At 46.0% G+C, this 40,991-nt stretch carries 35 protein-coding genes and 1 CRISPR repeat array; of the genes, 28 read left to right on the top strand and 7 right to left on the bottom strand.

Translation table 11 applies throughout. The annotated features are described in order from the left end of the window. From LRY47_RS10975 to LRY47_RS10945, 7 genes are all read left to right on the top strand, one after another. Positions 1–803, top strand: an 803-nt coding sequence (locus LRY47_RS10975) for an aldehyde dehydrogenase family protein (RefSeq protein ID WP_295225310.1), incomplete at its 5' end; no start/stop codon positions are given. Between the two features lie 339 nt (positions 804–1,142). After that, positions 1,143–2,489: a 4-aminobutyrate--2-oxoglutarate transaminase gene (gene gabT, locus LRY47_RS10970; RefSeq protein WP_295225307.1), complete on the top strand. Its 1,347-nt coding sequence runs from the start codon at positions 1,143–1,145 to the stop codon at positions 2,487–2,489. A 133-nt stretch (positions 2,490–2,622) separates the two neighbouring features. Beyond that, complete coding sequence (locus tag LRY47_RS10965; RefSeq protein WP_366043668.1) at positions 2,623–3,831, top strand: ABC transporter substrate-binding protein; 1,209 nt, start codon at positions 2,623–2,625, stop codon at positions 3,829–3,831. Positions 3,832–3,998: 167 nt separating this feature from the next. After that, positions 3,999–4,883 (top strand): branched-chain amino acid ABC transporter permease, encoded by an 885-nt coding sequence (locus LRY47_RS10960; protein ID WP_295225303.1) that lies wholly within the window; start codon positions 3,999–4,001, stop codon positions 4,881–4,883. 12 nt (positions 4,884–4,895) lie between these two features. Beyond that, on the top strand, positions 4,896–5,909 hold the full coding sequence (locus LRY47_RS10955) for a branched-chain amino acid ABC transporter permease (RefSeq protein ID WP_295225300.1): 1,014 nt from the start codon (positions 4,896–4,898) through the stop codon (positions 5,907–5,909). A gap of 2 nt (positions 5,910–5,911) precedes the next feature. Further along, positions 5,912–6,643 carry an ABC transporter ATP-binding protein gene (locus LRY47_RS10950; protein ID WP_295225298.1) on the top strand — a complete coding sequence of 244 codons (732 nt, stop codon included), beginning with the start codon at positions 5,912–5,914 and terminating at the stop codon, positions 6,641–6,643. Further along, complete coding sequence (locus LRY47_RS10945) at positions 6,624–7,337, top strand: ABC transporter ATP-binding protein (protein ID WP_295225296.1); 714 nt, start codon at positions 6,624–6,626, stop codon at positions 7,335–7,337. The genes LRY47_RS10950 and LRY47_RS10945 overlap by 20 nt, the downstream gene beginning before the upstream one ends. A gap of 48 nt (positions 7,338–7,385) precedes the next feature. Here the strand turns inward: LRY47_RS10945 and LRY47_RS10940 are convergent, their stop codons facing one another. Further along, positions 7,386–9,374, bottom strand: coding sequence for a sigma 54-interacting transcriptional regulator (locus LRY47_RS10940; protein ID WP_295225293.1), 1,989 nt, complete (start codon positions 9,372–9,374; stop codon positions 7,386–7,388). A gap of 247 nt (positions 9,375–9,621) precedes the next feature. Between LRY47_RS10940 and LRY47_RS10935 the strand changes: the two genes are divergently transcribed. The 9 genes from LRY47_RS10935 (at position 9,622) to LRY47_RS10895 (ending at position 17,740) form a co-directional block, all read left to right on the top strand. Then, complete coding sequence (locus LRY47_RS10935; protein WP_295225291.1) at positions 9,622–10,191, top strand: hypothetical protein; 570 nt, start codon at positions 9,622–9,624, stop codon at positions 10,189–10,191. Positions 10,192–10,239: 48 nt separating this feature from the next. Next, positions 10,240–10,992, top strand: coding sequence for a molybdopterin-dependent oxidoreductase (locus LRY47_RS10930; protein ID WP_295225288.1), 753 nt, complete (start codon positions 10,240–10,242; stop codon positions 10,990–10,992). Next, a complete protein-coding gene (locus LRY47_RS10925) occupies positions 10,875–12,920 on the top strand; it encodes a molybdopterin-dependent oxidoreductase (protein ID WP_295225313.1) in 2,046 nt (681 codons plus the stop codon). Before LRY47_RS10930 ends, LRY47_RS10925 begins: the two co-directional genes overlap by 118 nt. Before the next feature lie 2 nt (positions 12,921–12,922). After that, a complete protein-coding gene (locus LRY47_RS10920) occupies positions 12,923–13,525 on the top strand; it encodes a 4Fe-4S dicluster domain-containing protein (RefSeq protein WP_295225285.1) in 603 nt (200 codons plus the stop codon). 68 nt (positions 13,526–13,593) lie between these two features. Next, the gene (locus LRY47_RS10915; protein WP_295225283.1) at positions 13,594–14,268 is read left to right on the top strand and encodes a molecular chaperone TorD family protein; all 675 of its coding nucleotides are present in this window, start codon (positions 13,594–13,596) and stop codon (positions 14,266–14,268) included. 15 nt (positions 14,269–14,283) lie between these two features. Then, positions 14,284–15,093 (top strand): hypothetical protein, encoded by an 810-nt coding sequence (locus tag LRY47_RS10910; RefSeq protein ID WP_295225281.1) that lies wholly within the window; start codon positions 14,284–14,286, stop codon positions 15,091–15,093. 12 nt (positions 15,094–15,105) lie between these two features. Then, positions 15,106–15,717, top strand: coding sequence for a 4Fe-4S dicluster domain-containing protein (locus tag LRY47_RS10905; RefSeq protein ID WP_295225279.1), 612 nt, complete (start codon positions 15,106–15,108; stop codon positions 15,715–15,717). Beyond that, the gene (locus LRY47_RS10900; protein ID WP_295225277.1) at positions 15,714–16,466 is read left to right on the top strand and encodes a 4Fe-4S binding protein; all 753 of its coding nucleotides are present in this window, start codon (positions 15,714–15,716) and stop codon (positions 16,464–16,466) included. The genes LRY47_RS10905 and LRY47_RS10900 overlap by 4 nt, the downstream gene beginning before the upstream one ends. 44 nt (positions 16,467–16,510) lie before the next feature. Next, positions 16,511–17,740, top strand: coding sequence for an OprD family outer membrane porin (locus LRY47_RS10895; protein WP_295225275.1), 1,230 nt, complete (start codon positions 16,511–16,513; stop codon positions 17,738–17,740). Positions 17,741–17,786: 46 nt separating this feature from the next. Here LRY47_RS10895 and LRY47_RS10890 read toward each other — a convergent pair whose 3' ends face one another. Together LRY47_RS10890 and LRY47_RS10885 are read right to left on the bottom strand one after the other, a co-directional pair. Next, positions 17,787–19,574: a choice-of-anchor I family protein gene (locus LRY47_RS10890; protein ID WP_295225272.1), complete on the bottom strand. Its 1,788-nt coding sequence runs from the start codon at positions 19,572–19,574 to the stop codon at positions 17,787–17,789. A 160-nt stretch (positions 19,575–19,734) separates the two neighbouring features. Continuing rightward, positions 19,735–20,922 carry an MFS transporter gene (locus LRY47_RS10885; protein WP_295225269.1) on the bottom strand — a complete coding sequence of 396 codons (1,188 nt, stop codon included), beginning with the start codon at positions 20,920–20,922 and terminating at the stop codon, positions 19,735–19,737. A 379-nt stretch (positions 20,923–21,301) separates the two neighbouring features. Here LRY47_RS10885 and LRY47_RS10880 point away from each other — a divergent pair, with 379 nt between their 5' ends. The 7 genes from LRY47_RS10880 (at position 21,302) to LRY47_RS10850 (ending at position 29,337) form a co-directional block, all read left to right on the top strand. Continuing rightward, positions 21,302–22,759: a PAS domain S-box protein gene (locus tag LRY47_RS10880; protein WP_295225268.1), complete on the top strand. Its 1,458-nt coding sequence runs from the start codon at positions 21,302–21,304 to the stop codon at positions 22,757–22,759. Between the two features lie 10 nt (positions 22,760–22,769). Continuing rightward, positions 22,770–23,438 carry a response regulator transcription factor gene (locus LRY47_RS10875; protein ID WP_295225266.1) on the top strand — a complete coding sequence of 223 codons (669 nt, stop codon included), beginning with the start codon at positions 22,770–22,772 and terminating at the stop codon, positions 23,436–23,438. Between the two features lie 173 nt (positions 23,439–23,611). After that, positions 23,612–25,132 (top strand): FAD-dependent oxidoreductase, encoded by a 1,521-nt coding sequence (locus LRY47_RS10870; protein WP_295225264.1) that lies wholly within the window; start codon positions 23,612–23,614, stop codon positions 25,130–25,132. 11 nt (positions 25,133–25,143) lie between these two features. After that, complete coding sequence (locus LRY47_RS10865; protein WP_295225262.1) at positions 25,144–26,040, top strand: transporter; 897 nt, start codon at positions 25,144–25,146, stop codon at positions 26,038–26,040. Positions 26,041–26,114: 74 nt separating this feature from the next. Next, positions 26,115–26,777, top strand: a complete 663-nt coding sequence (locus LRY47_RS10860; protein WP_295225259.1) for a cytochrome c3 family protein — start codon at positions 26,115–26,117, stop codon at positions 26,775–26,777. Between the two features lie 251 nt (positions 26,778–27,028). Then, positions 27,029–28,279 (top strand): OprD family outer membrane porin, encoded by a 1,251-nt coding sequence (locus LRY47_RS10855; protein WP_295225256.1) that lies wholly within the window; start codon positions 27,029–27,031, stop codon positions 28,277–28,279. Positions 28,280–28,383: 104 nt separating this feature from the next. Next, positions 28,384–29,337, top strand: coding sequence for a tripartite tricarboxylate transporter substrate binding protein (locus tag LRY47_RS10850; RefSeq protein WP_295225254.1), 954 nt, complete (start codon positions 28,384–28,386; stop codon positions 29,335–29,337). Here LRY47_RS10850 and LRY47_RS10845 read toward each other — a convergent pair whose 3' ends face one another. Further along, complete coding sequence (locus tag LRY47_RS10845) at positions 29,338–30,480, bottom strand: hypothetical protein (RefSeq protein ID WP_295225252.1); 1,143 nt, start codon at positions 30,478–30,480, stop codon at positions 29,338–29,340. It abuts the gene before it with no gap. After that, positions 30,474–30,821 (bottom strand): tripartite tricarboxylate transporter TctB family protein, encoded by a 348-nt coding sequence (locus tag LRY47_RS10840; protein WP_295225250.1) that lies wholly within the window; start codon positions 30,819–30,821, stop codon positions 30,474–30,476. Before LRY47_RS10840 ends, LRY47_RS10845 begins: the two co-directional genes overlap by 7 nt. A gap of 172 nt (positions 30,822–30,993) precedes the next feature. Here LRY47_RS10840 and LRY47_RS10835 point away from each other — a divergent pair, with 172 nt between their 5' ends. Both LRY47_RS10835 and LRY47_RS10830 read left to right on the top strand, forming a co-directional pair. Continuing rightward, complete coding sequence (locus tag LRY47_RS10835) at positions 30,994–32,550, top strand: ATP-binding protein (RefSeq protein WP_295225248.1); 1,557 nt, start codon at positions 30,994–30,996, stop codon at positions 32,548–32,550. 1 nt (position 32,551) lies between these two features. After that, entirely contained in the window at positions 32,552–33,238 is a 687-nt protein-coding gene (locus tag LRY47_RS10830; protein ID WP_295225245.1) for a response regulator, read from the top strand. Here LRY47_RS10830 and LRY47_RS10825 read toward each other — a convergent pair. Then, positions 33,233–34,387, bottom strand: coding sequence for an MFS transporter (locus LRY47_RS10825; RefSeq protein ID WP_295225242.1), 1,155 nt, complete (start codon positions 34,385–34,387; stop codon positions 33,233–33,235). The genes LRY47_RS10830 and LRY47_RS10825 overlap by 6 nt on opposite strands. A gap of 156 nt (positions 34,388–34,543) precedes the next feature. Next, positions 34,544–36,289 carry a flavocytochrome c gene (locus LRY47_RS10820; RefSeq protein WP_295225241.1) on the bottom strand — a complete coding sequence of 582 codons (1,746 nt, stop codon included), beginning with the start codon at positions 36,287–36,289 and terminating at the stop codon, positions 34,544–34,546. A gap of 319 nt (positions 36,290–36,608) precedes the next feature. Here LRY47_RS10820 and LRY47_RS10815 point away from each other — a divergent pair, with 319 nt between their 5' ends. The 3 genes from LRY47_RS10815 (at position 36,609) to LRY47_RS10805 (ending at position 40,112) form a co-directional block, all read left to right on the top strand. Then, positions 36,609–37,346 (top strand): LytTR family DNA-binding domain-containing protein, encoded by a 738-nt coding sequence (locus tag LRY47_RS10815; RefSeq protein WP_295225238.1) that lies wholly within the window; start codon positions 36,609–36,611, stop codon positions 37,344–37,346. After that, on the top strand, positions 37,343–38,629 hold the full coding sequence (locus LRY47_RS10810; protein WP_295225236.1) for a GHKL domain-containing protein: 1,287 nt from the start codon (positions 37,343–37,345) through the stop codon (positions 38,627–38,629). Before LRY47_RS10815 ends, LRY47_RS10810 begins: the two co-directional genes overlap by 4 nt. A gap of 160 nt (positions 38,630–38,789) precedes the next feature. Next, positions 38,790–40,112: a metallophosphoesterase gene (locus LRY47_RS10805; RefSeq protein WP_295225233.1), complete on the top strand. Its 1,323-nt coding sequence runs from the start codon at positions 38,790–38,792 to the stop codon at positions 40,110–40,112. Positions 40,113–40,448: 336 nt separating this feature from the next. Continuing rightward, positions 40,449–40,945: direct repeats of the CRISPR family, unit length 32 nt; unit sequence GTTTCAACTCACGCACCCGCGAGGGGTGCGAC. Between the last annotated feature and the right edge of the window lie 46 nt (positions 40,946–40,991).

Raw genomic sequence — 40,991 nt, 5'->3', positions numbered from 1 at the left:
GCGGCACAGTTGGCGACACCATCGTGGCAAGCCCCAAATGCAAGAAGATAACCTTCACAGGTTCACCCGGCGTCGGCGATCAGATAATCAAAAAAGCGGGTATCAAAAAGGTCACTCTTGAGCTTGGAAACAACTCCGCAACACTCATCGAAGCCGATGCAGATATCGAAAAAGCAGCTGCAAGATGTGTTGTGAGTGCGTTCTCAAACTCCGGTCAGGTATGTATCTCGCTCCAGAGAATATATGTTAACAAAGCAATCGCCGAAGAATTTTCAAAGGTCTTCGTTGAAAAAACCAAGGCTCTTGTTGTGGGCGATCCCATGGACACAGCTTGCGACGTAGGTCCCATGATAGACGGCAAAGAGCTGAAACGTATTGAGGAATGGGTGAACGAAGCGGTTGCGCAGGGCGCTGTTCTTGCCGCAGGCGGAAAAGTGAATGGCAATATCTTTGAACCCACAGTCCTTACAAACGTAACAGAAGATATGAAAGTTATGTGCATGGAGACCTTTGCACCCGTAGTTTCCATCGTCGCATACGATAATTTCAGCGATGCAATCAAACGCGTGAACGATTCCGATTTCGGACTTCAGGCTGGTGTTTACACAAAAGATATCAATAAGATAATGGAAGCTGTTGAAGATCTTGAAGTGGGCGGCGTTATGATTAACGACACAGCGACATTTCGTGTTGACCACCTGCCTTACGGCGGTAACAAGCTTTCAGGTCTCGGACGCGAAGGCGTTCGCTTCGCTATGGAAGATATGACAAGCATCAAAATGGTCATGATCAACAGAAACTGACGGAAGAATAGATCGCGTCGGGTATAAAACCCTCGCGAAGACGGATATCTGTCTCTGCGAGGCATTTTATGTGCCGAAGCAGTCTCATCCATATAAAAGAAAACTTAACTGCACGAAGTCAACCCGTGCAACTCGCCCGTGTCTTCATGGTACGGGGTCTTTTTTGCGTCAATTTTTGTTTATCACCGGTATGCTGGGTCAACAATTATTGACCCCGATTTCAATAAAAATTGACGTTTTTGTGAATTGTTTGATGAATGTCTTGATTACCAATAGTTTATCATGTGGCACATTCGTTGCTTTAAGTTGTGAAACAACACTAATCCTTGGAGGATAAAAATGCTGAAAGGCGACGAATTGGCGCAGGTATCTGCACCGCAAGGCGAAAGAACAAAAGAACTTCTCAAAACAAAAGAAGCATATGTTGCGGCGGGCATCACCGCATCGGTACCGATCTTTATTAAACAGGCGAAAGGCGCTGTCATCGAGGATATCGACGGCAATCGCTACATAGATTTCTATGCGGGAATAGGCGTTACGACGGCGGGACACTGCCCCGAACCCGTTGTTGCGGCGGTTAAAGAACAGGCTGAGAACCTGCTTCATTCCTGTTTCATGGTGTCCATGTACGATTCATATATTGAGCTTTCCAAAAAACTGACAGAGATTGCTCCCGGCAGTTTTGAAAAGAAAGCCATGCTGGTTAACAGCGGTGCGGAAGCCGTTGAAAACGCTGTCAAGATAGCCAGAGCCTACACAGGCAGACAGGGTATCGTATGTTTCGAGTCCGCATTCCACGGACGCACACTTCTTACAATGTCGCTCACCAGCAAGGTGAAACCCTATAAACACGGTTTCGGACCCTATGCTCCCGAAATATACAAAGTTCCTTTCCCGAACCTTTACAGAGGTCAGCTCCACGTCGGCAAAGAGGACGCGGTTAAAGCATACCTCGACTATTTTGAAAGATTCTTCGCGGCAGAGGTAGACCCCTCGCACATCGCCGCAATCATCATTGAACCTGTGCAGGGCGAGGGCGGCTTCAACGTCACTCCTAAAGATTATATGAGAGGACTCAGAGAGATATGCGACAAACACGGCATACTGCTCATCGCCGATGAAGTTCAGACAGGTTTCTGCCGCACAGGTAAGATGTTCGCAATGGATCACTACGACGTGTCACCCGACCTTGTGACCATGGCAAAATCAATCGCATCCGGTATGCCACTTTCGGCGGTTGTCGGACGCAAAGACGTTATGGATTCAGTAGGCGCAGGACGCATCGGCGGTACATACGGCGGTAACCCCGTTGCATGTAAAGCGGCGCTGGCTACCATCAAATATATGGAAGACAACAAGCTCGCAGACAAATCAGCAGACCTTGGCGAAAGAATAGTTGCACGCGTTAAAAAGCTTCAGGCTGAATTCCCCGTGATAGGCGACGTGCGCAACCTCGGCAGCATGATAGGTATTGAGTTCATCAAGGACGTCAACTCCAAAGAACCCGACAAATACAGCGTCACATCAATAATCGCCGAGTGTCAGAAGGAAGGTCTTCTGCTCATCGGCGCGGGTATCTTCGGCAACGTTATCCGTATGCTTCCCCCTGTTGTGCTGACAGACGGTCAGTTTGAGCAGTCCATGAGCATATTTGAAAAAGCGGTACGCAAGGTACTGAGCAAGTAAAAGAAAAATGAGTGTAAATCCCCCTTAATCCCCCTTTTATAAAGGGGGAGATAAGAGGGTGTCTTCACTGCCTTGTGCAGTGAAAATAAAAGGAGGGTATACTATGAATCTGAAGAAATTCATCGTTCCTGCCATGGTACTGGCAATGGGAACAGCATCTTTTTCTGCTTACGCTGCGGAAAAAGTTGTAAAGATCGGTAACATTCTTCCCCTGTCCGGACCTTCGGCATCCGTTGGTATTCAGGGCAAACAGGCGAGAGAGATGGCTGTTGATGAAATCAACAAAGCCGGCGGTATCAAATCTCTCGGCGGAGCCAAGATCAAACTTCTCTTTGCAGACAGCAAAGGCGACCCCACCACAGGTGTAACAGAGACAGAGCGTTTCATCAGCACTGAAAAAGTGAGCATGGTCACAGGTGCATGGAACTCATCCGTAACCTATCCCTCAACACAGGTCGCTGAAAGATACGGCGTTCCCTTCGTTGTCCCCGTATCTGTCCGCGACACCATAACAGAGAGAGGATTCAAAAACGTTTTCCGCATCGCCGCCAAAGACTCATGGTGGACACGCGACCAGTTTCGTTTCCTTGCAGACATGCAGAAAGAATTCGGTGTGAAAGTTAAAACAGTTGCATTCGTTTACGAAAACGGCGACTGGGGAACAGGATTCGCTGAAAAATGGCGCGAACTTGCAAAAGCTGCCGGATATAAAGTTGTTCTCGACGAACCCTATCCCAGCACTGCAAGCGACCTTACACCCGTTGTTCTGAAGCTGAAACGCTCCAACCCCGACGTTGTCTTTATGACATCAAACGCGGCTGACGCGATCCTTCTTACAAAAACAATGAACGACCTTAAGGTCAACGTTAAAGCCATCGTCACATCCGGCGGCGGACACGCAGACCCCTCATACCTTGCGGCTGTTGGCAAAAGTGCTGAGTACCTTTTCGACATCGTTGAGTGGGAAACAGACCTCAACAGACCCGGTCTGAAAGAAACAAACGCGAAGTTCAAAAAACTCTACGGCTATAACCTCACAGGTGAAGCTGTTGACGCATACGCATCTATGTACCTTCTTAAAGACGTTCTTGAAAGAGCAAAATCAACAAATCCCAAAGCTCTTCAGGCGGCTCTTGCCTCCACAAAACTTTGCGGCGGCAAAACGGGTCTTCTGGCATACGACTGTATCCAGTTTGACCAGACAGGACAAAACAAGAACGCAAGCCTTGTTATCGTTCAGGTAAGAAGCGGCAAAGACGGCAAGATGGAAAGAATTACCGTATGGCCTAAAAATGTTAGAAGGGCAGGATACAAAGTAGTATTTCCCCAACCGGGTAAATAATTGAATTTACTCCCTACTTTATAAAAGGAGGGCAGGGGTGGATTTGATTTACTTAATTAAAATCCCCCTTAATCCCCCTTTTTCCAAGGGGGAGATAAAGCAGATATTTTGAAAGAAGCAGGTCGGAAGTTTCGGCTTCCGACCCTCTTTAAAATGGAGTTATTATTATGATCGGCTATATAGAATCCGTCATCAACGGCATACTCATGGGTTCGATTTACGGACTCACTGCGGTGGGGCTTACCCTGATATTCGGGGTGATGAAGGTGGTAAACTTTGCTCACGGCTCAATCCTCATGGTGGGGATGTTCGCTGCATACTGGTTTATTACGCTGACAGGGTTTAACCCCTATCTGGCGCTTGTTGTTGTGGTTCCTCTGCTCTATTTCTTCGGCTATTATATGCAGAAAATCATCATTAAACCCATTTTTGAGGCTGAAAAGCATGTCAGAGAGCCTATCACTGTCATCATAGTCACAACGGGCATCTGGTATGTTCTGGACAACCTCGCCCTGCTTGTTTTCGGTGCGGAATTCCGTGTTGCCCAGACGTCCGTAACAGGAAAAATGGTTGAAGTTGCAGAGATGTATTTCCCGCTGGCAAAGATGATCGGTGCCGGCATCACACTGCTTCTGGGTATTTATCTTTACTGGTTTCTGAAACATTCCCGCATGGGTAAGGCGGTTCGCGCAACCAGCCTTGACAGAGAGGCGGCGACCCTTATGGGCATCAAACAGAGCCGCATTTACAACATTGTATTCGGCATGGGCTGCGCCTGCTGCGGCGTTGCGGCGTGCGTTCTGGTTCCTTTTTACTACGTCTACCCGACGGTGGGCGTTCCTTTCGATATTAAGGCGTTCGTCATAGTTGTTCTCGGAGGACTTGGCAGTGTTCCGGGCGCGATTCTCGGCGGCATAATCATCGGCATCATAGAAACTGTGGGAGCACAGTTTATGGCGGCGACATGGACTGAAATGCTCATCTATGCGTTCTTCCTTGTTGTTCTGTTTGTTAAACCGTCCGGACTTTTCGGTCTGAGACAGGATTATTGACGGGGGATGCAGATGAAATTTCTAAGCAATGTACAAACAACACATAAAGTATTCGCGGCGCTTGTTCTGGCGGTACTCTACGCACTGCCGATCTTTATCACAAGTCCCGTTATGCTCCAGATATTCATACTCATCTTTCTGTATGCATATCTGACATCATCATGGAACTTCGTGGGCGGTTTCGCCGGAGTTCTGCCTCTGGGTCACTCCGCGTTTGTGGGTCTCGGCGCATACACATCAACACTGTTGTATCTCACATATAACATCAGCCCCTGGATAGGTATGATCGCAGGCGGTATCGTAGCGGCGGCGTTCGGGCTTCTCATCGGTCTGCCCACGCTGAAACTGCGCGGAGCATATTTCGCACTGGCGACGATAGCGTTCGCAGAGGGTTTGAGAGTTCTTGTTGAGAACGTCGAAAAACTCGGCCCCTTCGAGGTCAGAGGTCCCAAAGGACTTCTTATCAACCTAGTGGGCAACTCTTTCAAGGATTTCCAGTTCCTCAGCAAAGTTCCTTATTACTACATAATTCTGACCATGCTTGTGCTGGTTCTGATACTTACCTTCTTCATGATGCGCTCAAAGGTGGGCTACTACCTCGCGGCAGGCGGCGAAGAGCCGGAAGCGGCGGAAGCGCTTGGTATCAAAGTCTCGAAATATAAACTTATAGCAATGGCGATAAGCTGCTTCCTGACAGCTTTGGGCGGTACTTTCTATGCCCAGCTTGTGCTGTATTTCTATCCGAAGTCTATCATGGGACTGGATATGTCCTATGAGATAGCCTTCATAGCACTTATCGGCGGCAGAAGCACCATTATGGGTCCCGTTCTGGGTGCTTTCCTTCTGCGCCCCGTGGGCGAGCTTACGAGAATATATCTCGGCGATACCCTTCCGGGTCTGCACCTTATCATTTTCGGTCTGGTACTCATAATCGTTATGCGTTATCAGCCCCGCGGTCTCGTTGAGCCTGTTTCAAGATGGCTGAACATTCTTTTTGACCGCATCGAGAAAAGGAGGAGGGCGTAAACATGGCACTTTTGGAAGTTAAAGGCGTAACAAAACAGTTCGGCGGTCTTACGGCGGTGAATAGCGTGGACATGGAAGTGCAGGAAGGACAGATAGTGGGCATCATCGGTCCCAACGGAGCCGGAAAAACCACCCTGTTCAGCTGTATAGCCGGTTCCCACGTTCCCACCAAAGGGAGCATAAAATTCAACGGAACAGAGATTGCGGGCAAAAAGCCTTATGATATATGTAAACTGGGCGTAACCAGAACCTTTCAGGTGGTTAAACCATTCGCAAACAAAACTGTTCTTTACAACACCACAGTGGGTGCGTTTGCAAAAACGAACAGGCTGGACGTTGCGGAAGAGAAAGCGATGGAGGTTCTGAAGCTAATAGACCTTTATGATAAAAAGGATATCCTTGCAAAAAACCTTACATTGCCGGAGCGCAAAAGGCTGGAGCTTGCAAGGGCGCTTGCAACCGAACCGAAACTTCTGCTTCTGGATGAGGTTATGGCGGGTCTGCGTCCTTCCGAGGTTGCAGAGATGCTCCCCGTTATCCGTAAGATAAACTCTGTGGGAGTTTCCATAATTATCGTTGAACACATCATGCAGGCTATTATGAACCTGTCTGAGAAAGTATATGTTATCAATTTCGGTAAAAAGATAGCCGAGGGCGACCCTCACAAGGTGGTTGCTGACGAAGAGGTTATCAAAGCCTATCTGGGGGATGAATATGTCGCTAATAGCCATTGAGAATCTTTGCGCCGGATACGGCGAGATAGGCGTTCTGTTCGATGTTTCCATGCGTGTGGAGGCGGGTGAGATTGTGAGCATTATCGGTGCGAACGGAGCGGGCAAATCCAGCCTTCTGAAAGCGCTGTCCGGTCTCATTCCGGCGACTTCAGGCACAATAACATTTAACGACGAGAACATCACTAAACTTCCCGCCGATGAGATAGTTGAAAGAGGACTTATCCATGTTCCCGAAGGCAGAAGGCTTTTCAGCCTTATGACCGTTTTCGAGAACCTTGAGATGGGCGCTTTCAGCAGACGTGCGCAGAAGGATTTCAAAAAGAACATACAGGACGTTCACGAGCTTTTCCCCAGACTGAAAGAGCGGGAGAAACAGCTTGCTGGAACTCTTTCCGGCGGTGAACAGCAAATGGTGGCAATAGGACGTGGCATGATGTCCAGCCCGAAAGTTATGATGTTCGACGAACCTTCACTGGGACTTGCTCCGGTGCTTAAAAAAGATATCTTTGCGGCGGTGAAACGCATTGCAGTTGAATATGGAACAACGATCGTTCTTGTTGAACAGGACGTTATGAACTCTCTCGCCATCAGCGACAGGGCATATGTCATGGAGCAGGGACAGATTGTTATTGAGGGTACCGCACAGGACCTTCTTAAAGATCCGCACATCAAAGAAGCTTATCTGGGAATGTAACGCTTCACAAAGGCGGGGGTTTTCCGTGACCCCCGCCTTACTTTAACTCTATTCCTTCACCTTCCGGTAAAGGGTGGCTCTGCTGATTCCGAGGTATTTTGCGGCATCGGTTGCGTTGCCCATATCTTTGATAGTTCTGAGTATAACCTGTTTTTCAATATTCTTTATGTCGTCAAGTTTTGTGGCGGAGACAGCGACATCGTTCTCCGTGATGTCTTTCGGCAGGTCGCAGGGGTATATAGTCCGTGAAGACGCAACTGTCACCGCGTATGTCATTGCGTTTTGAAGCTGGCGCACGTTGCCCGGCCAGTTAAATTCCAGAAGCAGTTTCTCCGCCTCTGCGGAAAGCGTGCAGGCGGGGATATTGAAATTACTGCATATGTTCTTGATGAAGTTATCCGCCAGCAGAAGGATATCCTCTCCTCTCTGCCGCAGCGGCGGAATCTCTAGATTAACGACCGACAGTCTGAAATAAAGATCCTGTCTGAAATTGTTCTCTGCCAGTTTTCCGCACATGGGCTTGTTGGTGGCGGCTATCACTCTGAAATCGACAGGAATACTCTTATACCCGCCGATACGCGTGACCCGTTTCTCTTCCAGCACACGCAGAAGTACGGGCTGCAATTCCATCGGCATGTCGCCTATCTCGTCCAGAAACAGCGTACCGCCGTCGGCATACTCTATCTTTCCCTTCCTGCCCTGTTTTTCCGCCCCTGTAAAAGCACCTGCCTCGTACCCGAAAAGCTCGCTTTCTATAAGGTTTGCAGGGATTGACGCACAGTTTATGGCTATGAAAGGACCTGTCTGGTTGTAATGGTTGTGTATCGCCTGCGCGAAGACCTCTTTGCCCGTGCCGCTTTCGCCCAGCAGAAGAACGTTTATAGGCTTTTTGGCTATAAGCTTCGCTGTCTCTTTAAGAGTTTCCATTGCTGAGCATTTTCCGATTATCCTGTTGAATGTGATGTTTGCCGTGCTGAAATCTTTTTTTGCCTTTATCAGATCGGATTTTCTTTTTATTCGGATAACAGCGCCCTGCGCGTGTTTTTTTCTCTCTCCGAAGAAAGGTTCAATATCTGCGGTGAAGGTGATAACCTCGCCTGTATCGACTGAAAGGTACTGATTAAGCATTGCTCTGCCGCTTTTCAGAGAATCCTTAACAAGTGTTGAATCTGTCAGTATATTGAAAAAACTTGATTTTATCTTTTCATTACCGAGGTTCAGCAGTTTTGAGGCTTCTTTGTTCATATGGATGACATAGCCCGATTCGTCTATGGAAAGGTATCCGTCTTCGGTGTGTGCGAATGTGGCGTTAAGGGTGGAGTTCATCAGTTTCAGTCTTTTATCGCGTCTGGAAAGCTTAAGGTGTCCTGAAATCGCCGTGGCGACAGACGTAACCCAGCCCAGAGTGTGTGTCATCAGCCTTGAAACGTCAGCGTTTTTCTGCACAAGCCTTATTGTGCCTATGGTGTCGCCGTATTCGTTGAATATCGGCGCGGCGGAGCTGATGTTGTTTTCAAGCACCTTGAAGAAATTGACGGGACCGATTATCTGTACGGGTCTGTTATATGCAAGGGCGAGTGTGTGCGCCGTACAACCCACATACTGCTCGTTCCACACGTCTCCTACGTCTATGCTCATTTCGTTGTGCCATATTCTGTCTGAATTGTTCGTTTTTGTGAGGATAACCCCGTTCTCATCTGTGATGGACATGGTGAATTCAGTATCTTCCAAAATCCCCTGAAATTCCCCTATAAACTCTTTTGCTATATCTATGAAGAGTTTTTTGCGCTCCCTCACCGCATCGAACTGAGCCTCGGTGAGATGCGGCACGTTCACCTGACCGTCCCAGACGATGCCGTATCTTATGGAGCGTTCCCACATGAAAACTATCTCTTCCGGAATGAAATCCGCGTATGAAGGCAGATATCCGGTCTCTATCATTATCTGTTTTGCCTGACGCACCTGATCCCATACCAGCGGATCGCAGCTCGACAGAACGATGGGCTTACATAACTGAGTTTTTGTGTTTTTTCTCATATAAACCTCTTATCAAACATAGCACAAAATATCCGCCTGTTTTTATAGAAAAATTATGTATCAAAAATGAGACGTTTCTCACGGGTAAGACATGAGAATAACGCATCAATAATGTAACTTATTTTTAAATATAATAAAAATCATTTTTTATGAAATGGCATCACCTTTGCAATTACAGGCATAAGGTTGAAACCAACCTTGAAAGCAGTCTTAAAAAAATAACGGCTGAAAGTTACAGGGGGATGCCATGATACAAAACGAGATCGACGAACTGGATGAACAGACAGACAGTTCGCTTGCCCGCAAGATAGAATCTGAACCCGGTTACAAAACGGTTCTTTACGGGATACTCCGTTTCTGCGGAACACCGCGCCGTCTTTCTGAGGTTGAGCAGGAGATAAAGGCTCTTCTGTCAGGAAGATCATGTTTTCATTCACCTCAGGTGCTGATGAATATCCTGATTGAAAACGGAGGACTGACAGTTACAGACGAAGGCGAAGGAAATATCCTGCTTCAGACAACCGAAGAGGGCAGAGAGATTGCGTCTGCGTCCTGCCCTGCCACGCTTGTAGATGAACTCTTTAAAAGGGATTCCGCATATAAAGACATCTACCTCTCCATACTCATATCATGTTCGGAACCAAAAACACTTGATGAAATAGAGGATATTCTCGTAGGAAACGAAGTGATGGCGAGTGAGAACATCCTTGCCAGCTATTTTATAAGCGAGCTGGAAGAGGCGGGTGTCCTTAGGTGGGATGTTAAGTGGAAGACAGCACAGGACGGGCTTGCCGCTGTGCAGGCGTATTCTTCTTAAGTCATAAATTGTTCTTATAGCTTTTATATTAATTTTTGGAGGAAAATAATGGATCGTTTCAGAATTAACCGACGGGACTTCCTGAAAGCGACAGCTTTTGCCGGTACCGTTATCTCCATGGGTTCGCTGACCGGAACAAGTCTTGTTCCGTCGGCTCATGCCGCTGCAAACGAAGGCGTTAAGATCATCCGCACAAACTGCCGCAACTGTACGGCGGATTGCGGTGTTCTTGCCCATGTCCGCGACGGACGTGTTATCAAGATCGAAGGCGACCCGGAATTCGGCAGAAGCGAAGGCGCACTCTGCGTTAAAGGTCTTTCCGGTATTCAGGCGCTTTATCACCCCAACAGACTTAAATATCCGATGAAAAGGGTTGGTCAGCGCGGTGAGAACAAATGGAAACGCGTGTCATGGGAAGAAGCTATCGACGAAATAGCCCATAAACTGATGGAAATCCGCTCTAAATACGGTGCTGAATCGGTATTCGCATCAACAGGCGGCGGCGGTAACCCCAACTTTAACGGTGCCTGCCGTTTCTGCGATACTTTCGATACTCCCAATTGGTTCGAGCCGGGCGCCGCACAATGTTATATGCCCAGAACGCTTATCTACGGTCTGGCATACGGAAACAACGGAACATATCAGGTGCCGACACCAGCCTTGGCGATTCAAACGGCGTTGAACTGTATTTCTATAAAGAGAAAAAAGCGAAAAGCCTTGTTCTCTGGGGAACAGCTCCCGCGTTCAGCGGACCTTCCCAGGCGGGCAGGGTACTGGTTGAAAACAGAGCGAGAGGTATGAAAACAGTGGTAATCGACCCGCGTTTCACTGCCGACGCTTCAAAAGCTGACGTATGGCTTCCCATCAGACCCGGCACAGACGTTGCACTCGGTCTCACATGGATACGCTACATAATAGCTAACAAACTCTATGACGCAGATTTCGTAAAAAGATGGTCAAACCTGCCTTTCCTTGTTAACACCAAAACAAAAATGATTATCAAGGGCAATGAACTGTTCAAGGGTGCCGATGATAAAACGTTTGTCGTATGGGATAAAAAGACCAATTCGGCAAAACCTCTGCCTTTCCCATATGATGACAATCTTGAACCCGCTCTCGAAGGCACTTTCACAGTAAACGGCATCCAGTGCAAACCCGGATTTCAGCTCCTTAAAGAGAGAGCGGAACCCTGGACACTGGAAAAAGGCGGCAAAGAATGTTGGCTTAACCCCAAATCAATTGAAAAAGCCATAAAAATATACACCAAAGACACCCCTTCAAGCGTGGCTCTGGGTGTTGCAACTGACCAGACTCCCAACTCCGCACAGGCGGCACAGATGTCCGCGGTTCTCAATATCCTCATGGGCAACTTTGAGAAACCCGGCGTTATGCTCCAGCGTTATGAGGACAAAGGTGTCGGCGGTGTACTGAGAACTTCAAAACTGAAAGGTTTCCTTTCCGAGAAACAGCTGAACAAACGTCTCGGCAGTAAGGAACACAAAGGTATGCTCCACTGGTGGATAGCCCAGCCCACAGCCATTCTTGACGCTATGACCACAGGGAAACCCTATAAGATGAAAGCGTGGCTTGAGCGTTCAGGCAACAAACTCGGCACCGTGGCGAATGCCGGCGCATGGGTTAAAGGCATGAGCAACCTTGAACTCATCGTGCATATGTATATGTACCCGACATCCTTCTCCGCCTATGCAGATTATCTGCTTCCCGTCACAGAGTGGCTTGAAACAGACTTCATCACTGCATCGTTCAACCAGATGTTTGCACGTCAGGCGACAACACACCTTTACGAAACAGTGAACGAAGCATGGATATGGGCGAGAATAGCAAAACGCTGCGGCGAGCTTGGACATGAGAACTGCAAGAGGTCTTTTGTCAAAGCGAATACAGCGCCCGAATCACCGTATTTCGATACATACGAACATCAGCTTGACGAATGGACAAGCTTCTTCGGCATGACATGGAAAGAGTATAAAGCGAAATGTCCGTTTGAATATATTCCCATGAACAGATTCAGACGCTACTACGTTTATAAAGAAACCGACCCGAAAACAGGAAAGGTGAAAGGGTTCAACACACCCACAGGCAAAGTCGAAGGATATATGGAAAGCCTTATTGTTCTCGGACGTACAGGCAAACCGTTCACAACGTTTCCTCAGTCTCCCGCGTCCAAGGACTATGACCCGCTGCCATATTACATGACACCGTCAGAAAACCCTTATAACTCAGTGGGTAAGAAATTCCCGCTGGTAATGACAAACGGACGTCTGCCTTTCTGGCACCATACGACGCTCAGAAACATTCCTTATCTCAGGGAAATAAAGCCCTACGCAGAGATATGGGTCAACCCTATGGATGCTAAGAAATACGGCGTATCTCAGGGCGACTGGGTATGGGTTGAATCCGCCAGAGGTAAAATTCAGGCGAAAGCCCTTGTCACCGAAGGAATGGCGAAAGGCGTTGTTTATATGGAACGCTTCTGGAACCCCGAAACACTGAACTCAGCCACACACGGCTGGCGCGAAATGAACGTGAACGTACTCAGTAAACAGACTGCGCCGTTCAATGACATCTGCGGAACATACACACTCAGAGGCTATCAGGTGAAAATATCCAAAGCTTCCGGCGCACCGAAAGGTATCTGGCAAAAACCCGAACAGTTTGAACCATGGATGCCTAAAGTCTCTGAACCGACTAAAACTGTGGAGCTTTGAACATGAAAAAGACAGCACTTGTAATTGACCTTGACCGCTGCATCGGATGCTACTCATGCGAAGTGGCGTGCAAAAACGAGAACAACGTTGCCCTCGGCGTGCAGTACAACAAAGTATTTACCATGGGACCGACAGGAAAGTTCCCGAACCTTGAAATGTATTACCTGCCCGCCATGTGCCAGTCCTGCAAGGATGCACCCTGTGTGGCAGTCTGCCCAACAGGCGCATCATATGTTGCAAAGGACGGCGTAATACTTATCGACAGCAAAAAATGCATCGCATGTCTTTCATGCATCTCTGCTTGTCCCTATGGCGCCCGTAAATTCAACGAGGAAGCCAAGTACGTTGAGAAATGCCATATGTGCGAACACCTGCTTGAAGCAGGCGATAAACCCGCATGTGTTAAGGCATGCTGCGCGAAAGCGAGGATAGTTGGAGATGTGAACGATCCTAACAGCGAAGTTTCCAAAAAGATCGCCAACGCAGGAAAGAACGCTCACAGCCTGCCGGATGAAGGAAACCACCCCGCAACAAGGTATATTCTCCATCCCAAAACTGCAAAATGGCAGAACAGGAAAAGCTGGACTTTCTTCCAGAGCAAGTAGGTCTTTGGGTTCTCTTATATTCGGGGCAGGTGTGTCGCCTGCCCCTCATTAAAACGGATGTGTGAACTATGAAACAAGTAACAGAACAAACAGAAATAATGTCCCACAGAGAGAATATGTACCGTTTCCTTTCACAGCTTTACAGAACCGAAGTTGACGAGAAAATATATGCCTGCCTGAAAGATGCGGACTATCAGTGCGGAGAGGGTGAAGATATTCAGGAGGGATACTCCCTTATGAAAAGCTTCTTTTTTCATCCGTACATTGACCCTGTTACGGAGCTTGCCATCGACTATGCGAAGGTCTTTCTGGGCGCAGGAATCATTGAGTCCGATAAGGCGGCGTACCCTTACGAATCTGTCTATACCAGCCCCAAAAAACTCATCATGCAGGATGCCAGAGACCAGATGCTCATGAAGCTCCGCGAACATCAGCTTCAGCCCGACGGACCGTTCACCATTCCCGAAGACCACATATACATTGAACTGGAATTTATGGCGGTACTTTGCGGTAAAACCCTGCAGGCTATGGACGAAGGTGATATTGCCGCGTTCAGAATGCTGTTGAACGAACAGAAACAGTTTATTCAGAAACACCTGATAAACTGGGTTCCCAAATTTTGTGATGATGTGGAAAAACATTCAATGACAAACTTTTATAAAGGTCTGGCAAAGGTTACTGAACAATACATCAAAATGGATATGGAACTCATCGAAGAGTTTGCAGGAAGGTACTCTGCGTAAGCAGGGGAGGTTATTATGCATACCAATTGGAACATGACCCTGTTCCTGTTCTTTTCACTGGCAGGAACCTGTACATTTTTTTATACATGCGCCGAGTCCGCTTTAAGCGAAGGCTCAGAGTGCCGCAGAAAACTCTATCTGCTTTCAGCCGCCTGCTCTTTTGCGGCGGTCGGTGCGGTGGCTTTCGGTCTGAACGATCCGGCGAACCTCATAAGCCTGCTGGCAAAACCAGAGACAGGGTTCAGCACAGCGGTTCTGTCGCAGATAGCGGTCTTTTTTGTTTCGATTTTTTTCTATTTCAGAAAATCGGTGAAGATAATGTCCTATCCGGTCTTCTCCGCCCTGTTTCTTGCGGCGGTGATATTCTGTCTTTTCCGTTTCTACGCGGTAACAACACGGCACGCGCTCAACAGCCCGTTGTCTTATATCTATCTGCTGTCGGTGTCGTTTACAGCCGCTGTTTTCTTCCTTTTTTCAAATGAGACGAAGGGCAGGGTTCTGCTTGCCATAACAGGTGTGACAGCAGTGAACCTTCTGATACAAATATTGTTTTTCGTGCGGATTGCTTTGATGCAGTATCCTGACAGGATACTTACTGCTGAAAGGTTTTTCGGCGGTGATCTGACAGCGCTGTTTGTCCTCTGTCTGCTTCTGACAGCCGCATTACCGGCGCTGATGCTTAGCATAGCCTGCATGCGGAAAGAGGCTTATCTCGTAAAGACCTGCCGTGCGGCGGTTGTTCTGGGTGTCTTTGCCGTCTGTATTCTTATAAACCAGCTTCCGCCTGTTTCAAACGTGATAGAGGGCAGGATGTTTTTTAACTGACAGGTTCTTAAAATGAAATACAGCAGAAGAGAATTTAACAAACTGATGGTTCTTTCGCTTGTAACGTTCAGCACATCCGAAGCGTCAGAAGGGGGGAGGTCCTTTTTAAGACCGCCTGGCGCTCTCGGTGAAGAACGTTTTCTGGAAAAATGCATCAGGTGTCAGCGGTGTATTCAGGTCTGCCCGAAAAGGGTGATCTTTCCGCTGTCGTTTGCAGAAGGGATAAAGCGGATGAACACACCGGTGGTGTCATTCAGAAAATCCTACTGCAACTCGTGCCTTAAATGTTCGCTGGTGTGTCCCACGGGCGCTCTTTTACCCGTTACGGAGGCGACGCTTGACATAGGTGCCGCTGTGATAATTGAGAAGGACTGCGTTGCATGGGACTGGGTTGGGTGCACTGTATGCGTTGACGAATGTCCAGAAAAAGCTATCTACCTCGACGAGCACAAGCGACCCGTTGTTGAACCGGAAAAATGTAACGGCTGCGGAATATGTGAGCTTAAATGCCCGTCCACTTCCATAAGGAAGTCGGCAAAAGGCAAAGGCATACTGGTTAAGCCCAGACAGGCGGGAACTTTGCCCAGAGATCCGTCACTGCATAAAAAGAGAGACACAAAATGAAGCTGAAGTATTCGGCAATAAGAAAATATGTACTCATAGGTGCTGCGGTATCGGTGATGGCGGCTACGGCGGGAAATACCATTCCCGGAACGTTCTGCAATATTTGTCCGGTGGGCTTTCTGGAAGTGTCGGCGGCATCACGCAGTATACCTTGGAAAATGGCTGCATGGGTGTTTGCAGGTCTTATCGCGGTATATTTTTTCGGCAGATTCTTCTGTGGATGGTTCTGTTCCACTTCGCTTGTGAGAAAATGCAGCGGGAGCAGATGTCCCTCCACAGAAAACATATATATGCGCTATCTTCCGTACTTGGTACTTGGTCTTTCGGTAGTGCTTTCTTTCTTTTTGAAATTTCCGGTTTTTTGTCTCTTTTGCCCAATAGGGCTGTTTTTCGGGTTTCTGTTCGCAGTCTTTAAGCTCTTTGCCGTTCAGGAAGCGGGTTTGACACTTATTGTCTTTCCGGTGGTGATAGCGGCGGAAGTGATCCTGTTTAAGAGATGGTGTTCAGGTTTCTGCCCCATAGGCGCTCTGTTCTCTCTGGTGTCAAAGATACCGGGACCTAAATTCAGACCTGCTGTGAACCGCAGCACCTGTATTCTCGGTAATGGCGGCACCTGTTCCGTATGCAAGGAAACCTGTCCGGAAAGCGTAAAGATAACCGACGGAGGCGGAGACATAACGGAGAAATGTACGTCATGTATGGAGTGTGCGGAGAAATGCCCCACAGGTTCCATAAAATTCAGAAAATAGATTTTCCGCTTTTAGCGGAAGGGTTTTTACTACAAGGAGGAACGATGAAACGGATTCTTTTAATGTCAGTTCTTATTATTTCGTTTTCCTGCGCTTATGCCGCAGACAGCCTGCAGACCATGTTTTCAGAGGGCACTGCAAGGGGAGAGATCAGAGTGTTGGATTTTTCCAGAGACTTTGACGGCTCTACCGATACCAGAAGAGATGATGCTGTGGGCGGTCTCTTCTATTTCAAAACAGCGCCGCTTTACGGCATATCTTTCGGCTTGGGTTTTGCAACCGTCAACGATATGTTCAGCGATGAGGACGACGCGGTATACGGCATTCTGAAAAAAGGCGACGACGGCGACCACGAAAGCATGACCAGACTTCAGGAGGCATATATTCAGGGCGAATGGTTCAAAACCACCGTTAAATACGGCGCACAGGAGATAAGCACTCCGTTTCTGGACAGACACGACCTGCGTATGATTCCCAGAAGCTACAAAGGACTTTCAGTGGTGAATAATTCCGTGAGCGGTCTGACAGCTTCCGCATACTACATAACCGATTCCATGGGATGGACAGATGACGATTTTATCTCAATGTCGGATGCCGTCGCCGCAGAACCGGGCGGTGCTTCGTCCATTGACGATGAAAAACCGATGATAATCGGCGGACTTAGCTACGTTCTGCCTGTTCAGTCATTTAAATCTACAGCTCAGGGATGGTTCTACACCATGCCCGACGTGTTCAGGGAAACCTATTTCAAAGTATCTCTGAGCAAGACGTTCGGCGATTTTACTCTGTTCTCTGCACCGTCGCTGCTTTATCAGAAGTCTCAGGGTGACGAGCTTAACGGCGAGCTTGATACCGATCAGGTTGGTCTGAATGCCGGAGTCAGTGCATACGGGGTTACATTCACCGGATTTTATGCAAAGACAGGTGATGATACGCTCCTTGCGCCCTGGGGTGATGACAAAGCCATCATCCAGCAGGTGCTTGCCGCAGGCAGGGCTGAAGAGGATGCCTATGCCGCCAAACTTGCATATGATTTTACGAAAGTCGGTGTGAAAGGACTCAGCGCATACGTTTTCTACGGACAGTATGACGTTCCGGCATCCACCGGAAAGGATATGTCAGAAACGGATTACAATATTCAGTATGCGTTCTCCGGAAAGCTTGACGGTATCGGTCTGCGCGCCAGATACGCGTCAATTGAAATCGACGGCGGCGAGGATTATACCGATACAAGATTTTATGTGACCTATAAATTTGCCTTTAACGGCAAATAATCGGGGGGAAAGGCAGGGGCTTTAAAACCCCTGCCTTTATAAACGGTTATTGTGAGAGTGCTTTCGATAATATCGAATAGAATGTAGTCGTTCCGCTGACCTCGTTACCCACTATCAGCATAGGTATTCCATCTGCACTGTTTGCAGATGATACGAATGCGAATCCTTCGGGACCGAGATCGCCCGCCTCTTCAAAGTTCGATGCGTCAAAGTTAACGGAAACGTTGCGGTTGTTGATGTATTGAACGTACGCCGGTGCATAAGGGTTGGATACATCGTAAACCATAATGCCGCCCATGCGCTCAAGACCTATGAAAGCGTATGTATGACCGTTGATCACGCCTATTGCGAGTGCCTCAGGCTCGGGTCCTTTGTTGTCGCTTCTGTCGTCGCCTGCATTTGCTGCGTTGTCGTTGTTAAAGTCTGCTCCGTATATGTTTGCAGTGATGCGTTCAAAGTCGCTGCCTGAATCGTAAACCAGCAGACCTGTTTCCGCATCCCAGATGGAGAATGAACGTGCGCCGTAGGCATAGAGTTTTTCAAAATCGGTGCCTCCGTTCTTCTTTACAGTCAGAGAATAGGAGAATTTCAGACGGTAAAGGTCGCTGTCTCCTCCGAATCCTCCGTGGATGGCAGTTCCTGTGTTGTCTGTGATATAGGGGTCACCGTCCGCATTTACAAGCGTTACGTTGTCGCTGTCGTAATAGTCTTTTGCGGAGAATTCATCCACACATTCGGTGTCGTCTGTAGAGAAGAAATAACCGGAGGCTTCACATGCCGTCTGATCGGTTATATCTTTCAGCCAATCTGCACGGGAATCCCCTTCGTTGGCTGTAACCAGATAGGTTTTGCCGTTAGAAGTGAAGGTGCTGATGGTGTCGGGCATGTAAACGCCCATTACAGGCCAGTTTTTAATGTTTACGCCGTCCTTCTGGCTTGCGTCCAGCTCGTTGCCGGGGATTGAATGGTCTTTGAATCCGAGACCGAATATCTTCTCAACTGTGTTGGTTGAAAGGTTTATGACGGCTATTGCGTTGTTTTCCTGAAGGGAAACGTATGCTTTCGCACCATCCGCGTCTACAGCGATATATTCAGGTTCAAGGCTTTCTGCGACTGTTGCGTTAAAGCCGTCGATTACCATTTTGCTCAGAGGCAGTTCGGAATAGCGTGTTCCGCCGGAGTTGAAATCGGTGAAGCCGACGTTCACAACGCTGTAGTCTGAAACTTTGATAACGCTTACGCTGCCTTCCGGATCGTTTGCATATCCTTCGTCGGGTTCGCCTTCGTTGGCAACAACAACCTTACTTCCGTCGGGAGTGAAGGTGAGCATGTCGGGAAGAGCGCCGACCTGAACCGCTCTCAGCAGTGTGTTGTCAGCGGTGCTGTAAAACATAACCCAGCCGTTGTCAGTCTTGGGGTCGGCTTCAACAGCCACAGCCATGATATTTCCGTTAACAGCGACACTGTTTGCTGCACCGACAAGAGAGGTGTTTGCAACAGTTCCCGCCGCTACAAGGTCGTCGGCAACGGAAATGCTTGTTACCAATGTAACGTTTGAAAGATCGGAACTGTTCAGAACATCAACATGTCCTGAATTTGCATTCACAACATAGGTTCTGTTGTTTACCTTGTCATATGCGACGATCTCTGCGGCGCTGGCGTCAAAAACACCTGATGAGTAACGTCCTTTCTGTGTCAGACCAATAACCTGTCCCGCACCGTTTGTGCCGTCGGTTCCATCGGTTCCGTTTGTTCCGTCGGAACCGTCGCTTCCACAGGCATATATGCCGGAAGCGATCAATAACATAACCAGTATTCTAGTTAAGTATTTCATTGATACCCTCCAAATTTGCTTATTAAGTAGTTGCACAGCGGTTTTAAATTTTGGTGAGGATTATATTGAATTTTTATAAATAAAAGTTATTGGTGTGAATTATTTTTAAGCTTTTGATGCCGGCGGTTTCGTATAAATAAGCAAAAAAGAGGAGTGATGATTAATTTAGAGTGGAATTTCCGATCTCTTCAGACAGTGATACCGTTTTTGTTTCGGCAGGGAAAAGGAATATACCGGATGTCACTATCCCCAGAAATCCTGCGATTATGAATACTGCATTTATGCCTAAAGTCCTGTTTATAAGCATCCCTGCAAACGGACCGAAGGCAAATCCGAGTCCCATGGATGAATTAAACTTGCCTATGGTGCTTCCGAGTTTTTTCTTTTCTGTCTTTTCTATCATCAGCGACGAGCAGGCAGGCTGGGACAGAGCGCTGAAAAAACCGCTTAATCCGGCTGCAACGATCAGCGGAATAAATCCTGTGAAACTGGTCAGGGTCATTAATATCAGAGATACGGCTATACCGCCGGAGGCTATAAGAATCTCTTTGTTCATCTTATCCGCAAGCGAACTTGTTAAAGGTAGAAACAGAGCGGTACATGCTGTTATGACACAGAGTAAAATCCCTATGGCACTGATATCAATGTTTATTCCGGATAAATATATAGGCAGGAAAGCGGTTATGACGGATATCCCCAGACCTCTGAAAAAAATATAGACCATAAGGCGGTTAAGGATTCCTGTTGAGAGTTCGGAAGATTCTTCATGTGTTTCACACCCTTTTCGTATCCTGTAAAGACCGGAAAAAGTCAGGGCGACAGCTATGGCTGCCATACAGCAGAGCATCATAACGATAAAGACGGTGCCGAATCCGCCCCACTTCACAACGAAACCGCCGACAAGAGGAGCCAGAGCCAGAGCGGAATAGAAAGAGATATCGAATGTACCCAGAATCTTTCCGCTGCCGCTTTCGGCGTTTCTGCCGAGAATATAATACATTATCGGACGGAACAGGGCACAGGATATCCCCTGAACGACTCTTACGGCTATTATGGCTACTTCGTTGTGTATCAGATAAAAAGATGCGGATACGGCAAAATACATCGCCAAAGTCACAAAAAGCACCCTGTTTGGTTTATATCTGTCGAGAAATGCGCCTGTGAAAGGACTGACCGCTATTTTTGACATGGAATACAGCGTGAAGGAAAGTCCGAACAGAAGTCCGTTCACGCTGTATGAGCTGTAGTACAGGGAGAACAGTGAATCGTTAATGCCAAAGCAAAAAGTGATAAGAAAATTGATTGCGAAAAGAGACGTGAATTTTAAACTGAGTCTGCTCTCCGTCATTTTGTACTCCCTGCGGTTCTCCTCCCCATTTATGGAGTGTTACTGATGATGATTTAACATAATAGCTGTTCCACTGATTATATGAATCGGTGTATCCACTGTTTAATCACGACACTATTGCTTAGCAACGTATAGGTGAAAATACTTAGGTTATGCAGGTAACGGTATTCTGCCTTAGGTAAAACTACTTAAATTTGTTTAAAAATTGACCTATTTAAATCATAATCTATACTAAAAAATGAAAATTAACAGTATTTTATGTCAAAAATTACTAGTGCGTGCGTGTGACCAAACATCAGAATACGTTTATTGAAATATAACTTTTCGTATGTATAGTAGATTTATGGACATCAGTCATAATTCACCGTCCGGAGGCTTTATGAACGTAACCAGCGACTATTCGGCGGAACTTGAAAAGGCGAAGGAAGAGATAAGGAATCTCCGTCAGGAGGTATCCATGGTTAAGTCGGCTTATATTGAGCTGCTTAATGACGAGCGCAGAAAGATGCTTCTTCTGGACGATGTGCCTATGGGCGAAATAGTTCTGGATGCCGACAGCCAGCTTGTGGACGTTAATAAAGGCTTTGAGACTTTCCTCGGATATTCGAGGGAAGAGTTCCTGTCTATGCGGTTTCATGATCTTCTGGCAGAAGGTATTGATATGCATGAAGCAATTTTTCCGGTTTTTAAGAGGACGGGCATTGCCAAAAACTTAACATGGAAGATGAAACGTAAAAATGGAGATGTGATCACCGTTGTGCTTTACGGCAAAGCGGTTTATGACGCCGATGGCAATTTCGTTCAGGCGAGGGGAATAATTCTGAATATAACGGACAAGGTTATTGCAGACGAAGCGCTGAAGAGGTCTGAGAGGGAAAAAGCCCTTATTCTGGATGTAATGTCTGACTGTATTATTTTTTATAATGTTAATATGCAGGTCATCTGGGCGAACAGAGTAGCCTCAGTTCTTTCCGGAATTCCGGCGGAAGAGATCAAAGGGAAATTCTGCTATGAGATATGTCACAAAGAGAAGGGGTTTTGTAAAGGATGTCCTGTCGGTCGCCCGCAAAGTTCAAAAATACCGCTGTCAGGAGAAGTCAGAGCCGCAGGAATGGTGTTTTTTATTCAGACGCATCCTGTTTTTGACGAATTTGGAAAATTTACCGGTCTTGTTCAGGTCATAAGTGACATAACTGAGAGAAAAGAGATGGAGCGCCAGATACTTGAGCTTGCAAGCAGCGAGCGCAGGAAAATCGGCAACGATCTCCATGACGGTCTGGGACAGGTTTTGACAGGTATATCTTTCATTTCAACAGTGCTTTATCAGGAACTGAAAGATAAATATCCCGAAGCGGCAAATACTGCTGAGGATATTGTTGAGAACACAAAAAAAGCGCAGACCACCATGCGCAATATAATAAACGGACTTTGCCCTGTAAGCGAAGATTCGGCAGGGCTTATGAGTACCCTTGAAAGCATGGCGTCCGCCATTGAAAAACTGTACGGGATAAAGTGCAGATACAAATGTCTTCATCCGGTTTACGTTGATGACTATGAGCTTTCCAATCATCTGTATTTCATTGCGAGAGAAGCTGTTAACAATGCCGTCAAGCACAGCAGGTGCAGCAATATTAAATTGTGTCTTAAAATGAAGTCCGGTTTTCTGCGTCTGGAAGTTTCCGATGACGGAATAGGACTTAAACCTGATTTAATTACAAGCGGTCAGGGACTTAGAATAATGAAATACAGAGCTTCCATCATAGGGGCGGACATAGAGGTAAACTCCAAAGCAGACAGAGGAACGTCCATCTCTGTAATAATTAAACTTACTCCATAAGAGGATTACAATGAGTATTCAGAACGCATGCAAAGTTTTTATTGTGGATGACCACGCCATCGTCAGAGAAGGGCTTGTAAGACTTATAAATCACGAATCGGATATGGAGGTATGCGGAGCCGCCGAGGATGCTCTTTCTGCCGTAAATCTTCTGTTTAAAATAGAGCCTGATGTTGCCATAGTTGATCTTTCTCTCGGTGCCTCAAACGGATTGGATATCATAAAAAGCATAAAAGCCAGGTACCCTTCCGTATTTGTTCTTGTGCTTTCAATGCATGAAGAGCTTATTTTCGCCGAACGGTGCATCAGAGCCGGAGCTTCCGGATATGTGATGAAGAGCGAAAAACCCATAGTTATCATTGAAGCAATCAGAAGGATATTGAAAGGGAAGATATATCTCAGTGCCAGAATGACAGAATATGTTCTTAACAAGGCGATGAGTGCAAAGGAATCTCCCGATAAGGACGTCGTCGAGACTTTGTCCGACAGGGAATTTCAGGTTTTTCAGATGATAGGCAACGGTTTTACATCCAAGCAGATTGCGGAGAATCTGAATCTCAGCGTTAAGACTATAGACGCTTTCAGGGAGAGCATGAAACACAAGCTGGGGCTCAAAAACGCAGCCGAACTCTCCCAGTATGCTATCAAGTGGTCGCATTTTCAGGATATGATATCTTAGGTAGATTTACCGTAGCCGTATGGAGTTTTTTACGGTGGAGCCTAGGGGAAAGACTCGGTTCGGCTAAGTATTTACAGGTATAAGAAACGGTAATCAGCCCAATGGTTCAATTGCCCGTAACAATATAATCTTTCTTATAGAGGACGCTGTCCTTAAAAATAAGGAGGATTAAGATGCAAAGGGTTTCTAAAAAGTTTCTTTCTTTCGTATTTACATTCATGTCTTTTATGTTTGTTTTTTCTGCATATGCGAAAGACAAAGTCTATGACGCCGATGTTGTCGTCGTCGGTGCCGGCTCATCAGGGCTTTCAGCAGCCGTATCCGCCGCTGAAAACGGAGCAAAGGTAATTGTTCTTGAGAAACAGGACATGGCGGGCGGAAGCTCGAATCTTGCGGAAGGGCTTTTCGCTGTGGAAACAGACGAGCTCAGACTTAAATCAGAAAGACTTACGCCTCAGGAAGCTTTCAAACATTCAATGGAGTTCAACCACTTCAGAGCTGATGCCAGACTGGTACACCTCTATATCAACGAATCAAAAAATACCATCAACTGGCTCAAAAAACAGGGCGTGGAGTTTGATCCGGTTAAAATATCTCCCACCGAAGGTTTCACATGGCACCTTGTGAAAGATAAAAACGGCATACACCACGGAGCTTCTCTGATCTATTCAATGGTACAAAAAGCAGACGAGCTTGGTATAAAGGTTCTTTATCAGACACCCGGCAAAAAGCTCATCATGAAAAACGGCAAAATCAGCGGTGTTGAAGGCGAGGATGCAAAAGGCAATAAAGTTATTGTCAACGCAAAAGCCGTTATCCTTGCAACAGGCGGTTTTCCCAATAACCCCGATATGGTTTCAAAATACACACGTTTTGACGGAAAAACAGTTTTTGCCACAGCGCCTCTTGAAAAAACAGGCGACGGTATAGACATGGCTATGTCTGCCGGAGCAGATACTGAAGGATGGGGTCTTATGCTGCACCCCGGAACCCACAGACCTCTCGGACCCATGTTCGCTATGACATGGCAGCCCAGCCTCTGGGTTAACAAATTCGGAAAGAGAATCGTTGACGAGGACGTTGTTTACAGCTTCGCGCTTGCAGGAAATGCTGTTGAGCGTCAGAACGGACACTTTGTCTGGTCTATATTCGATGACGAAACAGTCAAACATCTCAGCGAAAAAGGTCTTGATAACGGTCTTGGCGTTCTTATTCCTCTCGGAACAAAGATCCCTGGACTTGTTGACGAGATCAAAGGCGAAATAGCTAAAGGGAATAAAGACGTCGCTATGTCCTCAAGCATAGCCGACCTTGCAAAACAGATAGGTGTTGACCCCGCCACTCTTACAACAACCGTTAAAAACTATAACTCTTACATTGACAATAACCTTGATCCTGAGTTTGACAGAGACACAAGGGGAATGACTCACGTTAAGACCGGAAACTTCTATGCGGTTAAAGTCCTGCCCTACTATTTCGTTTCTCTTGGCGGAGCCAGAATCAACGAAAGGATGCAGGCTATCGACAGCAACGACCAAGCCATTAACGGACTTTATGTGGTCGGCTGTGATGTCGGCGGACTTTACGGTGACACATACACCCTCTGGGCTTCAGGTTCTGCATTCGGCTTTGCCGCAACATCAGGACGCCTTGCAGGTGCTGACGCTGTCAAATACATTAAAACAGGCAAATAAGGGTGAATGTTATGATAATCAGCAGACTTAAAAAATTCATTATCATGTCTGTAATAACAGCTGCGTTTGCTGTTCCCTGTTCTTCCGCTTTTGCTACAGAGGGCGGCGGCGGAGCATATCCAAACGGAGCGGAGGATGTTATGGCAGGTGCCATTCCTCCCGCGGGCTTTTATTATCTTAACTATCTGAACTATTACACAGCGGATGCCCTTAAAGACAATAACGGCGACAAGATTGACGTCCACTTTAAGGCAAACGTTCTGGCTGACGTTTCCAGATTTGTTTATGTTACCAAAACTCAGATCGCCGGAGGAAATCTCGGTTTTCAGACCCTGATCCCTCTTGTGAATATGCACCTGGAAACTCCCGCCGGAAAGGATAACGCTTCAGGTCTCGGCGATATTGATGTCGGCGTGAATCTTTCATGGCACTCAAAAAATCTTCATCAGGCGATAGCCCTTGATATTGACGTTCCCACAGGTGCATACGACAAAAACGACATAGCCAATATAGGCCGCAACTATTACACCTTTGAGCCTGCATACGGAATAAGCTATGTTACCGACGGCGGATATGAAGTGTCCGGAAAGTTCATGTATGACTTTAATACTGAGAACAATGACACGGACTATAAGTCCGGTCAGGAATTTCACGTCGACTATTTTACAGGACAGCACTTCGGCAGCTGGACTGTAGGTCTTGGCGGATACTACTATCAGCAGATAACTGACGATAAATCCGACGGCGAAACCGTTGATGATTACAAAGGCAGGGTTCTTGGTGTAGGTCCTACAATTCAGTACAATTACAAAAACATAGGTATTCACGTCAAATATCAGAAAGAGACTTTGGTTGAAAACAGATCCGAAGGCGATAAATACTGGGTAAGAGCGGTATTCTCATTCTGAAACAGCCTCCTATAGACTTGCGGGCGTTCTTCGGAGCGCCCGCTTTTTAACATATTTTAATTAAGGTGAAAACAATGTCTCTGTATAAATATAGATTAACCCTTATTGCCGCTGTTGTTCTTTTCGTCTGTTCATGGGGATATGCCGCGGAAATAGGATTCAGATGCAAGGACTGCCACGAGAGTGTCAGCAAGATACTTCCGAAAGAACATGTGAAGAAAACAGCATTTGAAGGCTGTTTCGATTGCCACGCGGACGGCGGAAAAGGTCCGAAACTGGGCGGCAAAATACATAATGTCCATTTCGCTCAGATGGAGATAGTTAAAGATACCTGCCTGTCATGCCATGTGGCAGATTCAGAAGGAAATATCACGGTAAATTCCGCCAGCGGTGCAAAAATTGACTCTGAAGACGGAGCGGAAAAGTTTAATTCACTCTATACCACAGGAAAATTAGCAAATTCACATAAAAATGCCGGACTGATGTGTGCCGACTGCCACAAAACATACGACGAAGACGAAGCTGACGAAATGCATAAAAAATGCGTGGGATGTCACGGAGATTTTAACGAGATGATGGCAAAAACAGCCAAAGCTCCTTATAAGGCTAATCCCCATAAATCGCATTTCCCGAACCTCACCTGTACGAAATGCCACAGCATGCACGGTGATTTTAAGGACTACTGCGTAAAATGCCATCAGTGGGGATTTGTCTGGAAACAGAAAATAGTTAAATAACAAGCGTTTCCCTGTAGTGTTTTTTATAGTCATCAGGCATCGGCATTTCTGCTGATGCCTGAATTCATTTAGGACGATAAGCTTTCCTCCATCCAATACACAGCTTTCACATTTCTGCCGCCAAAAACACCATAAATGATTATATAGCCATAAAGCTCAATAACACCACAAAGTTGACATAATATCAATCAGTTATATGATTAGGCAGGTTTTATGAATACTTGAATTTTGTTATACTTTAAGGAGGTATTATGAAAACCAGGTTTTTTTTCAGCGCACTGCTGACCTGCTTAATAACTGTTTCAGCAAATGCGGCAACTAATATCGGCGAAATGTTTTCTCAGGGCAGCGGATCGGCAGAGATCCGAACCATGTTCTTTGAAAGGGATTATGACGGCTCAAAACAGGATCTTGGCGAACAGGCGATCGGCGGCATATTCCATTATAAGACCGCTCCTCTTTACGGAATTTCACTTGGTGTAGGGTTTTATACATCAAACAACATCAACAGTGACGACGACAAGGGCGGATATGATCTGTTGCAGAACTCCTCCTCTGAGTCTCACAAGAGCTTAACTAAGCTCGGTGAATATTTCATTCAGGGTGAGTGGGCTGATACAAAAATCAAGTACGGCGCACAGGAGGTTGATACTCCTTTTGTTAACGGATTTGATACCAGAATGCTTCCGAAAACCTATAAAGGTCTGTCGGTTGTGAATAATACAGTTCCGAACCTTGAGGCTTCACTGTACTATTTAACAGATACTCTGGATCGCACTGATACTGAATTTACCGACATAGCATCTTCATTTAACAATAATATGGATGATAATCCCCTCTATGCCGCAGGATTAATGTACACATGGAATGCGGCTGAAGGCGTTAAAGTTGTTCCTCAGGCGTGGTATTATACAATTGAGGACGGTTTCGGCTTTACTTACAGTGCAGTTGAACTCTCTTCAAAATTCAGTAAAGTTTCCCTCAGCCTTAAACCTTCATATCTCATTCAGAAAGCAATCGGCGATAAAGACGGCGGCGATCTGGATACTCACCAATACGGAGCTGTCGGTACAGCCAAATACGGCGATGCCTCTCTTTCTCTGTATTATGCTAAGACCGGAGATGATGCGCTTTCCACACCGTGGGGACATTCAAAGATCTTAGTTCAGCAGGTTCTCAGCTCACAAAGAGCCGAAGAGACTGCATATGGCGTTAAACTTGGATATGATTTTTCAAAACTCGGCGCAAAAGGGCTTAAATTTGCAATATTCTACGCGGATTATGACACACCGGATTCAGGCGACAATGCCGGGTATGATGCAAAAGAACTTGATTATGACCTGACATATAAGCTCCCCTTTAAGGCTCTTAAAGGACTTGCTTTAAGATTCCGTTATGCGGATATCAACACCGACGGCACACATAAAAGCGTCGATTACACAGACAAAAGAGTATACGCAACATATTCTTTTGAATTCGGAGCATCTTCAACACCTAAATAGATTATCCTCCTTTTGCTTTATTTTGAAAAGATGCCGTGTATGCGGCATCTTTTTTTTATTGATTATGTATATTTTAGAGAATATTCTTAATTATGAGATATATTTTGATATTGCTGCTGCTTGCTGTTTGCGGTTGTAAATCCCAGAACGATATTGAATCGAGACTGGTCAACGAGGGGGACTATCCTGAAAGACCTGTGGAGATAATCATTCCTTTCGGAGAGGGAGGAGCCAGCGATATATTTGTGCGCGATTTCAGCCGGCTGATGCAAAAAGATTTTCATTACGGAATAACCTTTGCCAACATATCTGGTCAGGGCGGACAATATGCAATGCAGAAAGCTCAGAGAAGTCCCGCCGACGGCTATACCATTCTTGAAATAACTCCTTCAATCATAATACACGATATTCTGGAAAACGGCGGAAAGAAAAAACTGATGCAGGATTTCGTTCCGATAGCAAAAATACAGTCAGACAATTACATCGTATCTTTTTCAAAAGACAGCCAATATAGGTCATTTGAGGATATGATGAAGGCAAAAAAGGGCAAGGTTGTGCTGGTATCGGGAATAAGCAAGGGCGGTCTTGACAGCATTGCGGTTTCGCTTCTGGCTGAAAGCACAGGTGTGGATTTCAGACTTGTTCCTTATAAATCCGGTGCAGAAGCGAAAGCGGGGATAGTTTCCGGCGAAACTTCAGTATACATAGATAAAGTTATTTCCGCATTGCCCATGATAAATAAAGAGCTGGTAAAACCGGTTCTGGTGCTTGGCGACGAAAGGCTCAGGATGCTGAAAGATGTTCCCTGTTCCGGCGAACTCGGACTGAACACTCCGATAACCAGCTGGCGGGCGTTTATGGTCAGGCGGGAAACACCTAAATACATACGCAGATATATCAATGAATCCGTCAGAAAAGTTATGCAGTCAGAAGAGTACCAAATGATGCTGAGCGGCAATGATGACGGGATAACCGATACGATTTATGCGGAACGTTTTATTAACGGTCAGTACGAGGTTTACAAATCTGTTGTAAAAGGTAAGAAATTCCGTAAATGATTATTTACGGTCTCTTCCCCATCCGTTAGTGATATAGGCTGCTATTGCTATAATGGTTATTGCGGCTATTCCCTGAAAGGGCAGGTTCATAAAATAATGAATGTAGCCTGTTTCTGCGGCAGCCATTCCGGTTTTGATGCTCTCTTCCCTTATAACTGCACATATGCTGTATCCCATGAACACCGCTTCCGGTGTTATGAATGATTTATAAAGAACAAATCCAAAGAAGCTCATAATTGCCGCAGCGGAAATCTCCTGCCATGCTGCTCCGTGCATGATAAGCATTGCCAGACTGAGTGCCACCATGAATGGTCTGCCGAATCTGACAGCTGTGACTGGTACCGAGATTTTGTATCTTTTCAGATACTTTGCGGAGTATAAAACTGAAACTATCAGTAATATGGAAAAAAACATTGACCATGTAAACGCGCTCTGGAAAGGTTCTTCCGCTATGCTGATGTAACCTCCGGTCACAATGCTGCTGTTGTTGAATGCCGCAAGCACTGCGGATGTTGAAAAATTTACCGGCACCGATGAGAAAAAAAGGATGGGCAGTGCTATGAAAATCCCGGCGGAAGGTTTAAGTTCCTGTTCGTCCCAAAGACGACCTACATAAATCTTCGGGAGTATGAGAAGTGATACCAGTGCGATCATAAGTCCTCTTTCACCTGTGAAAGAGGTGCTGGCAAGTCCCTCTATGCCAGCCGTCACAAAAAAGATACTCATTCCGGAAAATATACCGGCGGCTGTTTCCGCTCTGCGTCCGCGGTTCATGGTTATATAGATTATAACGGACAGCAGGATTGCCGCAAGCATTCCGCCCGAACGCATATATATCGCAAGACCGGAGAAAAACGAACCGGCAAAAGTCAGCGCCATGCCTGCCGAAAAACACACAGCAAGTTTAATAAGCCGTTCTCTGCCCAGTTTCTCTTTCCCTGTGAGTGAATAATAAAAGAAAGTCGAGGAGACTGCCGCAACTGTATATGCGATAACGTTCTCTCTGGGCAGCGCGAAGGCTCCTATAAAAAGAACAGATATTCCGAGTGCCTCGCTCCTTCTCAGCCGGAGCATAGCCGGAAATACCATCGAAAGGGTTCCGAGAAGCGTAAAGAGGAATATACACAGCTTAGTGCTTACCATAACGCGCCCCCCATAAAGGTGAACAGTCTGCCGAGAGGCGGGGTAAAATGCAGCCCGTATAAGAAGAAACTGTAAATGATAAGCGATGATATAAGTGCCGTCAGCATGCAGTCTGTCCAGTTGACTGAATAGTCGCGGCTTATGAGGTAAACAAAAATAGTCGTGCTTAAAAGATACCCGCAGAGTGGTATGGATATTGCATAAACGATTATGAAAACCGTTAATTTAAGTGAAAGATATGATTCAATACGTTCCGTATTCTCCCTGCTTTTTACAAAAGAGATTGATATGATTGTTACGACGGCTGTGATCAGTTGCAGAATAACAGCAAACGAGAGCATTTTTTCATGATAATATTGAAAAACTGCGGATGCTGCGTTAGCCAGTGCAATCGTGTATAGGAATATGTACGATAACCTGTGAATCATCTTGCAAACAAGACCTCATGCGTGGTTAAATATATTAAAACTATAGCATTTTTCTGACCTTGCCGCCAGAGGATAAGTAAATAAAATGAATTTGCCGGGAAACGTTTTAAAGATATTTAAAAAGGGTACTTTGCTTGATACCGTTGTGCTGGTGGTTCTCAGCCTGATCATCATTATTGTTGTGACATTCGGCGGGGTTGTTTCCCGTATGCTTTTCGATGTTGCCGTGAAACAGACGGAAAGCAGAGCCGTTCAGGCGGTTTATGGCATATCGCATTTCATATTTCAGGATAATGCTGATCTGGAGTATAAACCGGAAACTTTCAGGCAGGAGATAAACGCTGAAAGAGTGGTCATTCTGGTTAACGGAAAAGTCAGATATTTTCCCGAAAAAGCACCGAGAGAAGCTCAGGTTTCACTGGCGCTGGACAAGGCTGCGAAATCAAAGTCATTTTATATTCTTCATGACAGAATAAATAATATGCCGGCGATAACAGCTGTCGGTCCCATCAACAAAGGAGAAGGCGCAGCCGCAGTAAGCTATCCTCTTTTCTGGGTGGAGACAGTCATCAGCAAATATTTCAGCAACATGGTATTTTTTATCTTTATTTTCATAACATTTGCTTTGATTTCCGCTGTGATCATCGCCAAAAAAATCAAAAAATCAATATTCTGGCTTGAACCTTATGAAATTGCCGTTATGTTTCAGGAGCTTTCAGCAATTGTGGAATCTATCAGAGAGGCTGTTGTCTCCACGGACATAAAAGGCAGAGTTAAACTCATGAATGGTAAATCAACAGAGATATTCGGTGATATCAAAGGGATGAAATTTCAGGAAATAGTTCCGGAACTGAAATTAACCGGCAGCAACGGCGAACTGAAAGATATGGAAGTTGTTTACAACGGGACAGAACTGCTTATGAACATAATGCCCCTTTTTATGAGCAAAGAGATAATCGGTTTTGTTGCAACGATAAGAAAAAAGGATGAGATCGAGCAGATTGCAAAAGAGCTTACTCAGGTTCAGGAATATGCGCAGATGCTGCGTGCTCAGACCCATGAGTTCAATAACCGTATGCATGCGATAGTGGGCATGGTTCAGATGGGAGAATACGGCGGGTTGCTGGAATATATTATGGAGCTGAGCGAAGAGCAGAAATATCTTGCGCATAATCTGAAAACAATCGTTTCTGATCATGCGTTGATGTCTCTTTTACTCGGAAAATATATGACAGCTTCAGAAAAGAAGATAAAATTCCGTATTGATGAAGAGAGCAGTATGCTCGATGTGCCGAAGAGTATCAGCAGAACTCATCTTCTGACAATTGTCGGCAATATTATAGATAATGCTTTTGATGCTTCTCTCGAGAATAAAACTCAACATGTTGTTACACTCTCGATGTCGGATTACGGTAAGGATCTGATATTTGAGGTGGAAGATTCCGGATCGGGAATTCCTGTCCACCTGAGGGAGAAAGTATTTGAAAGGGGCTATTCGTCTAAAAGTCAGAAAGGCAGAGGACTTGGAATGTATCTTATGAAAAATGCGGTAACATACCTTAAAGGCTCGGTTACTATAGAAGACGGAGATATGGGCGGAGCGCTTATTACCGTAATAATTCCGAAAAATCATGGGGGTTGAAATGGACACCATTGATGTGCTTATCGTTGAGGATGACACCAGAGTTGCGAAGATACATGCAATGTACCTTCAGAAGGTCGAGGGATTCTCCCTTATCGGAATCGCCGGAAATATAGATGATGCTCTTTTTATGGTCAGGGAGATAAAGCCGAAGCTTATCCTGCTGGATCTGTATTTTCCCGACAAGAACGGAATGGATCTGCTTTACACTCTTCGTTCCGAACATGCGGATGTTGACGTTATACTTATTACAGCGGCAAACGATTCTGAGAACATAAACAAAGCACTGAAAGGTGGCGCCTTTGATTATATAATCAAGCCGGTGTTCTTCGAGAGGTTTACTGCCGCACTTGAAAAGTATAAACAGAGATACAGTATTCTTTCAGGGAAAAAGACACTTACGCAGGAGAGTGCTGATGCTGTTTTCGGGGTCGTCCGTGAACTCCGTCAGCAAAGGCTGGATCTGCCCAAGGGGATAGAAGCCATTACGCTTGATGAAGTTGCGCAGGTTTTTGAAAACTGCCAGGAACAGGGTTTAAGCGCCTCCGAAGTCGGTTCTGCCGCCGGATTGAGCAGAACAACCGCCAGAAAGTATCTGGAATATCTGTACAGCCTGAATATACTTGATATAAAACTTGAATACGGAACCATCGGCAGACCCGAAAGAAGATATGTTAAAAAGTTATGAAAGACTTTCAGACTTTTCAGCACTGTACATTACAGCCCATGATGCCGCAGAGCATGTTATGCCGACAAGTGCCGCTGTGTAATATACCTGTTCCGTACCGGAAGCCGAATAGATTAAACCGGATGAAAGCGCCCCGAGCGCATAACCCATGTTCATGAATGAATTAAAAACCGATGCCTGTCTGTAAGTATTTTCCTGTGTGTTCTTTTCCATTAATGCCGCAGAACATGCCGGCTGAGTTACAATACTGAAAAATCCCGCCGCACAGCACAAAGCCGTAAAACTTATTATTCCTGACGAACCGGGCAGGAGGCAATATACAGCTGCCAATCCGGTGCCTCCGGAAATTATAAGTTTTCTGATATCCATTCTGTCTGCAAGTCTGCCTGCGAATGTAATGAATGCCGATGAAACCAGTGTCACCAGACCCGCCGCGATTCCGGCAGTATGTTCTCCGTTTGCAAATTTACTGCATGCCAGCAGAGGGAGAAAACTGAAAAAAGATGCTATGCCGAAACCCCTTCCGAAAATAAAGATATTCATTCCAATCACTCTGCTGGTAAAAACGGCGGATTTACCTGATATTTCAGGTTTGCCTATGTTTCCTATCCTGATGAAGAGAGCGGTTATCAATGCCGAAAAAGAGAGAATCATGACGAGCGCAAATAATCCTTTGAATCCGTAAATGCTCTTGACAGTACCGCCTATTGCGGGACCGATGCCCAGAGCCGCATAAAAAGACGTATCGAAAAGACCCAGTTTCCTGCCGCGTTCATCCTTTGCCGTGCATGAAGAGAGACTTGCCGTGAGAACCGGTCTGAAGACTGCGGTTCCGAAGCCGTGAAGAATTCTGAAAAGGATCAGAGCGTATAAATTTTCCGTAATAAAATAGCCGGAAGCAGCAATAAAGAATAATAAAAGAGAAAAAATGAGCAGCTTTTTGCTCCCCATTGCAAGAAGTCTTTCAGAAGGGGATAACCCGCATATAATTTTCGTCAGAGCGTAAAGCATTGCAGGTGCACCGACCAGAAAACCTTTCGCTCCAAGCTCTATAACATACAGCGTCATGAATATGTCCAAAGCCCCGAAACCGCAGGTTACTGCAAAGTTGATATAAAACAACCCTTTAAAGCTTACGCTGTTTTTCATTTTATAAACCTGAAAAAGCCGGAACGATTGTATAGAGCTGATTTGTTAGCTTACGGCTTCTGGCAGTGACTAAAACCGTTCCGGCAAATGTTGCTTTTTAAAGGCTCCGGCATATACCGGAGCCATGTATGGTACGCCCTCTTCTGTTGGGAGAGTTTATTTAACTGATGCCGCGTAAGAAGCTGCGTTGGCTCCTGCAATTCTTCCGAATACCACTGTATCGGTGATTGCGTTTCCGCCGAGCCTGTTACCGCCCTGTACCCCTCCGGTAACTTCACCGGCAGCAAAAAGACCGGGTATTACATCTGCTGTGAGGTTAATGACCTGAGAGTTAGTATTGATTCTTGCACCGCCCATTGTGTGGTGACGTCCGGGTTTAACCATGATCGCATAATACTGAGCCTCTTTGATAGGTCTCGGCATATCCTGACGGCTGAATTCGGGGTCAGCTTTTTTGGTGTAATAGCTGTTGTATTTTGCAACTGTATCTGCCATTACGTCTGCGGGAACATCTATTTTTTTGGCAAGGTCTTTCAGATTGGAAGCTGATTCAACGAGGTTAAGGTGTATGTAGCCGTTGACCTGTTTGTTTGCTTTACGCACTTCCTCACCGAAAATCAGGTAAGCTTTTGCGCCTGTTTGTTTAAGAATGGCCGCAGTAGCTTTGTCTCTGGTTGTGAGTTCGTTTACGAATCTTTTTCCTTCCTGATTCACAAGTATCGCGCCGCTTCCTCTGACAGTTTCACTGATGAGAACTTTTGTGTCGCCTCCCATTGTCGGGTGAATCTGGATAAAGCCCATATCGATCATTTCGGCTCCGGCATCTTCAAGTATTTTGATACCGCCGCCGGTTGCGCCGGGCTGGTTTGAGCTGGGAGTGTTTTTGAACTGGGGTTTGTATTTTGCAACGAGTTCGTCACTTGCGGCAAAACCGCCTGCTGCAACAACAACAGCTTTTGCTTTGATGGTATAAAGACCGCTGTGTTTTCCTTTGACCTGAACACCGACTACAGCGCCTTTGTCGTTTTTAATTATTTTTACGACATCTGAGTTTACTCTGACATCAATACCTTTTTTGATTGCGTTTGCTTTGTATACGCTGATGAGGTGTGTGCCGACTGCACCGCCGCCAACGGGTCTGTGTGTCCTGTCATAGTCTACTCCGCCTGAACGGACTATGTCTGACATGTCGGCACCTATGGAAATCAGCCAGTCTATTGCTGCTGCGGAGTTGTATACCATTGTCTTAACAAGCTGGACATCGTTGAGATATCTTCCGCCTTTAATGGTTTCCTCAACCATGGCTTCTTTGTCGTCTTTGATGCCCTGTTTTTTCTGAACTGAAGTTTCAGCGGCGTTGATTCCGCCTGCTGCGAGAGAGCTGTTTCCGCCTGTGATGGGCATTCTGTCAAGCAGTATGACTTTTGCGCCTGCATCAGCCGCGGATATTGCGGCAACATAACCTGCGCCGCCTGCACCGACTACTACAACATCTGCTGAATCAGCAAATTCGGCTTTTTTGTCGCTGTCAAATTTGATATCCATTTTGAAGGTGTGGCAGTTATTGCAATATGCCTTTGACTGTTCATGCCCTTTGTGGCAGGTTGAACAGTTGATTTCACCAAGGTGAGACTTGTGCGGGTTGAGTTCGTCTTTTGCAGTGACTTTTGCCATATCGGACATTGATCCGTGGCACTCAACGCATTTTTTGTTTACGACAGTTTCACTGTCGTCCATTACAAAGTTTTTTTCGTGGCAGTCAACACAGGACACGCCATTGGCTTGGTGAAATCCAGCCATGTAAGTATCCTTTTCCACCTGCGCAGCGAATGCGAAAGCTGCGATGCCGGCTATGGCAATTATCAGCAGCAGTAAACGCCACATTGAACTGTTTCTTATCATAAAAACCTCCTAAAAACGCAGATTCTTCCTGTCTGCTATTGTTTATGATAATTGATTATGAAATATGGTCAATTTTACGGCGTTAATGTGGTTTTAGTGTTTTTAGATGATTTTGTCGTTTTTGTTTTCGGAGAGTATGTTTTAAAATTTTTATCGGACTAACGTTCAATTAATGATGCGGAAGAGAGAGTAACATGTATAACGATCCGCAGATGTTTAAAACGTGATGTCGATCCCGATTTAATTATTGCTTTTCATTTTCGGATACAGCAATTATACAAATGTGATAGACTTGTCTATAAAATAAGGTGGCAAACTTATGATGCGTATTGCGATCTGCGATGATATGCCTGACGACCTGCAATATATTGTCTCGCGGACCAATCAGTATCTTTCTGCAAACGGTATTGATGCGGAAGTGGCATCATTCTCACATCCTGATGCGCTTCTGACAGCCATTGAGCAAGAGAGCTTCCATCTTTATATTCTCGATATCGTCATGCCGATGGTCAGCGGTCTGGAGCTGGGCAAAGAGATACGCCGCCTCGACCGCGAGGCACAGATTATCTATACCACAACGGAACCGCAGTTTGCTTTGCAGGCATATGCCGCAAGTCCTATCAATTATCTGGTAAAACCGGTTAATCATCAGCAGTTGTCCGATACACTGGCTTTTGCATTTTCCAAAGCGGATTTTGCCAACGAACAGACATTTACCGTGAAAACCGCCGACAGTCTGCGGGTTATAAAGCTGTCAAAGATCGCTTGCTGTGAATACCTCAATCATTCGGCAGTGCTCAGCCTTGCGAACGGCGAGGAGGTTTGCAGCCGCACCTTTCGGGAGAATTTTTCAGAATACTGCGCGCCGATTCTTAAAGACAGATATTTTCTGCAATGTCACACCTCCTTTGTGATAAACATGCGAAGGGTCGAGCGTTTCGCCAAAGACAGTTTTACGCTTTGCGGCGGAAAAACTATCCCCATAGCCGCAAAACGCTATCCGGCTGTGCGTGATGCGTACATGGATTTTCTGTCGGCAAAAGGAGCCGGCAGATGAAAGAGCTTTTTCCCGACCTGCTGCGTGCCATCGTAACGGATGTAATGCTGATTCTGCTTCTTTGGACAATGGCAATGCCGAAGTATAAGAGCAGAACTGTGTATATTATCGCCACAGTGGTGCTGCTTGCGGCTAACCTCAGCGCAAATGCTTACTTTTATCTGTCAAAGGATTACACTCGTGTATTCTATACCGATCTGACGATGCTGCTGGTTATCGGGATAGTCATGAAGCCGCTTTTTACAGATAAAATCATGCAGTGGTGTTTCAGCTACATAACTATGCTGAATATTCACGCCGCCATTGTTTTCGTAAGCTACACGCTCAGTCGATTTTTTCCCGATCCAAAATATGGACACACATTTTTACGGCTGATACTTTTTTCAATCGTCATTTTTGTGTTCCGCAAATGGGTTTCTAAGCCATATCGCAAAGTGCTGGATAATTGGCACATATACATTTTTCCTATCATTGCGCTTTTTGCATGCTTTATGGGGTATTTTTTCGGCGGTGATATCAAACACACGCTGATTAGTAATTACGTTCAGCTATTTTTGCTCATCCTCCTTGGTCTTTCAGTGTATGTCACAATCATCCACTCGCTTAAAACGATTACGACACAGTATGAAATGCGCGAAGAGAACCAGTCTATTCAGGCGGAACGTGAATTCCTACAACTGGCAGCAGATGGGATGTCGGAAAGGCTTAAACTGATGGAGGAAGTGTCGGTGCAGAACAGCCGAACAGCTCATGACCGCCGTCATTTCAACAACGTGCTTCTGGAGCTTTTGGAGCATGGACACACAGGAGAGGCTGCAGCGCTTTTACAGAGCCAGAATCAGGCAGTGCCTAAAATGAACAGAGTTTACTGTGAAAACCCAGCTGTAAATGCCGCTGTATCTCACTATGCAGGCATTGCAGAACAGTCAGGGATACATACGGAAATCACGCTGGACATTCCCGCTGTGTTGGAAGTTGACGCACTGGAGCTTTCCATGGTGGTCGCAAACCTGATGGAGAACGCAATAAATGCCTGTGTCAAACTGACTGATAATAAAGCTCCTTATATCCGTTTTACATGCCGGAGTGTCGGGCGGCTTTTGCTGGAGATGGAAAACCCCTGTGATGGCGGAATCGAGCTTGATGAAAACGGCTGTCCCGCCTCCAAAGGTGAGGGTCATGGCATAGGGAGCAAAAGCGTTGCCGCCTTTGCGAAAAAATATGACGGCGAACTTTTGTATGCCATTGAAAACGGAGTTTTCAGAGTGCGCCTTCTGGTTTGATATTCATCAATTCCTGTTTGTTTATAATCATTTCAGATGAATTAAGATTTTTAAGTGTAAAAACGGGTCTTTTAAGTGCAAATCCACATTTCCTCCTTTTTTCAGGATATTCTAAAACCCGAAATTTGTGTGATAACAATTATGTTGTCGGAGGTTCAATATGGATTATTCTCGCAGACAGTTTATCAAAACTCTCAGCGCAGGCGCGGGCGCGTGTTTTATAACTATGCATATGTCTGGGTGCTCATCGGATATATTTGAGTCAGGGACGGATGAAGAGCCTTTGTGGGAAGCCGGAACAACAAGGAACAAAATAGTTGTAATAAGCGACCTGCACCTTGGTATTGAGGATATTTACACAGAAACACTTAAAAACCGTCCTTATCTCATTAAATTCCTGAAACGGTTGCAAAACACCGGAGATGTGCGTGAACTGGTTATTGCCGGAGACTTTCTGGATGAGTGGTATTTGCCTGTATATTATCCTGTGTATACAGATCAGGCTCAGTTTTACAGGGACGTCATCGCTAACAATAAGGAAGTGTTCAAAGCCTTGAACAACGTTATCGAGCGCGGGATCAAACTGGTATATGTACCCGGAAACCATGACCTGACACTTGAAGCAGGTGTTTTGCAGGAGGCTATTCCCAAGCTGGTTCAATCCAGCGATGCGCAAGGTCTGGGCGCATATTATACAGGCGACAGAAACGAAATAGTAATTGAGCACGGTCACCGTTATGACGTATTCTCCGCGCCGGACACAGTTACAAACGCAGAGCTGTGCGGCAATGACGACACCATTCTGCCTGCCGGATACTTTTATGCACGCTATGCCGCAACGTGGGTTCTTGAAGGAAAACCGACTGTTGCCAAAAATCTGCCCACTGTGACCAACGTGCCTGCCAGCTCTGACACTGACCAGTATGGTGCTTATCTGTACTATTCTGTTCTCAAAAGTGTTTCTGAGCGTATGACACCATATGAAGCTCTTGATAAGAAGATATTCGATATGCGTATTTCAGGATTTAACGATTCCTATACTTATCTGGATTTTTACCCAGCGGAACAGATAGACGGAACGATTACTGCACCTGTGCTGTTCAAAAATATTCAGCGCACATGGGCAGAGCGCCAGATGCTTAACAATGTAAAAGTTCCTAACAGCTTTAATGAAGCGGTTCTCGGTGCTGTTAACTATGAAGCTTATTATACACAGGCAAAAGCTCAGTATCTTGAAAACCCCGCTGAAAACGTTGACGTGGTTGTGTTCGGACACACCCATGTACCTTCGTACAGAACGTTGAGCGGCGGCAAATGCTACCTTAACTCCGGAACATGGATAGACAACAACAATGAATATCTTGATGCCGAGCGTACTTTTGCTGTTATAACCACAGGCGATACGAATACTTCGGCGGTGTTCAGCTTTGTGAGTGACGGCACGGTTTCCGATATAACTGTTAAAGTAGGTAATGACGAGTAATAGAGAGTGATCTTTCTCTATCCCACCTGATAGAATAGATATAAAAAATGCACCCGAAAGGGTGCGTTTTTTTTGTATAGATTGAATGATGCATGATTATTATGTAACTTCATCTTTTTGACAGTATGCTGATGTTCAGATGTTTCAACTCACGCACCCGCGAGGGGTGCAGTTTGTTGATAACCTCAATTTTTATGAAATCCAATGAGACTGCTTTAGCTCACGGAAAGCCTCTCGTTCAGCCTGCGGCTAGTGTCGCAAACTCCTCGCAGAGACGGTTTTTTGTCTTCGCGAGGAGCGTATGCGACGACGCGATCTTGCATTTTTCTGACTTTGTCATCAGTCTGCGTACCCGCGAGGGGTGCGACGATCAGCTATATTATTAAATTCAAGTTTTTTCATGTTTCAACTCACGCACCCGCGAGGGGTGCGACGACACATAGCAAAAGCCTGTCCGGTCTCGCTAACGTTTCAACTCACGCACCCGCGAGGGGTGCGACTTAAAATGCTTGCCTTCTGTGAGTTCGTCAGATGTTTCAACTCACGCACCCGCGAGGGGTGCGACCTTTTGATATCCGCTCTTCCAGAACTGATGAGCTGTTTCAACTCACGCACCCGCGAGGGGTGCGACTAATGGATTTCAACGGTCATGTGCCTGATTTTGAAGTTTCAACTCACGCACCCGCGAGGGGTGCGACGCGGACGTTATGTCTGTGGGGATTCGAGGCGAAAAAGTTTCAACTCACGCACCCGCGAGGGGTGCGACTATAGCGAGCGTTTCGGCATCAAAAATCAGCATGTGTTTCAACTCACGCACCCGCGAGGGGTGCGACGGCGGACGCTGGCTTATAGAGCGAGCATCTATTGTTTCAACTCACG

This window comes from Seleniivibrio sp. (genome assembly GCF_021209385.1).
Taxonomy (GTDB): domain Bacteria; phylum Chrysiogenota; class Deferribacteres; order Deferribacterales; family Geovibrionaceae; genus Seleniivibrio.
The sequence above is the reverse complement of the archived record's forward strand: the minus strand, read 5'-3'. Positions and strand labels throughout refer to the sequence as shown.

Excerpts from the sequence above, each read along its gene's own strand:
- gabT (WP_295225307.1), top strand. The coding sequence starts at position 1,143 with ATGCTGAAAGGCGACGAATTGGCGCAGGTATCTGCACCGCAAGGCGAA.
- LRY47_RS10965 (WP_366043668.1), top strand. The coding sequence starts at position 2,623 with ATGGTACTGGCAATGGGAACAGCATCTTTTTCTGCTTACGCTGCGGAA.
- LRY47_RS10960 (WP_295225303.1), top strand. The coding sequence starts at position 3,999 with ATGATCGGCTATATAGAATCCGTCATCAACGGCATACTCATGGGTTCG.
- LRY47_RS10955 (WP_295225300.1), top strand. The coding sequence starts at position 4,896 with ATGAAATTTCTAAGCAATGTACAAACAACACATAAAGTATTCGCGGCG.
- LRY47_RS10950 (WP_295225298.1), top strand. The coding sequence starts at position 5,912 with ATGGCACTTTTGGAAGTTAAAGGCGTAACAAAACAGTTCGGCGGTCTT.
- LRY47_RS10945 (WP_295225296.1), top strand. The coding sequence starts at position 6,624 with ATGTCGCTAATAGCCATTGAGAATCTTTGCGCCGGATACGGCGAGATA.
- LRY47_RS10940 (WP_295225293.1), bottom strand. The coding sequence starts at position 9,374 with ATGAGAAAAAACACAAAAACTCAGTTATGTAAGCCCATCGTTCTGTCG.
- LRY47_RS10935 (WP_295225291.1), top strand. The coding sequence starts at position 9,622 with ATGATACAAAACGAGATCGACGAACTGGATGAACAGACAGACAGTTCG.
- LRY47_RS10930 (WP_295225288.1), top strand. The coding sequence starts at position 10,240 with ATGGATCGTTTCAGAATTAACCGACGGGACTTCCTGAAAGCGACAGCT.
- LRY47_RS10920 (WP_295225285.1), top strand. The coding sequence starts at position 12,923 with ATGAAAAAGACAGCACTTGTAATTGACCTTGACCGCTGCATCGGATGC.
- LRY47_RS10915 (WP_295225283.1), top strand. The coding sequence starts at position 13,594 with ATGAAACAAGTAACAGAACAAACAGAAATAATGTCCCACAGAGAGAAT.
- LRY47_RS10910 (WP_295225281.1), top strand. The coding sequence starts at position 14,284 with ATGCATACCAATTGGAACATGACCCTGTTCCTGTTCTTTTCACTGGCA.
- LRY47_RS10905 (WP_295225279.1), top strand. The coding sequence starts at position 15,106 with ATGAAATACAGCAGAAGAGAATTTAACAAACTGATGGTTCTTTCGCTT.
- LRY47_RS10900 (WP_295225277.1), top strand. The coding sequence starts at position 15,714 with ATGAAGCTGAAGTATTCGGCAATAAGAAAATATGTACTCATAGGTGCT.
- LRY47_RS10895 (WP_295225275.1), top strand. The coding sequence starts at position 16,511 with ATGAAACGGATTCTTTTAATGTCAGTTCTTATTATTTCGTTTTCCTGC.
- LRY47_RS10890 (WP_295225272.1), bottom strand. The coding sequence starts at position 19,574 with ATGAAATACTTAACTAGAATACTGGTTATGTTATTGATCGCTTCCGGC.
- LRY47_RS10885 (WP_295225269.1), bottom strand. The coding sequence starts at position 20,922 with ATGACGGAGAGCAGACTCAGTTTAAAATTCACGTCTCTTTTCGCAATC.
- LRY47_RS10880 (WP_295225268.1), top strand. The coding sequence starts at position 21,302 with ATGAACGTAACCAGCGACTATTCGGCGGAACTTGAAAAGGCGAAGGAA.
- LRY47_RS10875 (WP_295225266.1), top strand. The coding sequence starts at position 22,770 with ATGAGTATTCAGAACGCATGCAAAGTTTTTATTGTGGATGACCACGCC.
- LRY47_RS10870 (WP_295225264.1), top strand. The coding sequence starts at position 23,612 with ATGCAAAGGGTTTCTAAAAAGTTTCTTTCTTTCGTATTTACATTCATG.
- LRY47_RS10865 (WP_295225262.1), top strand. The coding sequence starts at position 25,144 with ATGATAATCAGCAGACTTAAAAAATTCATTATCATGTCTGTAATAACA.
- LRY47_RS10860 (WP_295225259.1), top strand. The coding sequence starts at position 26,115 with ATGTCTCTGTATAAATATAGATTAACCCTTATTGCCGCTGTTGTTCTT.
- LRY47_RS10855 (WP_295225256.1), top strand. The coding sequence starts at position 27,029 with ATGAAAACCAGGTTTTTTTTCAGCGCACTGCTGACCTGCTTAATAACT.
- LRY47_RS10845 (WP_295225252.1), bottom strand. The coding sequence starts at position 30,480 with ATGGTAAGCACTAAGCTGTGTATATTCCTCTTTACGCTTCTCGGAACC.
- LRY47_RS10840 (WP_295225250.1), bottom strand. The coding sequence starts at position 30,821 with ATGCTCTCGTTTGCTGTTATTCTGCAACTGATCACAGCCGTCGTAACA.
- LRY47_RS10835 (WP_295225248.1), top strand. The coding sequence starts at position 30,994 with ATGAATTTGCCGGGAAACGTTTTAAAGATATTTAAAAAGGGTACTTTG.
- LRY47_RS10830 (WP_295225245.1), top strand. The coding sequence starts at position 32,552 with ATGGACACCATTGATGTGCTTATCGTTGAGGATGACACCAGAGTTGCG.
- LRY47_RS10825 (WP_295225242.1), bottom strand. The coding sequence starts at position 34,387 with ATGAAAAACAGCGTAAGCTTTAAAGGGTTGTTTTATATCAACTTTGCA.
- LRY47_RS10820 (WP_295225241.1), bottom strand. The coding sequence starts at position 36,289 with ATGATAAGAAACAGTTCAATGTGGCGTTTACTGCTGCTGATAATTGCC.
- LRY47_RS10815 (WP_295225238.1), top strand. The coding sequence starts at position 36,609 with ATGATGCGTATTGCGATCTGCGATGATATGCCTGACGACCTGCAATAT.
- LRY47_RS10810 (WP_295225236.1), top strand. The coding sequence starts at position 37,343 with ATGAAAGAGCTTTTTCCCGACCTGCTGCGTGCCATCGTAACGGATGTA.
- LRY47_RS10805 (WP_295225233.1), top strand. The coding sequence starts at position 38,790 with ATGGATTATTCTCGCAGACAGTTTATCAAAACTCTCAGCGCAGGCGCG.